Genomic DNA, 56,182 nt, shown 5'->3' with positions numbered 1-56,182 from the left:
GCTAACCAAATTATACCACAGGAGGGTATGCTTTTTGTGCTTTAAATGGACTTTTTCAGTGATCTCGAACCGTCCCCTTGACACCCCCTTGACACCAAGAAGCCTTGGTTGGCGGTTAATTTACTTTTAAATAATAAATAACTTTAATATACTAAAAAAATAAGCAGGAAATTAGAGATATGTTCTTGAAATTTACATTTATACCAACTAGGGGTTTGATATAGTATACGGCGCAAAAGTTTGCGTATACCATATAGAAGGTTTGATTACGCTGGTTTTCGAATAAGATGTAATAAAGATGCAGGGGGGATTTGTAATGACGAAGGTAATAATTGTGGGTGCTGGTGATGGTGGGACGTCTATTTTAAAAGCTTTTCAGGGCATAAAGGCTGTTGAAGTGTTGGGTATTTGTGACGTGGACAATGATGCCCCAGGTATGCGGTTAGCTCGCAAATTCGGAATACCAACGTATAATGATATTAACAATCTTTTAAAACTCCCTGCCGAGCTGATTATTGAAGCCACTGGGGTAGAAAAAGTACAGCAGATTATATATGAAAATAAGAGTGACCATTTATTTGTGGTCGAGTCCCACGGGGCCAATCTAATGATGACCATTGTGGAGTCGCGGGAAGAAATGATCCATGAATTGCATAAGGAGGCCGAAAAATTAGCCGGCATGTCGGAAGAATTATCAGCAACCATGCAAAACGTTAGCCGGATGGTTGAAGAGGTAGCCCAATCTTCGCAGCAGGTAGCGGTGAGAGCGGATAGGCTTATGGATTCGGCCAATCAGGCTGTTGTCCACTTAGGCGAGACCGAAGAAGTGCTAAACCTTATTAATTCTATCGCCAAACAAACCAAACTGCTTGGGTTGAATGCAGCTATTGAAGCGGCCCGCAGCGGAGAACATGGCAAGGGATTTGCGGTGGTGGCCGATGAGGTGAGAAAACTGGCTGAAAACAGTACTGTATCGGTGGAAAGGATATCCAGTATACTGTCCAACATTGAAGAATCGGTAAAAGTTATTACCAAGGGTGTTACTAATGCTGTGCAGGTGGTAAAGAATCAATCCGAAACATCCCAGCAGGTAGCATCAAGTGTTCAGCAAATGGAAGCCATGTCGGAAGAATTATCGGCTGTTGCCCAGAACCTGGCGGATTTATCTTAGGTCAGTAAACCTTTGAAAACTTTATCATGCTAAAAGGGAAGAACTGGACTATGCCATATGATCAACTGAGTTCATGACTTTTTTTACATAAGCCTGGGTCTCCTTGTACGGCGGTATACCGCCGTATTTTTTTACTGCGCCGCTGCCTGCATTATAAGCTGCCAAGGCCATGGGCAAATCACCATTGAATTCGTTTAGCTTTTGTTTAAGGTATTTGGTGCCGGCCATTATATTCTCCTGGGGATTAAATACATCCTTTACTCCTAAACTTTTGGCCGTAGTCGGCATTAACTGCATCAGACCCATAGCTCCGCAAGAGGATTGGGCATGGGGATTAAAAGAGGACTCCTGTTTTATAACCGCTTTGATAATGCCCTCATCAATTCCATATGCCTTGCTGGCTGCCTGAATGATTTCACTGAAAGGCTGTTGTCGGGAGGTGTATGCTTTAGGTTTTAAAACCGTTTTATCTATGGGTTGCTGACGGCGTGCGCCAACACCTTGCAGGGCTTCCAGTATCCTGATTATACTGATTTGACGAAACATATCAACAAAAGGATTATTCATCGCCATCTCCTTAATGCAGAATAGTTAATATAATATTAAACATCTGTTTGTTAAAAACTTTTATCTCTAAATTAGAAAACCTCTATTATAAATATACTATTCTTATGGATAATTGCAAATGGGCAATTTTCATTTCATAGAAATGTATTGCGGCCGAGGGCGCTATTTTTTAAGATGGCGTGACTATTTATATTTTTGGGACAGATCGGGGAATATTTTTATTTAATTTATAGATGCTAATAATGAATAAACTCGAGATAACACAAAATAATAAGGCTTTTTAATTTGGGTTGGAGCCTTTGGCTAAAGGGGCTAAATAAAAAAAAGGCGGTGCTGGGATGAAAACACTATGGAAAGGAGCCATTAGTTTTGGGTTGGTCAATATACCGGTTAATATGTATGTGGCAACTGAAAACAAAGATATTAGATTTAATTACTTGCACAAAGAATGCCTGTCACCTATTAGATACCAAAAGTACTGTCCCCACTGTGACAAGGAGATAGACGGCAGCGATATTGTTCGGGGGTACGAATACCAGAAAGGCAGTTATGTAGTCATAGATGAGGAAGATCTGGAGAGTATACCCCAGGAAAATACCAAAACTATAGATATTCTGGATTTTGTTACCTTGAGTCAGGTGGATCCAGTTTTTTTTGATAAAAGCTATTATTTGGAGCCTTCACCGGGAGGGGAGAAAGCCTATGCCTTGATAATTGAGGCCATGAAAAAAACTGACAAAATAGCCATTGCCCGAGTTATTATTCGTTCTCGTCAATCCCTGGCGGCCTTAAGAACCAAGGAGGAAATATTGATCATGGAAACGATCTTTTATCCGGATGAAATTCGTTCTTCAGAACTGTTAAACCACGGTCTCAATCCTTCCAAACTGCACGAAAAAGAGATCAAGATGGCGATTAACCTGATTGAAAACCTCTCGGTTGATTTTGATCCCGCCAAGTATGAGGACGAGTATCGCAAAGCCCTGGGTGAAATGATTGCCGCCAAGGTGGCCGGAGAGGAAGTCGTAACTTCCCAGCAGCCTCCCGAGGCGCGGGGTAATGTAGTGGATTTGATGGAAGCCCTGCAAGCCAGCGTGAAATTAGCCGAAGAACAACGTAAAGAAAAAAGACCTGCTCCCTCAAGCAAGCGTAAAAGCAAAACTGGTAGTTGATAATGATGTCACAGCTGATAAAGGATTATCAAACGGTAATGGAACCGGTTACTTTCCCTAAAGCATTTGATGATGAAAACTATATTTATCAGGTAAAATGGGATGGGGTAAGGATGATTGCGGTCGTGCACGAAAGCCGGGTACGCCTGATTAATAAACATGGCCATGAGCGCACCAATCAATATGGGGAATTACAGGAACTACCTGCCATGCTGGATGCTAAAACGGCAGTCTTGGACGGCGAATTGGTGGTCTTAAAAGAAGGCAAACCCAGCTTTCCATCTATAATGCGCCGGGACAGCAGCCGGGATGCCAAGAGCCTGTCTTATCTTAGGGAGTTACTGCCGGTTCATTATATGGTTTTTGATCTGTTGCATTTAAACGGGCAGGATCTGCGTCAGGAAAATTTGTTAGCACGGAAATCCCGGTTGGAAAAGATTTTGTTCAGTCAGGGTTTTTTACATCTGGTGGAGGACTTTGACAGTGGCCGGGCCTTATTTAAAGCCGTAGATGAGTTTAATATGGAAGGGATTGTGGCCAAGGCCAAAGAAAGTCTGTACCTGCCTGGGAAAAAGCATCGGCAATGGTTAAAAATAAAATGCCTGCGCAGTCAGAACTGTCTGGTGGGTGGTTATACTTTGCGGGGCAACGTAGTAAACGCTCTTTTGTTAGGTGTATATAAAGACGGAGGTTTAAGTTATGTCGGCAAAGCAGGCAGCGGTCTAAGCCACGGGCAACAGCAGATACTCTCCGAGCAACTGCCCGGCCTAGAAATTTCCTGTTCACCTTTTATCAATCTTGATAAAATAAAAACCGATTGTTTTTTTATCAAGCCGGAAATAGGAGTGAGGGTTGAATATCTGGAGTGGAGCGAAGATATGAAGCTTAGGTCGCCGACGATTAAAGAATTTATTCGGCTTAAACTGCAAGATTGTCAGGTCTGAAGCGGAGGTTTCTTTAAGTGAGTAAATCCAGTCAGATTTTATTGGAAGGGCGCAGATTAAAGTTATCCAACCTTGATAAAGTACTATGGCCCGGCGAGGGCTATACCAAAGGCGAACTCATCCATTATTATGCGGAAATATCCTCCTACATTCTTCCTCATCTTAATCAGCGTCCCTTGGTTTTTACCCGCTACCCGGATGGAATTAATCAAAAATTTTTCTACCAAAAAAACGTACCGGGATACCTGCCGGATTGGATTCAAACTTTTGCCTGGGAATCAGGCGATAAAATCATAAATTTTATGCTGGCCCGGGAGAAGGCAGATCTGGTTTGGCTGGGCAACCAGGCGTGCATTGAGGTTCACCCCTGGTTATCATGCCAGGCTTCTATACAAAATCCAGATTATATGGTTTTTGATCTTGATCCCTCCCCGGATAATTCCTATCCAGAAATTGTAGTGATTGCCCTGCTGATTAAGCAGGTTTTGGATGAACTGCAGCTACGGGCATATATTAAAACATCAGGTTCCGCAGGACTGCACATCTATGTGCCTCTCCTGCCCCGCTACAGCTATGAGGAAGTACGTCAAACAGCCGGTCTGATAGCGGGTATGGTCAGTACGGTCAGGCCGGATATAGCAACCATAGAAAGAACAGTTAATAAAAGAGGAAGCAAGATATATATAGACTATATGCAAAATGCGATCGGTCAAACCATCTGTTCTCCATACAGTGTGCGTCCCCGGGAAGGCGCCCCCATTTCTGCACCTATCCGTTGGGAGGAGATAGAGGAGGTTTCCCCTGACATGTTTACGATCAAAAACATTTTCCCACGCCTAAGCAAACAGGGTGATCTTTTTAAATCTGTTTTAACGGATAAGCAGGATTTAACGAAAGCGATGTCTTATTCAAATTAGTCAAGGTTAACATCGTGGTCGGCACTATATTTAAATCCCGGCAATGGTGGTTAAAACGGTGATGTTAATGCATCCCAGGCCGTCAGGAAATCCTGAACGTTTGTCCAACTATGGATTTGTATACTTTTGCGTATTTGTTCGATGTCCATTGCCCAAAAGAATTCGCCGTTGCGTTCAAATTCAGGATTAAACTCGATGTCAAAGGGATCAAACTCATCATCGTTGAGTAGATTACCTTCCCAAAGGGCAACCGAGAACTCCAGAGAAAAAAAGTCATTAAGGTCGCCGGCCGCCTGTTCCATATCATCGTAGGCATGTACATAAGCAAGCGCGTCTCCATAAAACAAACTTATATATAAGTTGCCGGTGCTAGTAAACATAAGCTCGAAGTTTTTATTCATAAGTAACCCCTCTCCCATCAAGTAATTAAAAAGATTGTATAACCTGATTTCAAAACAAACAAAAATTCAGGCAATGTGCAAGACATTATGCTTATAATTATTATAACTGCTAAATTGGCAAAATGAGCTTTTTAGGCAACTCAAAGTATTTTAATTTACCCAAGGGTTAGCAATAAGCTAATGCTATAGTAAGATATTCAGGATATTAAATTAATAGCGACTTTTTTATATATTTTAAACGACCATCAAGTGATAACAAATGATATACTATATATCGTTTATTTAAACAGGAAGGAAATCGAATCGTTAAAGCGAAGATAAATATGGTTATCTGGTAGCAAATTCTGGCTGCTGCTAATAAACCCTGATATACAGGGAAACCCGAGTAAATTATTGCTTGATATTTGCACCCAATCGTGTCAGTTTTTATCGTACTAATCGTTTTGGCTAAAGGGAGGTAGTTCTTTGACAGTATCTGTAACAGATATTCTGTTTCCATTTATAGGCGGGCTAGGGTTGTTTCTGTTTGGACTGCACTTTATGTCGGATGGACTGCAAGCAGCGGCCGGAGATCGGATGCGCAGGATTTTGGAAAAAGGAACCCGCAACCCGGTTCGGGGAGTATTGACCGGAACGCTGGTTACGGCCCTGATCCAAAGCAGCAGTGCTACTACCGTACTTACCGTAGGGCTTGTTAATGCCCAGCTTTTGACATTGCGCCAGGCCATAGGGGTAATCATGGGGGCTAATATCGGCACTACCTTGACCGCCTTCCTGATAGGATTTAACCTGCAGGATTATGCCTTGCCTATAATCGGCTTAGGTGCTCTAATATATCTGTTTGCCAAAAAGAAGAATATTCAGGTTATCGGCCAATCGTTATTGGGATTTGGGGTGTTATTCTTCGGCTTAACCCTTATGGGAAGCGGCATGAAGCCCCTTAAAGATCTGCCCTTCTTTATCGATTTGATGACCAGCATCGATGATAATTCCATTATCGGTGTAACTATTGGTATGTTTTTTACTTTCCTGGTGCAAAGCAGCAGTGCGACTATAGGAGTATTGCAGCAACTGGCCTACCAGGGAGCGATAACCTACCACCAGGCCGTCCCGATCCTGTTTGGAGACAATATCGGTACTACCATTACTGCCCTGTTGGCAGGCTTGGGGGCCAGTGTTGCGGCTAAAAGAACGGCTTTGAGCCATTTTATATTTAACCTGCTTGGAACCATTATATTTCTGCCCCTATTTTTGATGGGGTTTTTTGAGAAATTTATAGTACTCGTTACGAATTATTTTTTTATCCTGCTGCCTGGATTTACCGGCACCTGGGACACCTTGAACATAAAACTGCAGCTGGCCCAAACCCATGCGGTTTTTAACATCAGTAATACCTTGGTTCAGTTGCCCATGGTTGCTGTACTGGCTTTCATTGTTACCGTATTGATTCCTGAAAAAACCGATATTTACGATGATCCCTATCGCCCCAAATATATCGATCGCCGGCTTTTGAAAAATCCTTCCGTGGCACTTGCCCAGGCTAAAAGAGAGGCCTTGCGCATGGGGTATATGGCCTATGAAGCCTTTACCAATGCCATTGACTATTTCCATAACAACCATGAGGCTGCTTTTAAAAAAGCAGATGCCCTGGAGAAAGCAATTAACCGCATGGAAAGAGAAATAACCGACTACGTAGTACTAGCGTCCCAAAAACAGCTGTCCGAGGAGGAATCCAACCACGCTTATATCATTTTACAATCTCTAAATGACATTGAACGGATCGGCGACCATTGCAGTAATATTATCGAACAAGCCGACTACGCCAAACAGTACCAGGTAAACTTCTCCGGCGAGGCCCATGAGGAATTAGAAAAAATCATTGGAGTTACCACCAATACACTGTTATTAACCTACCGAGCCCTGGAAAAAACGGACAAATCCGTGGCCCGGCAAGTATTAACCCATGAAGAACTGATTGATGAATTACAGGCGACTTACCGCAAAGCCCATATTCGCAGGCTCAATGAAGGGAAATGCAATGGCAACAACGGAGCCGTTTTCCTTGATTTATTGGTAAACCTGGAGAGAATAGGCGACCACTGCCGTAACATAGCAGGATATGTTCTGGAAGAAGCATAGACACAAGGGGACGGCAACCTGTGTGAAAAGCCCATTTCGCTGTATCGTTATACCCATTATTGAATAATATGTATCTAAACAAGCCGATCTACCAGGTGAGCTGTAAATATATACGGTCTATAAACATTTTTCACCCAGCCTGACGGTTCTCCTGTGTCTGTTAGTACCCCCAAAAGCCCACTTGTAAAACCACAAGCGGGCTTTTTCATGTCCGCATAAAGTAATCTATTTGCAGTATATCGATACTGCATCACGCAGGAATACCGCGCAGCCATTCGCATTTTAATCATATGACGACTCAAGAGAATATAAAGAGTATCTAAAGCATCTTCCTAAGTGCCTTGTACATAGAAGATGCTTTTTTATAATATCCTTTTCGAATAATTCCATGAGCCCTAGTGTAGAAGAGGAACTTTTTTTTAATCTCCTTCTATTTCTTTTTCACCAGAACGTATGGGGTCGTGGGCAATTCAGCACTATAAATATTTGCTAATAGTGATTATAAGTTTATTAAATTATTCTAACTTCTTGTCGTGTGTTATCTTTCAATTAAGAACAACCGATGAGCGTAAGATAGTGAACTGTATTACAAAGTGTATATAAAATTAATTTTATATGCACTTCGTGGCGCCACGTTCAAAACCCTTAAAGGATGAGTATTAATGAGACTAGCGATAGGAGCGCCACACGGGCGTTCAGGCAAAACTACCATAACACTAGGTCTGATTGTTGCCTTAAAAAGGATGGGGCTTAAGGTTCAACCTTTTAAAAAGGGTCCTGATTTTATTGATCCGGCTTGGCTGAGCCTAGCAGCCGGAAGGAGTTGCCGCAGTCTCGATTTATATTTTCTGGATAAGGAACAATTAGTAGAACAGTATGTAACCGGAAGCCAGGGTGCCGATATTTCTATTATCGAGGGTGCTATGGGTCTATTTGATGGGCTTGATCTTGAGGGAAGTGACAGTACTGCGGCAGTAGCACGGGCGGTTAAAGCACCGATAATCCTGGTTATTGATACAACCAGGATGACCCGCAGTGCAGCAGCCATTGTAAAGGGATTTCAACATTTTGAACCCGAGACAGAGATAGCAGGAGTAATTTTAAATAAAGTTGCCCGGCCAAGGCATGAAGATATGCTGCGTAATTCAATTGAATACTATACAGGGATACCTGTAGTGGGAGCAGTACCCAAACAAAAGACGCCTTTGATTGCAGAACGACATCTGGGGCTGGTTACAGTTCAAGAATGGAGTAAGGCCAATGAACTGCTGGAGAATATTTCGATACAGATGGAGCAGCATGTGAATTTAAAGGCAATATTGGAAATCGCCCAAACTGCACAACTATTGCCGGAATATAATATTGAACGCAACCAGACGGTCACCTCTACCCGTATAGGTGTAATTCGAGATCAGGTCTTCAGCTTTTATTATCCGGAAAACTTGGAGGCATTAGAGCAAGCCGGAGCCGATCTGGTTTACATTAATAGTCTTGAAGACGGCCAACTGCCCGATATACAGGGTTTATATATCGGGGGCGGCTTTCCGGAGATATTCGGACATGAACTGGAACAAAACGAAACACTGCGTACCTCAATTCGTAATGAGGTTGAAAAGGGGTTGCCAGTCTATGCTGAATGTGGAGGTTTAATGTACCTTTCGAGACGACTTCATTATGGTGGTGAGAGTTTTCAAATGTGCGGTGTTTTGCCATGTGATACCACAATGGAAGCGTATCCGAAAGGACATGGATACACAAGGATGCTGACCACCAATCCCAATTACCTATTTAAAACCGGGACAGTGATTAGAGGCCATGAGTTCCATCATTCACAAATCTGTAATTTTAATCCCCAAGAGATTATGTGCATTTTTAAGATGAACCGTGGTCATGGGATTGACAGTAATGCAGATGGAATCATAGTCCGCAACGTAATTGCGTCATACAATCATTTGTATGCCCCGTCACATCCTGAGTGGGCTATAAATTTTGTGGCTAAAGCTAATAAGTCAATTAAAAAATAAACAGGAAATAGTGCATCCCTTTCGCAGGAAAGACTGCTCTATACACCTGCATCCGAAGTACGTGATGGTATTGCCAGAGTAATCTATAGAGTCAAAAACAGCAGCGTTCGGGAAAGCTTTATGGCCCTTGACTGGTTGCCAAGACTTGTTATCCATATTCCCAATAAGGCGAACAGCTGGTCAGATATTGCGGATACTATTCCAACAAGTCGCGCGGGATGCGCAAAAAAACCGAGAACGATGTAGAGAAGCCGTTGTTGGTTGAATCTGATATTTTCAAAAAGGCCTTTTGCAGAAACTGGGCTCGCCTAATTCAAAAGATTTACCAAGACATAAGCTATGGCCCGGGAGTCAGCGTTTATGTCCTGTTAAATATATCAAAGGCAAAAGTTTAATATCGGCTTGGACTTGTTCAAGGAATGAAAGGGGGAGAACAGGACTAAAACAGTGGCAGACAAAGGATTTTAAAAGGAAATATGAACCAAAAGTATTTTGATGGGAGGGTGCGTATTTGAGTAATTCTTCTACACCGGAACCGGCAAATGTGAGTGGAGGATGGTCCAATCTATGGAAGAAGGAGGATTGGTGGGCAGTTTGGCTTGGTTTAGGCATTGTGTTTGTTGCCATTTTGCTTTGGAAAGCTGGCAGCAGCCTTAAACCAATTGCCCTCGATGTACCGACATGGACAGAGTTTAGCACAGTATCTCAACATTTTGCCGCAGAATTCACCAACTATATCTGGCTGTTTATTGCCTTTGCAGTCGTTTTTTCTATTGCGATTAAAGCACTGGGTTACAAATTAAATGAGTTTATAGCAGGATTTATTGTTGTCTTTCTACTTTCCGTTGTCATTATGGTTCTGGGGGCTAACACATGGTTTAAAGCGTATAACCTGGAGGCTCCGCTGGTTGCCTTGGCTCTGGGCTTGTTGATAGGGAACTTTACCAAGATTCCTGAATGGATGAATGCTTCCCTGCGCACAGAGTTTTATGTAAAAACAGGTATAGTACTGCTGGGAGCTACTTTGCCCTTTACTCTGATTATCCAGGCAGGACCGGTTGCTTTCGGACAGGCAACTTTAATTGCGGTAACCACATTCCTGACTATATTCTATGTGGGAACCAAGTGGTTTGGACTGGATCGTCGTTTTGCTGCAACTCTGGGAGCAGGCGGTTCGATCTGTGGAGTATCTGCCTCGATTGCGGTTGGGGGAGCAGTAAAAGCAGATCAGCAGCATGTATCGGTATCCATATCCCTGGTGGTTGTATGGGCTATTATCATGATCTTTTTCCTGCCCTTTTTTATAAAACTGGTAGGAATTCCTTCCGGGCCTGCCGGAGCATGGATTGGAACCTCTGAATTTGCTGATGCTGCGGGAATGGCGGCGGCAGCAGCCATTGATGAGCAGGCGATTCGTTCTTTTACACTGATGAAAGTGGTAGGACGTGATATGTTTATTGGCATCTGGTGTTTTATCCTGGCGCTTGTTTCGGTTACTAAATGGGAGAAAAGAGAAGATGGCAGTAAACCTGATGCTAAAGAAATCTGGACACGTTTTCCCAAATTTGTTATTGGATTCTTTGTGGCTTCAGCAATTATTACTGTACTGGTGGCCTCTGCAGCTACTCCGGAAATAGCCAGCGCAATCAATGGCGATGTAATAAAGCCTGTCAAAACTTTGCGAACGTGGGCTTTTATCTTCTGTTTCCTCTGTATAGGCATGACTACGCGTTTCAAAGAATTGACTTCAGTGGGATGGAAACCGCTGGCTGCTTTCTCAACTGGAGTAGCGGTTAACGTTCCTCTGGGTTACATATTATCTGTTTTACTTCTGGGCAGTTATTGGGCCGGAGTATAAGAATTCTATTAGTGGGATAGGCCCATTCAGGGGCTTATCCTGCTATTGAATTTTCAGGAGGTATGATTATGCATTCTCGGAATTGTACATGTGTACAACGGATTCGCTTTGAATTTTTATTAATTGAGAAAAAGAAAAACGCCTTAATTCCCTTTAAAAGCAAAAAAACTAAAAAGGCAGATGATCTCAGGGACTTGGCAGACTCTATCCAGCATCGATTCCGCAGGGTTGCGGATATGATGGATATACTATACGGTTTTACTGACAATTGGTCTACCCGAGATTTACCTGATAGAATTATTATGGAAACCCGTTGTGAATCTTTTGACGAGTATAACTTTTTAAATATGACCCGTTGTCTGTCTGAACGGGGATTCAGTGATAAAGAGTATACGCTTAATATTGATTATGAGCGCCGCTGGGGAATGCTGTAGAATGATCTGGTCAGGGATTGCCTAAAAGGCCAGTAAGAACCTATAATGCGTAATGCGGGCGGCATAGAAAAATATTCTTTATCTGCCGGTTAGCTTGTGATAGTAATCTCCTGGGGATTTTGGTATTATGCCTGTCTGGCAGCTCTTTGCCATCCATGCATCGCTGCACTAGTCCATCCTTGGACGTTGCATGTTCCGCTTATCGCGAATGCGCCATACCTTCTTATCCATAATAGCGAATCCCCTCCAATTTCAATACCTTTAAGCACCATGGAATGCTGCAACCGGTATATAAGACGGGAGGGGATATCTGTTTCTGACAATTTACCTCATCTATCTCCTGGAATTATAGTAATTAGAAACTAAAGGCTGTAAACTCATTGGTCAGCTGTTCACTGATCGTCGTAACGCGACTCAAGGCTTCGGATATGGACTTCGCCTCAGTTTGATTGATTGTGGAGCTATTGAGTATCTTATTAATAATCTCATCCATTTCCTTAATTTCTCCGGCTAAGAAATAGAGCAGCGGGATGGTACGATGATTGGTCTGTTTTATATTGGCAACCAGCTGCTGGATGAATTGGATGGATTGTTTGCTTCTTTCCGCCAATTTTTTTACTTCATCGGCAACAACGGCGAAGCCTCTCCCCGCATCTCCTGCACGGGCTGCTTCAATGGCCGCGTTGAGCGCCAGTAGATTGGTCTGATCCGATATTTGTTTAATCGTATTAATCAGTTCATCAATTTTTTGGGTATTGGTATTAAGATCATTGGTAACCTCAATAGTTTCGTTGATACGCTCTACTTGCTTCTGGAATCGGCCATGAGCTTCCTGGATACTTGTGTTCGTATCTTCCAGGAAATTTACAATCCCTTCCATAGAACTCATAACTTCTTGAATATGGGCATTTAAGTCGAAGCTAATACCTTGGGTGTTGGAAAGGATCTGATTAAAGTTAAATTCTACCACCTTTTCCGTCAGATGAAGTATATCCTCAGGTTTAATGGTCCTATTAAATCCAATCACGGGAATCCTTTGTTTATCAAAAAACTGCCCGTAATGAGTCCAGAGAATTCCCTTAGCCCCTACAAAGCCCTCCATTCCAACGATGTAGTCTGCAGATTGCAATACTTCCTTAATCTGAGGAGTCTCCATCTCATTAAATGGGAGAATTCTATACTGTACATGATTCACTTCACGCTCGTGCAGGTATTTCTCAATGGCTTTGCCTTGAGAGGCGTTATTATTAAAGATCACAACATTGGATTCTGCGGGGATCCGAGCAACCCTTATGTAAAAACGTTCTTCGGGAATGAGTTCGAGAGGGAATATTCGCTGTCTGTCTATATACTTTGAGGCTTCCTCAACTCTTGTCGGAAGTACGATATAGAGGTCATCATTTAAATTAGGAGGGAGCTCCTTGATATAGTACCTGTTTTTCATTTGGACTTTGTGACCAAAATAGATGGATGTAACCCGGTGCAATTCATCAGCCACAGCTTGGGAACTCCCTATGGTAGATATATTCATTAAACGATTATTCATTCTCTTATCCCCCAGTTTATGTGAAAGTTACTACAATTATTAATATAGAATTACACAATTTGACATTTCTTTGCGATACTCCTTTATTCCAACAATACGATTTTCTTATGCTAATGATTAAAAAAATTGAGGTTAAACATTCATATAAAGAAAATCCGGCTTCGCCGTGCCTTATACCTCCAGTGAGGCGAAGTCGTTGGTTTTAGAAAGTGCACCAAGGAAATGCTAGATGGAATTGGGGCAAAGCTGGTGGCTAGCCTTGGAAAAGATGAATCAGACAGTCAGGGATAACTTAGATAGAAAACGTAACTGGGTGATAAAAAGCAAAGCTGGCCCCTAAGAACCTGGCAACGATATTTGGTGAAGTCAATTATTAGATGCGAAGAGCCCAAGCTATTATATGTACATGAAGGCAGGATAGAAGTTGTTAAAGATCGGTGAAAGATATCCATTCGCTAGTATTGCAAGTTTTAACATAACAAGAATATATTTAAATGTTAGAATATTATCTAGATTTAATTGGAGGTGTTGGATACTTGTACTCCATTCGTTATGGTTTTATTTGGCTGACTCTTTTTATAATACTTGTTTTTTCACAAAGTTCTGAAGCTGCTGTCCCAACTGCAGCATCACTTACCTCAGAGCAAGACCAAATTATTGAAAGGTATGAAGAAGCAAAAGTTTTAGAACTTGAAGAAATAGGAGAAATAAAGTTTGAAGAACAAAATGGACGGATAATAGAACAGGCTGTAAAGGTTGAAATATTAAGCGGACCGTTCAAGGGCAGGGAATTTATTGCACACAATAGTTTGTCTAACAGCCCCGGTATTGATATCGAGATTAATGAAGGTGACCGGGTAGTAGTATATATGAGTGAAAAACTAAACAGTGGCAAGGAAAATGAGATTCAAGAGGTATATGTGGCGGATATAGGCCGAACTAATTATTTGACTTATCTGCTTTTGGCTTTTATTCTTCTTCTGATTGGAATCGGTGGAAAAAAAGGAATACAAGCATTGGTAGCATTAGGACTCACTGTATTAGGTATATGGAAAGTACTGCTTCCTGCTATATTAAAAGGCCATTCACCTTTACCTTTGACAGTATTGGTTATTGCTGCCGTAACTATTCTGACCATGATTGTAATTGGGGGGATAACACGAAAGTCTCTGGCTGCTACTCTGGGGACCATAACTGGTGTGTTAATTGCTGGCATATTGGCTATTCTGGTTGGAGATCTTGCCCATTTAAATGGCTTGGCTACTGAAGAAGAAAGAATGCTTTTATATGTTGAGGGACTAAAGATAAATATGCAAGGATTGCTTTTTGCGGGAATCTTAATTGGAGCGGTTGGAGCTATTATGGATGTGGCTATGTCAGTGGCTTCAGCGGTTGAAGAAGTTAAGAAAGCAAATCCCGCTTTGAGCCGAATGCAGTTGGTAAGTGCTGGTATGAATGTGGGTAAAGATATTATGGGTACTATGGCTAACACTTTGATTCTGGCATATGCTGGAGGCTCATTGCCATTTATGTTGTTGTATCTAGCCTATGATACCCCGGTTGTACGCGTTTTTAATTCTGAACTCATTGCTACTGAAATAGTAAGATCACTGGCAGGAACAATTGGTTTAATCATTTGTGTGCCGCTGACGGCAATTATAGCTGGATTTTTAGCCGGGCGAGGACAAGATGTTCCTTGACAGGTGCTTTTTTTCTTTACACTATTAAGAAACGATTTTTGAATATACACAGTCAGGCTGTCATTCAGCTGGGCCTTTAGGGCAGCAGAACAATAACCGTGGGACTACAATACTACAGAACTAGAACAAACCTTCTTGAGAAAAACTAGTGGTTATTCTGATAATCAATCCTATAATGTAACAAAGAGCTTTTTTAAAAAAAGAGGGCATAGTAGCATTGTGGTATTTGAAGTCGCCACAGAGGCACAGGCAATTCACTTGATATGGACAACAATTAAAGCAATTGTAAGATTTACCCTCACAGAAAAACTGAAGGGATAAAAGTTATCGTGGCAATCCGTATGCTAATTGAGATTTGGAGGAAAAAATGAATTTGGCTTGCCGGTTTTGCAACCCCAAAGAAATTATAATATCGAATGATCTGGCCTATGCGATTTACGATAGATATCCTGTGAGCGAGGGGCATATTCTAATCATTCCTTACCGGCATGTAGAGGACTTCTGGACTAGTACCCCAGAAGAACGCAGGGCATTGAATGATCTAATAGAAAAGTGCAAGGAATTGCTCGACACTAAGTTTAAACCGAATGGGTATAACATTGGAATTAATTGCGGGGAAGCCGCCGGACAGACTATTTTTCATTTACATATTCACCTGATTCCACGCTATAGCGGCGATATAGATAATCCCCGCGGAGGTGTCCGGGGAGTCATACCTTCTCGTCGGATTTATTAGAGAGCCTTAAAAGTGTGGTTCTATCCTTCATTACTATTTACTGGGCAAATTGGTAATTAGTCTTCTTGGTCAGCCGGCTTATCATAAAGCTCTTTAGTTTATACATTTTATCACCTCACTTCCGATAATACATAAGCAAGCTTATTGACACGTTCGCTGCCAATAATCACTACCAGATTATTTATAATCTAAGTATCCAGAGATCCCACCAACTCTTTAAGCTGGCCGGCCAAACCGGCCAGTTGCATAGAACTCTGCAGGGTTAATTCGGTATTTTGGGTTTGATGAAGTGCTGAATTGAGCATAGCCGGAATACTATTGCTGACCTGTAATGCGTTGTCGTATATCCTTCTTTCGTCATTCGCCAATTGCCTAATCTGTTCTGATATTGCCTGACATTCATGGGCCACATCACTTATGGCCTGCTTGTTCTGGTCGGTCTTTTCGTAAATGCTTTGGAAAATATCTCCCGATAGACTGATTAAGTCCGAGCTTGACTGAGCTTCATCAAATACCGTTTGAAAACTATCTTTCAGGGCTATAAAATCTTCCAGCATTTCATTTATGATATGGGTCGTTTCATTTGAAAACCGGTAAGTCTCCTGGGAGAGTTTGCTTATCTCTTCGGCTACAATGCCAAAACTGTTGCCAGCTTGACCGGCTCGGGCAGCTTCAATCGTTGCGTTGAGGGCTAGAAGCTTGATTTGTTTGGCGATGGTTTCCACAGAAGCGTTAAAAGCAGCTATTTCCTCTACCCTTTGATTATGCCTTTGCAAAGCTGAGTGGGTATCCCGGCTGGAATGATATACGCCGGCTATCTGATGGGTTAATCTCTCCATGGTGGAGCGTCCGGACTGGGACTGTTCAAATATCTGTCGGCTGATATCAACCGAAAGCTGATTCATGCTGTTTATTATTGAGGTTGAATGGAGCAGATTATCTACTGTATGGCGTATCCTGTCCATGGACTCCATTTGCTCATGAACCTGCCGATTAATCGTCTGCAACTGCGCGGAAATACTTGTTGATTCCTCTTTAACCTCCGCCGAACTTTGCGAAAGTTTTTGACTGGTCCGATTTAATTGCTGTACAACTTCCTGCAGGCTGGCAATAAATTTCTTGATTGTGTTGATCATATTCCCAAAGCTTCCGGCCAGCACCTTGAGCTCCCGGGGCATGCGCCGGGGATAGGATTGTGATCTTAAAACCCCGGACTCTACTTCTCCGGCTGATTGGGCCAGAATATATATTGGTCGCGTTAGGTATTTAACCATCTGCAGGATAATCATGGCCGCCGCCAGCATGGTTATTATGCTTAGGGTTAAAATACTGTTTTTCAATACGTTTACCGGTCTTAAATAATCGGCTGCCGGCAAAATCAGCAAAACCGCCGTCTGGTTTTCCAGGTTGTAATCATAGGCCAAGGCATAATCCTTATTACCATATTCAGTATACATAATGCCCCGTTTTTGATTAAAAATCTGGGCCTGCTGCTGAGGATGGAGGGGAATTTCAGTCATATCTCCAAATTTCATTATTATACTTGAACGGGAAATAATGAATTGGCTTAAATGATAACCTCTGCTTAAATACTCAGCCCTTTGCTTGGCCAGGTAATAAGTCAGTTTTCCATCATATTGCCGGGAATCTACCGTTGCGCGAAGAATGGATGCTTTTTCGGTAACGTCCTGGGCTGAGTCCTGTAATTGAATAGCTGTCATGGAGACGATTTGTTTTTTTTGTAATTGCAGGGTTAAAAGCAACAAACAACTGAAGGCAATCAACAAGATAATGATAATGGTGCCGGTTATTTGAGCCTTGATCGATAGGGTTTGCAGCCTTCTTATTTTCATGCAATCTCCTCTAATACTACATATTACTAATCATAATTAGTGTAGCTTAGCGATGTTAACTGCAAGTGTTCATTGGCTCAAGACATTGTTGCTTGCATGTAAAGAATTATGATTCATGGGTAATATTGTTCCAATAATGATAGCATTACAATATTACCCAGTGATATACTGAGAAGGGGAAAAAGCAATTCCTATTATTTAAGTGAGGTGGTGTACTTGAAAGGTACAGTAGTAGATACTTGGTTTAACAGCATTGCCCAGTTTTATGGACGCGAAGTATTAAATGAAGCTTTACAAGAATACGGTTGGTCACCCCTTAGAATAATTACACCGGCTGAGAATATTCCTGATCATGAACCATTTAAAATTATCGAAATAGTAGCTAAAAAAGTAGGGAAAAGTACGCCAGAAGTATGGAAAGCAATAGGTAGAAGTAATGTTTCTTCATTCCAGCAAGCCTACCCCTCCTATTTCGAAAGGAATAACTTGAGGGATTTTCTGTTAATGATGGATGAAGTCCATGCCCAACTTACAAAAAAAATTGAGGGGGCTAACCCTCCTAGGCTTATTCCTACTCGTATTAGTGCAAAAGAAATAGAAATTCATTATATATCTAAGCGAGGTCTATTCGATTACTTTTTAGGTCTTTTAGAGGGTTGTTCTGAATTTTTTAATGAAGATTTAAATGTAGAGGTACTAGATAAAGGTACTGATGGAGATAAGCATTTTATAATTGTAAGATTAACTTTAGAAAAAGGTGAAGATTATAACCGTACTTATAAGCCTACTACCGTATTATCTTTAGGATTATTAAAAACGGTTCCCCTTAAAATTGCGACAGGTATTACTTTATTAAGTTTAATAGTCTTTTTGATAAATGAAGGAACAAATCTTAACTCCTTAATCTATACGTTATGTATATTTGTTTTTAGTTATAGTTTAAGTAGTTTCTTCTTAAAACCTTTAGAAGGACTTAAAGAACAAGCTACTAACTTAAAAGATTTTGAATTTTATAAAGCTACCCCTATTATTACTAACGATAACTTAGAAGATATTAGTTATCAACTCGAAGTTTTTAAAGAAAATATACAAAAAGATTTTCTTTATCTAAAAGGTGGTACTGATGATTTATATGCTTTTAGCCGCAAGTTTAGTCAAATAGCTGAAGAAATGAGTAATGTTTCTGATGTTATTGCCAATGTAGTCCACCAAGTATCAGAAGGTGCAGTTTATCAAGCAGTAGAAACAGAAAAATCAGTTAGCGTTTTAGTTGGTAATATTGATAAACTTAATGAACTTGCAGAGCGAGAATTAGAATCGAAAACTAGTTTAGAATTAGCAGTAGCTAATATTGAAAATTCATTTACAGAAGTAAAAACGGTAGCTGAACTTTTATTAGAAACTAAAGAGGAGTTTAGGGATGTAAATCAACAAGGGGAAGATTTATCCAAACGGGTAGAAAATATTATGGAAATAGTTACGACTGTTGAAGGTATTGCTGACCAAACTAATCTATTAGCTTTAAATGCCGCTATAGAAGCAGCAAGGGCTGGTGAGCAAGGACGGGGCTTTGCAGTAGTCGCTGATGAAATCCGTAAATTAGCTGATGACGTAAAACAAGCAGTTAGAACTATTAACGAGAATTTACAATATTTTGTAAACCAAGTTAATAGTTTAGTTTCAGATATTAGTAAACAGTTTGTTCAATTGGAAAATGGTAATAAAAGTTTGGAAACAGCAGTAGCAGATAATATGCATGCCGCCCAAGATATTAATAATGTAGCTAATACTATAGTAAATCTAGTCGAAGAATTATCAGATGAAACAAAACACGTTAGTGAAGTTTTCCAAAACCTACATACTCTAGCGGCTATTGCCGAGGAGAATTCAGCCTCTAGTCAGGAAATGAGTGCTAATGTAGCTGAGTATTCCGATAAAATAAAAGATTTGACTTCTTATGTCCATCAACTAGAACAAGTAACAGGTGGTTTTAAAGAAGAACTTAGAAAGTACTCGTTATAGCAATTAGCTATAAGCAAGAAAAACTTTACGCATGAAAACGTTTTATGTAGATTTCTGATTAAGAGTAAGCTGCTCGATTATTTTTTGAGAATCAAATCGACTAAAAAATATGAGATTTATCTTCTGCCACCTTTTTGCCACCCATTTTAATAATCAACCACTTTACAACAGAAAACGAAAAACCCTCCAATCCCTGGAGGGTTCTAAGTTTTAAATGGTGAGCCATCCGCGACTCGAACGCGGGACGCCCTGATTAAAAGTCAGGTGCTCTACCGACTGAGCTAATGGCCCGTATTCAATTGGCTGGGGTGGCTGGATTCGAACCAACGAATGACGGAGTCAAAGTCCGTTGCCTTACCGCTTGGCTACACCCCAACGTGTATAAGGATACTTTGTTTCCCGTTACCCGTCCGGTGACTCTTTAAACCCCAACGTTACTGAGTATACTAGTATTTCCATGGGGTTGTCAAGAATTAATTTTGGGGTGGATGATGGGACTCGAACCCACGGCCCCCAGAGCCACAATCTGGTGCTCTAGCCAACTGAGCTACACCCACCACAGTGTCGGATAAAGGTAATGGCGTCCCCGGAGGGATTCGAACCCCCGGCCCACGGCTTAGAAGGCCGTTGCTCTGTCCAGCTGAGCTACAGGGACAATTATATGGAGCGGGTGATGGGAATCGAACCCACGCAACCAGCTTGGAAGGCTGGGGCTCTACCATTGAGCTACACCCGCCGACAAAGAGTATTATACTTCTTTTCAGATATCATTTCAATAATAAAATCAAAAAGAGCTATGTATTCCAATATTTACTTAAATCGCCTCATAATTACATATGCCGTTATTCGTTTTCAAAAAACACATCATATATTATATGCTTTTTTTGCATAATACATACATGGAATATAAGAGTTTATCTGTTATATACAACGTTTGGAAATAAGGGGCTACTCTGGTAACCATTCAAGACATTCACTCATAAGATACATTGAAAGATGTAAAAAGGAGGTTAGAAAGTTGGCGTATATAAATTTTGGCAGTCGTCTTTTGAAAATGGGTTTAAGCGGTACTGACGTTGAAATACTGCAATACCTGCTGAACAACCTGCCCAGCCCTATAAGCATACCGATCTCCGGAGAAAATTCTTTTGGCCCTAAAACTGAAGCTGCGGTCAAAAAGTTCCAGGGTTATTTTAATCTAACCGTAGACGGTCTGGTCGGAAAAAACACTTATCTCTTTTTAGGACAGCAGACCGGGCCGTATCTTCCGTCCGGAGCAGCTATGTTTGGTTCCCGCACTTTGAGCAAGGGTTCCAGCGGCAGGGATGTATGGGTTCTGCAAAATCGGCTTTCCAGTACTAAGAAAAAATATGCCATGGCCATAGGCGCGCCTGCCGACTCCATTTTTGGTCCTAAAACCCAGGCGGCTGTAAAGATGTTTCAGAATGATCATGGTTTGACCCAGGATGGCATCGTGGGGCCTCATACTTTTATGGAATTATATAAGCATACCTATATGGGTGGCAGGTATTTGCAGAAGGATCGCTTTGAGCGCAACCAGGGCTATGATGTTTATTACCTGCAGGTAAATCTTAAGGCACTTGGATACTATACGGGAGAACTAGACGGTAAATTCGGCATGGTGACTGCTTCAGCCGTAAAGGCTCTGCAAGCTGCGCATGCGATTAAAGTAGATGGTGTGGTTGGACCGCAGACCTATTACTACCTGGCTGCTGTTTAGACTCATGGTATATATTAATTTAGCTGTAGAACTCCGCTTAAAACCAGCAAAGCCGGGCATAAATCCCGGCTTTTACATAGGTTTTTGACTTTTTTATAATTCTCTAAGCCAGGCTTTAAATCCATTGGCCTTTAATAATTGGCAGGCCGTTGGGGCTGACTCTCTTTTAACCGTAATCCTTATGGTTCCCTCATCTTCATCCCTTACCCCCAGTAATTGCAGGTTCTGGATGTTAATCTGCTCTTTACCTAACAGACTGCCTAAATTACCAATGACTCCTGGCTGATCAGGTATTATGGCGATAATATCGCAGGAATCTTCCAGACAAGGGCGAATACTGGGCAGATTTTTTTTAAGGTCGCGGGCAGTGGCCAGGCAGCGTCTAATTTTGTCTTTGTCTCCCGCTTCCAGCGCTTTTAGATAGTTCTGTAACAGCTCCTGCATGTTTTTTATTTCCTGGGTTACTGCGTTGGAATTTAGCATCAAAATATTTTCCCAAAGTTCGGGGTCAGAGGCCGCAATACGGGTGGTATCCCGTAGACCGCCTCCAGCCAGGGCCAGTGCTTCCGGATTGTTCTGTAAATTATTTACGAGCGCTGCTGATATCAAATGGGGGAGATGGCTTACTTGTGCCACCGCCTGGTCGTGTTCCTGAGCATCCATAATTGCTATTCGGGCTCCGATCGTCTTAAGTAATTCTATCAGGCCGGCAAGTATATCCTGAGGGGTATCTGGCTGGGGGGTAAGAACATAAGCTGCGTTTTGGAAAAGAAACTTATCCGCGGCACTCAAGCCGCTTTTTTCTGAACCAGCCATGGGGTGTCCTCCTACAATGTGAACTTCAGCGGGAAGTTCTTGCTGCAAAACCTGCATTACCCAGCCTTTAACACTGCCTACATCACTTACCAAGGCACCTGGCTTCAACGAGTCCTTTATTTCTGCTGCTACTTGGGGGATGGTATTTAGTGGGGTGGCAATTACCACCAGGTCGCACTCCCCCAAAAGGCGCGCATCCAGGTGTTCATCGATAGCCCCTACTTCCAGGGCCTGCAGGGCGGTTTTTTCTGTCAAATCCCGGCCGGCCACTTGAATTACTGAACTACTGTTACGAAGTGCCATGCCTAAAGATGCGCCTATGACTCCCAGTCCGATGATGCCTACTTTTTTAATCTTCATATATAAACCTCCCATGCCCGCACAAACATTTAGCTGCAATGTATTACAGTTGGAGGATCCTTGCTTGCCTGCGAAAGCTTATGCATCCGTCTGGTTAAAAGAGTTAAAGCTTCCGTTCCCAGGGATGCTTGTTAATTTGTATCTAATTAAATTCTGCCAGCGGATTGATCGTCCAGCTGATAAATGCCCTTTAAATGTCTAACTTTCTGGGCCAGTTTGCTGAAATCATCCGGGATTAAAGATTGCGGCCCATCGCTCCAGGCATTGGCTGGGTCGGGATGAACCTCTACCATGATGCCGTCTGTCCCACAGGCTACTGCCGCCATTGACATAGGCTCTACTAAATCTCTTTTGCCGGTGCCGTGACTGGGATCAACCATTACGGGCAGATGAGATAGATGTTTTAGCAAAGGTACGGCACTTAGATCCAGGGTGTTGCGGGTGTAGGTTTCAAAGGTGCGGATACCCCGTTCACACAGGATTACCTGCGGATTGCCGCTGCCCAAAATATATTCTGCCGCCATCAACCATTCTTCAATTGTCGCTGACATCCCACGCTTTAATAGTATCGGTTTGTTTACCTTGCCCAGCTCCCGCAACAGAAAAAAGTTTTGCATATTGCGGGCACCTACCTGAATAACATCTGCGTATTCAGCTACCATGGCAATAGACTTCTGATCCATAACTTCGGTTACTATAGGCAGGCCAGTCAATTCACGAGCTTCCGCCATAATCTTAAGGCCTTTTTCACCTAATCCCTGGAAAGAGTAAGGCGAAGTCCGGGGTTTAAAGGCACCTCCCCGCAGCATATCAGCACCGGCTTTCTTGACTGCCCAAGCCGTTTCCAGGAAGATTTCCCGACCTTCCACCGCACAGGGACCGGCCACAATCGTTATCTGATCATCTCCGATTACGCAGTTGCCTACCTGAACAGTTGAGTTTTCGTGTTTAAAATCGCGCGAAGCCAATTTGAAAGGCTGCAAGATCGGCACTACTTTTTCGACTCCACCTAGTGATACCAGGATCTGCGGATCAATCTTGCCCGGCTCGCCAATGACCCCCATTATAGTACGATTTACACCTTGAGAGAGGTGAACATTGAAACCTTCTGCCTCCAGACGATTTTGAACGATCTGAATCTGATCCTGAGTGGCTCCCTTCTGCATGACGACTACCATACTACCAACCTCCTAATTTTCCGGCGAAAATAAAAAAACCGTGGGCAGAGCACACGGTTGGGTTACGGTTCTCAGACCGCCTATTCCTTCCATTCTCGCCATACTACCTTTTGTTTAATTAAACTTAAATACCATCCTACAGTTTATAAGTTTAGCATAAACAAATACTGAATAACAAGGAAAAAAATCGGTGCTGGTATTTACCTTTGGCAGATTTAGATTATAATTAGATTTTAATTACGCGCATAAGACAGGAACTTTTTTAGCCCCCGGCAATCAGCAAGAGCAATCTTCCCCGCAAACGGTTCCTGGTTGGTTTTAGTGTCGGGGAGCATAAATCTGCTAAAGTATTCATAAAACCGAAGGTGAGGTTAGAAATGAATCTATCTATAAAAAAAATAAAACCGTTTCAGGCCGTTATCAGGGTTCCGGGGGACAAATCCATATCCCATCGCAGTGTCATGATCGGCTCCATTGCCAATGGAATTACTACCGTAGAAAATTTCCTTCCCGGGGAGGATTGTCTGAGTACCGTAAACTGCATGCGCCAGTTAGGGGTGGAAATTGAAGCCCTTAGTCCTACCGCTTTAAAAATTAAGGGACGGGGATTGCACGGGCTTAAGGAAGCCGGGGATTATCTGGATGTCGGCAACTCCGGTACTACCATTCGCTTATTATCTGGTTTGCTGGCGGGGCAGGATTTCTTTTCAATAATAACCGGTGATGCTTCCATCCGTAGGCGACCCATGGCTCGGGTGGCGGTTCCTTTGCGGCAGATGGGGGCACAAATTTGGGGCCGGGATCAAGACCGCCTGGCTCCGCTGGCAATCAAAGGAGAACCCTTAAAGGCTATCCACTATCAAAGTCCGGTAGCCAGTGCTCAGGTAAAATCGGCCATACTTCTGGCTGGACTGTATGCGGATGGTGAGACTTCCGTTACTGAACCAGCTTTATCCCGTGATCATACAGAAAGGATGTTGGCCGGGTTTAAAGGTAAAATCCAGGTGGATGGCTTTACAACGGTGGTTAGTCCGGGGGAATTAACCGGTCAGCAGGTTGTGATTCCGGGAGATATTTCTTCAGCGGCCTTCTTCTTGGCGGCAGCCGCAATTATACCGGGTTCGCGTATTACGATTCAGGATATGGGCTTAAATCCGACCCGTACCGGTATATTGGAGGTTTTGGCGGCTATGGGCGCCCAGATAAAGATTGAAAATGAACGTACCGTCTCCGGCGAAATTCTGGGTGACGTATCCGTTGTCGGCCAGAGCCTAAAGGCGGTGGAAATAGGCGGGGATTTAATTCCTCGATTGATTGATGAGATTCCGGTTTTGGCAGTAGTTGGGGCGATGGCCGAAGGACAAACCGTTATTCGTGATGCCGGAGAATTGAAAGTGAAAGAAAGCAATCGTCTGCGGGCTATGGCTACTGAATTAAGTCGTTTCGGGGCTGAAATAAGGGAGACGGAAGATGGATTGCTGATTAAGGGAGCCGGGAAGTATAAGGGGGCAGTATGTGAGTCTTACCATGATCACCGCATAGCTATGGCTTGTGCTTTAATGGGTTTGGCGGCGGATGGAACCACCGAAGTTAAGAACTCGGAATGTATTAATATTTCCTTCCCGGGTTTTCTGGATTGCTTAGCGCAGCTAGGAGGGATGGAAAGATGTTAAGGTATCTGACGGCGGGAGAATCTCATGGTATTGCATTAACGGCGATTATTGAAGGCATGCCGGCCGGACTGGATTTAACGGCTGAATATATTAATACCCAATTAAGTCGCCGCCAGCAGGGGTATGGCCGCGGCGGGCGCATGCAGATTGAGACTGACAAAGTCGAGCTGCTCTCTGGGGTTAGAGGGGGAAAAACCTTGGGCAGTCCTATCAGTCTGCAGATAAAAAATCGGGATTGGAGCAACTGGTCAGCTATAATGGCTGCCGGGGAAGCGGATTTGACGTCGCGCACTGTAGTAGTGCCGCGCCCAGGTCATGGTGATCTAGCCGGACATATCAAATATGGTCATCAGGATTTAAGAAACATCCTGGAGCGGGCCAGTGCCAGGGAAACCGCCGCCCGAGTAGCCGCTTGCACAGTGGGGCGAAGGCTGATTGAGCATTACGGAATGGAAATAACCAGTCACGTTATTCGGATTGGAAGCGTTGAAGCTCCCAGGAGCTCTCTGGAGAATATTAAGGCACATGCCCCGCAATCTGTTTTGCTTTGTGCCGATGCAGATGCCGAAGCGGCTATGATCAAAGAAATCGATCAGGCCAAAGAAAATGGCGATTCCCTGGGGGGCGTCTTTGAAATCATCGTCCGCCACGTCCCGGTAGGACTGGGAAGTCATGTCCACTGGGATCGTAAGCTGGACGGACGTTTGGCAGGTGCCCTGATGAGTATTCAGGCGATCAAAGGGGTGGAAATTGGATTGGGGTTTAGAGCAGCCAGCCTGCCAGGCTCACAGGTGCACGATGAAATTTTTAGCAACGGGACTGGTTTTATAAGGGGATCAAATAATGCCGGGGGCATTGAAGCCGGTATTACGAACGGGGAGGATATTGTGATTCGGGCTGCGATGAAACCCATAGCCACTTTATACAATCCCCTGCGCAGTATCAACCTGGAAAACGGGCAGGAAGATAAAGCGGCGATAGAACGCTCTGATATCTGCGCAGTACCTGCCGCAGCAGTAGTCGCCGAAGCTGTGGTTGCCTTTGAATTGGCCTCTGCCTTCCTGGAAAAATTCAGCGGCGACAGCATCCCCGAAATAGACAAACGCTGCCGGGGAGAAATTTGACACCAAGGATAACCATAACCACACCGTAAATAGACGCTGATATGCGGGGAAACATAGATTTTTTCAGATGGTTTATTTTTATTAACTGCAATTAATATTAAGAAAGCGGCTGCTTTGACCCACCTATGGGGAATTAGACGCAACATAGACCGGGAAAACAGCAGTAATCCCTAATAAATGAACTAAATAAAGAACCGTGAAAAACTGTGCCATCCGCATTATCCGCGTAAATAAAATGTGGTGTCGGTGTTTTAAGGAGGTTTGTATGAACAGGGTGATAAATGTTGATCTGGGCGAGCAATCTTATAATATTCATATCGGCAAGGAATGTTTGCCCTCCCTGGCGGGGTTATTGGCTGGGGTGCCCCGCGGCAGCCGCAGCATATTGGTATCGGATGATATAGTTTTTCGTCTTTACGGCGAGCAGTTTTATGAAATCCTGCAGTCTGCAGGTTTAAAGATTGAAGTGGCAGTGCTAGCCGGGGGTGAGTCGTGCAAGAACCTGGAAACATTAGGTTGGCTCTATGAACAAATGATCAGCAAAGGTTTGGATCGACAATCTACGGTATTTGCTCTAGGCGGAGGGGTTGTTGGGGATATCGCTGGTTTTGCCGCCGCCAGTTTTATGCGAGGGATCGGCTATATTCAGCTGCCTACTTCATTATTGGCTCAGGTGGATAGCAGTGTTGGGGGCAAGACCGGGGTTAATCTGTCTCTGGGAAAAAACCTGGTGGGAGCTTTCTATCAGCCCAGTCTGGTTTTTGCAGATGTGAATCTATTAAATACTTTGGCTGAAAAGGAGTATCAAACCGGCTTGGCCGAAGTTATTAAGTATGGTGTTATCTGGGATAGTAAGTTGTTTGATTACCTGGAGACAAATATTGAATCTATTAAAGCTCGAGACATGGACTGTTTGATCCATATAATCTCTCGCTGCTGTGAAATCAAAGCGGAAATCGTAGCCCAGGATGAAAAGGAAAAAGGACTGCGGGCACTATTAAATCTCGGCCATACCTTCGGACATGCCTTTGAGGCCTTGACCGAGTATAAAAAATTCACGCACGGTCAGGCAGTTGCAATTGGTATGGTCTATGCTACCCGCTTGGCAGCTGCAACTGACATGATAAATGAACAGGATGCCAAAAGGGTGACAGACTTAATAAAAAACTATGGTTTACCTCTTCATTACGGTGACATAAGACCGTCTGAGATTGTCGCACGTATGCATTTGGATAAGAAAAATACCGGCGGTAAGATTACTTTGGTTTTGCCGGCTGCAATTGGTCGCAGTGAGATTGTCGGTGAAATAGACCCCGCGCAGATAGAAGCTATCCTAATCTAAAAAAATACTTTTCTTTTTTATTTGGGTATGATAAACTTAACCGTAATTTCAAATTTAAAAACGATGAACGAGCAAAGTACGTTAACCCCAGTTTTACAGGGAGAGGGTGTCATCGACTGCAAGCACCCTTAAAGCATGATTAACCGAAGTTCTCTCGCGAGTTGCCAGCTGAAACCTAATTAAAGGCAAGTAGGCCCGGCCGTAATCTTCCTACGTTAACAGGAAGGAGGTATCGGAACATGGTTCCCGCACCTTTTTGCGAGCGGGTTTGCTGTCTTGGCAAGCCAACTAGGGTGGTAACGCGGTAAGCGAAAGCTTTTCGTCCCTTGAGGATGAAAAGCTTTTTTTATTTAGGATGAAGGAAGCGTTTTCCCGTACCTGCTGAGTGGACTCATTTAATATGAGTCAAACAGGGTGGTACCACGGAACCCATAGCTTTCGTCCCTGCAGGGACAAAAGCTATGGGTTATTTTATTATTTAGGAGGTTAATAAGATGGTCATAGTGATGAATATTGATGCAACGGTTGAGGAGATTGCGGCGGTAAATCGGAGACTGGAAGAAATGGATTTTAAAAATCAGGTCATTCATGGCGTGAAGAAAATCGTCATAGGAGCGGTAGGTGATGCTTTAAACAACAACGCCTTGAAAGAATTGGCCCAGATGCCAGGGGTGGAAAAGATTGTGCCAATAATGAAGCCTTTTAAATTAGTGAGCCGGGAGGCTCAGGCCGAAAGTTCCGTAGTAAAGGTAGGGGATGTGCGCATAGGCGGTCAGGAACTGGTGGTGGTTGCCGGCCCCTGTGCTGTAGAAAATCGTGAACAAATCATGGCGGCTGCATTGGCCGCGAAAAACGCTGGGGCTAATATGATTCGGGGGGGAGCCTTCAAACCGCGTACTTCACCATATAGTTTCCAGGGTTTGGAAAAAGAGGGGTTGCAAATGCTCAAAGAAGCGTCCCGCGCGGTTAATTTGCCAACGGTTACAGAGGTGATTGATGAGCACAGTCTGAACCTTTCCTTAAATTACGTTGACATGCTGCAGATAGGTGCCCGCAATATGCAAAATTTTCGGCTTTTGAAAGCGGTTGGACAAACGGATAAACCGGTTCTGCTCAAGCGCGGAATGTCCGCTACCATTGAAGAGTGGCTGATGGCAGCTGAATACATTATGTCAGAAGGAAATCAGCAGGTTATCCTTTGTGAACGCGGTATTCGCACCTTTGAAACCTATACGCGCAATACCCTTGATTTATCAGCAATACCGGTGGTCAAAAGGTTAAGCCATCTGCCTGTTATTGTTGATCCGAGTCATGGTACCGGAGATAGACAGTTGGTGGCCCCCATGTCCCTGGCTGCAATAGCGGCAGGCGCAGATGGTCTGATTTTGGAAATGCACCCGCAACCGTCTAAAGCTGTTTCAGATGGTGCCCAATCGCTCACTCCGGAGGGATTTAATAATTTGATGCGGCAACTTACGATTCTGGCACCTGCCGTACAAAGAAGCATACCCAAGATTCAAGGAGGACTTGAATATGTCTGATACGATAGGTTATCTAGGGCCGGCAGGAACCTTCTGCGAGAAAGCAGCTCGCCGATATAAAGGGGAGGGGAAGGAAAATTTAATGCCATATCGTTCCATAAGGGAAGTTTTTGGGGCGGTTGAAAAGGGTGACGTGAAGAGCGGTATCGTACCGATAGAAAACACCTACGAAGGGGCTGTGAATCAGACCTTGGATCTGATGACCGGAGAGCATAACGTTTATATAGCCGGTGAGATTATCATTACTATCCGGCAAAACCTGTTGACCCATCCTGGTGTTTCAAAGCGGGAAATAGATTGCATACTGTCTCATTCTCAGGCTTTGGCCCAGTGCCGAGAATACTTGAATACTCATTATACAGGGGTACCCCTTTTGGAGGTACCCAGTACGGCAGAAGCTGCCCGGTTGGTGGCTACCTCTGCGGAGACCTGGGCTGCTATTGCCACCCGCTCGGCTGCCGAAACATACGGTCTGCAAATCCTGGCAGCGGACATTCAGGATCAATTCAACAATGCCACCAGATTCGTGGTTTTAAGCAAGAAAGATGCCGGCTATGTTCCTGGCTGCAAGACTTCCTTGTTAATTTATGTTTTAGATAGGCCGGGAGCGCTTTTTAAGGTATTACGGGAATTTTATGAGCGGAATATTAACCTATGCAGGATCGAATCTCGGCCGGCTCGAACCCGAATGGGAGACTATCTGTTTTTTATTGACATCGAGGGACATCGTCATGAAGACAGAGTGCAACAGGCCTTAGCAGGGGTGACAGCATTAGCCGCAGTCGTTCGGGTACTGGGATCATACCCCACAGCCCCGCCATTATCCGAAAATGACTAACCGTATTAAACCCTTCATGGTCTGTAAACTGTCATAAAAAGACACCGGCTATGGTAGATGCCAAAGCCGGTGCTTAGACTAGGGGACATACATCTGCACTTCGGTTACAAATTGTTCTGGTTTGCGAGGCAAAACCATCCAGCGTCCTTTAACATAGATCTCCCGGACCGGGGATAAAAAATCAATGTCATTAGAATTGGCATAGTCGATTAGTGCTTTATAGGTATTATCAAGTGAGTCATAAGAACCGTTATGGATTATACTTAAAACCTTCCCGCCTTGAACCGTTTTATTTTTGATGTCGTTGCCTGTGATCGGCTTTTTGATTGGAACACAGCATTCGATATCAGCATCGTCTTCTCTGAAATCTTTATCATAATACATGGTAAAATGCATCCCGGAGGAATAAGGTTCGCAATGTTTATAAAGATAATCAAAACAAGGCGATACTTGGTGATAATTACCTTTGAAGCGGATTGAAGCCACAAATGTCTCCTCCACTGTTTTGGCAATTATCGTGTTGTTTTTATCGGCATTAAGGCTTCTGGCTTCCCGGCTGATCTTGATAAGGTATTCCAATTTTCTGGCTATTTTTTCATATTTAGTAGCCTTCTCTTGTATTGCCAGGTATTTTTTTTCCATACTTTCGAGCAGATCATAGTCATCCTCGCAGTTGCTAAGTATATCTTTTATTTCTTTTAGGGAAAAATCCATTTCTTTTAGTTCATTGATAATTTGAGCTTTTTCCAGGCTGCTGTCAGTATAGTAACGGTAACCTGAATCAGTATCAATGTAATCAGGTTCAAGCAATCCGCATTCATGATAATAACGAAGGGTTGTAATACTTAGCTTGGATATCCGGGAAAAATCTCCGATTAAATATCGCACCATATCACCCCTGATTGCACACAGATGTTAAAAAGATTATGACCCTTATTAAAAGAAATGTCGCAATATTCTATTGTTATCCGTTAAAGTTAAAGAAAATTCTAGCACAATAGTCAAGCTAGCTCAATAACATACTATGATTATTAATTTTCAAAAGGAGTTACCAGCCATTTTATGCAGCCATCCTGTTGTTTGCCAAATACCTCGTAACCATTAATAATATCGTTTAATGGAGCTCTATGGGTCAGCATGAATTTGGTATCCAGCTTGCCTTGTTTGATCAGGTCAATCATTTCTGGGACTCCATCGTTGACTTGAATGCCCATCTTGAGCTGCTGGTTTTTAACGATCATTTCCACCAAAGGAAGCTTAACCAACATATCAGAGAAAATTGCTACTGTGGATACAATCCCGCCCGGCCTGGTAGCACTAACTGCCATGGCCATGGTTGTCTCCAGACCGGTAGTTTCCACAGTTGCATCTACCCCTAACCCGCCGGTTATTTCCAGGAATTTTTGAGCAACATCGTCAGTGGCTGGGTTGATAACATAATCGGCAATGCCTTCCTTAACAGCTAGATCCAAACGGTATTGGGCAATATCTACGGCGATTACCTTCCCGGCGCCAAAAACCTTTTTGGCCAGGAGACAGGTCGATAATCCTACCGGTCCTACGCCGATTACCGCCAGTGACTGACCGGGCTGTAATTGAGTGTTGGCTATACCGAACCAGGCCGTAGCCAGCATATCCGGTGCCAAAATGATATCTTCTTCCGACATTCCTTCGGGAATTTTATGTAGTTGATTTTCCTGATCAGCCCAAGGAACTCTAACATATTCGGCATGCCCACCCTCCAGCTTGCCATTGCTTCCAAATACGCCCCCGTTTTCACATAAAGCAACGAGGCCCATTCGGCACATTAAGCACTCCTCGCAATGTGCGCCTGGCTTTACGACACATCTATCCCCAACCTTGAACTTCTTAACGTCAGAACCAACTTCAGTTATTTCAATACAAAACTCGTGGCCCATAATCCTTGGAGTAGGGGTATTGGGAAGATCTCCTTGGGCCATGTGGATATCACTGCTACAGACGGCAGCCAGGGTTACTTTACCGATAACATCGGTTGGGGCTAAGATTTTCGGCATGGGAACATCCATTAAACTAAAATTGTTAGGTCCCTGGTAGACTAAAGCCTTCATAGTTGCTGCACTCATTTATACTGCCTCCTTTAATTGGTGGTTAAGACCTAGGCAGATTCACAGAAGTGATAACAAAATTGAAAAACTAATGCAAAATATAGCTGATTATGATACTAATCATTTAAATATAATACTATGACGAAATATATTGATTCAAAAGGCGATTAAATTATCTGTTAATCTGTGTAATCTAAAAAAGCCTCTTACCTAGATCTTACCTAGATATTTAATATGTTTCCTATTAAGTTAAAGTCTCTAGCTGCTAGAGGGTCAAGCTATTTATTTATGAATATTTGCTATGAGAATTAAATATTTTTACTTTTGATAAGGTGAATTATCATTTATAATGATGAAATATAGCGGATAGCCTTGGGCATCTATTGCAACCGTAATATTAGTTGTTATTTATTATTTTACCATCCATTTTTTTTACCAAGCCGCGTTTAAATTAATGCTAGGGTTTGTTGTCTAGTAAATGGCTGATAATAGCTGTTTTGTGCTGGCTGGTTTGATTTAAAATCGCATTGCGACGATGGTAAAGGTAAAAAAATTTAAATTAAAAGTTGATATTTTATAAATATTACACATTGTCATTAAATTGCGCTTATCATATTCTGAATTCAGATAATCTTTAGTTGTAGGGGACATGGTTGGTGATACGGTTAAAGTTAGCCATTTCCAGGGGAAGCTTTACTGCATTTTTCCGCCATAATCCGGGAAAGATTGTCGAGCAAATATGTATAGGGGAGGCGATTGTTTTGAAAGTACTTATTACCGGTGCTGCGGGACAGATGGCACAACCAGTAATAAAATATCTTAGTACACTTCCTATTGTGGACGAAATCAGGTTAGGTGATTTATCGGAGGAAAGACTGGCTGATGTAATAAAAGAACAGGGGTCGCCTAAATGTAAACCTTTCAAACTGGATGTTCGAAATCCGCAGCTCTTAGCGGAGGCACTGACTGGTCAGGATCTGATTTTGAATCTGGTCGGGCCATATTACCATTTTGGTACGACTGTGCTAGAGGCAGCTATTAAAAGCCGTGTAGATTACGTCGACATTGTTGATGATTTTGATACAACTCAGCAACTACTGGATTTAAACGAGCAGGCTGCCCAGGCAGGTATAACTGCCCTTATTGCCACAGGGGCTTCCCCTGGTGTAACCAATGTTTTGTCGCGTCTGAGCGCGGACTATATGGGACAGGTTGAGGAGATAAACACTTCCTGGGTCGTAGGTGAAGCCAATTCAAATTATACCGGGGCGTTGGTGCATCTGTTTCATGTAATGGGCAATGAGATCCCAACCTTTGAGAACGGAAAAACTAAATATATAATGCCAGGCCAGCCGGACGGCGCACGTATAGTTAATTTTCCGCAACCTTTAGGAGCATGTGAGGTATTTCAAATCGGCCATCCAGAGCCCGTCACCTTGTCCAGATTTATACCCGGGGTAAAAACCGTCACCAACCGCGGGGCAATCTGGCCCGAAGATAAGAATAACATGTTCAGGGTATTGGTTGCTTCAGGTTTTACCAGTGAACAAAAGGTTCCTTTTAGAGATTTGATGGTTGCACCTTTAGATTTCTTTGAAGTCCTTTTCAACATTGCGAAGCAGACCTCCCCGCCTGATACCGAGCCCTCTAAAATGGCTATGTGCGTTGAAGTTATTGGGAAAAAAAACAACCAGGATATAAACCACACCTACTTCCTGGCGGATTATGGCGAAATGGAGACCTTTACAGGTATGTCGGCGGCTGTGGCAGTTGAGATGATGCTGAACGGTTCCGCCAAAACCAAAGGGGTTATCGCCCCCGAATGCCTGGATCCGCTGCAATACATGCACAAGCTCAGTCAGGCCACTGAAGGATATGACAAACTTTTCCTTATGGAAACCATTAATGGCGACCTTAATCGGGCCGGTCGATTCTATAATAAAAAAATATGGGACGATTTATGGAATAAGGAGATTTAAATGAACGTTGTCCACCTGGCGCTGGATAATTTGGAAAAATACGGTGAGTATACATTCCTTTGCTTCAACGGGCAGGGATACAGCAATATCTATGTAGATAAAAAATCCAACTATCTGGGATATGGTTTGCAGGAAAGAGGCCTGAAAAAAGATGAGCGGGTTATCGTATTCCTTGATAATATGCCGGAAGTTGTAATAAGCTACTATGCCATTCTGCGGATTGGAGCGATAGTCGTTCCGGTTAACCCGCAGATGAGCGCAGAGGATCTGGCCCATATTATAAGTGATTGTGAACCGGGCGCGGTAATTACTTCGGCCCGGTTGTCAGCAACTGTCAGCCAAGCCCTGGATCTGGCGTGTCTTAAACCTCAGGTTATAGTTGTAGGGGATGTCGCCAATGAAGAAAACATATCTATAGAGGATTGCTATGTGCCTGAGGACACGCTTTTAATGACTGATCGCCCGGATGATGCCGCTGCGGCCATTATATACACTTCAGGCACAACCGGGCCGCCCAAGGGAGTAGTTTTAAGTCATTTCAACCTGTATATGCAGGGGCATTCAGACATACGCGGGATGGGATTTTTTGACAGCAGCGGCAACCGGCTTATTGACAAGGTGAATCTTCTGGTGGTTTTGCCGCTTTCCCACGTTTATGGTTTATGTACGATAGCAGTAGCTTTTCTGGCAGGAGGAAGTATTTTTCTCTTGCCCAATTTTAATCTGAAACAAATCCTTTGCTACATTCAAACTTACGACATCACGGTATTTGGAGGTGTACCCAGTATGTACGCCGCTTTAGCCTCTTACCCTGATGTGGAAAAATATAATGTTAGTTCGGTTACGCGCTGGCTTTGTGGCGCAGCCCCGCTGCCTGGAAGTGTACGCGGTGCGTTCGAAAAAAGGTTTAACTCAAACATAATTGAAGGGTATGGACTAACCGAAACGGTATCCGGTTACAGCCTGCAACGCCATGATCGCCTTATAAAGCCTGGTTCAGTCGGACAGCCGGTTTCAGGTTCGGAAGTCCGGGTAGTGGACGATATAGGCAGGATGCTTCCACCGGGTCATGTGGGTGAGTTCATCATCAAAGGCGCTAATGTGATGCAGGGCTACTATAAAAATGAGGCCAAAACTGCCGAGGTTATCAAAGACGGTTGGTTATATACCGGTGATATCGGCTATATGGATGAGGACGGCGATATTTTTCTCATCGAAAGGAAACAGGATTTAATCAAGCGGGCCGGTATTACTATTTATCCCAGCGAAGTGGAGGAGGTTCTACTCAGTCATCCTGATATCCGGGAGGTAGGGGTGATGGGGATCCCCGAGCCAGAGTATGGAGAACAGGTCGGTGCATTTATCGTCTTAAAAAAAGGCGCTAAAGCAAATAAAAATAGTATTAAGGCTTTTTGCCGGAAAAGTTTACCGGATTATAAAGTCCCTGTCCGGATAGTATTCTGTGACAGTCTGCCCAAAAATGAACTGGGCAGGATACTAAGGCGCGAAATAGCCAAAACCATATCGCTTTGAAAGTCTGCCCTATTGGGAAAAAGCTATGGCTTAAGCTCAAAAAGAGGTTCTCTAATAGAACGCAGAAGTTTTTTGGAATGAAAAGGAGATGGATATATGCGTATTTTAGCAATCGGCGGAGCCGGTGAGATGGGTTCGGTCGCTGTTGAACACCTGGCCGGACAACCTGAATGTCAGGAAATAATAATAGCAGATTATAACTACCAGGCAGCTGTGGAATTAAAAGAGCGCCTCGCTAATCCTAAAGTAAGCGCCTTACAATTAGATGTTATGGATAAGCCTGCCTTGGTGGCAGCGGTAAAAAAGGCAACGGTAGTCATGAACTTTGCCGGGCCATTTTACAAGTTGGGTCATTACGTAGTCGAAGCCGCCATAGAATGCGGTGTTAATTATGTGGATGTCTGTGATGATTATGATGCAACCGAAAAACTGCTTGAATATGATGAGGCGGCCCAAAAGGCGGGGGTCACCATACTGATTGGTATGGGCGCTTCTCCCGGGATTTCAAATATGTTTGCCAGGATAGGAGCCGACTGGCTGGATCAGGTGGAGGAGATACATACCTGTTGGGCAACTGGTGATACCGATACCGGGGAGGATGCGAAAGAAGGTGCTGCGGTATTGTACCACCTGCTGCATGCCATCGGTGGAACCGTCCCTTCTTACCAAAATTATGAGTGGTGCCAGATCAAACCTATGGTAGAGGCCGGTGCTCTTACTGCAACGTTTCCGGAGCCTCTGGGTGAGGTAACTTTCCATGACATCGGCCATCCAGAGCCGATAACCATCCCCCGCTTTATAAAAGGGGCCAAAACAGTAACGAATAAAGGCTGTGTCCTATCATATTCTCGGTTGGTTAGAAACTTAGTTGATTTAGAACTGTGGAGAGAAGAACCTATTACAGTCGGTGGTCAGTTAATTTCACCGGCGAATTTTACGGTAGCCTACCTATTGCAAAATCCACAGGTTATGCAATCGGGTGATCCCATTGGGGTAGGAGGATTATACATATCGGTAAAAGGAAAAAAGAATGGGGAAACCAGACAATATGAATTAATGCGGATGAGTTCAGAATCGATGGGAGAGGCTACCGGTCTTCCAGCAGCCGCGGCCGCAATCTTGTTGGGTTCAGGGCAGATCAAACAAACCGGGGTAATTGCACCCGAATGTATTGATCCGGTTTTGATGATACGCCAGTTAGCCAAGAGGGCGGAGCCTGAGGGCCAATATAACAGCGGGTTGATTATTAGATTAATTGAAGCCGATGGGAAGGTTAGTATCATCAGTCCGGGCCGGCCCATGGCGGAGCTTTTAGATGTAATCAGTGCCAGAAATTGATTTTACTGCCCGGCACTCAATAAAGAAAGAAAAAAGGAAAAATAACATCACTGCCTGGTGAAGTTTTTTCGGCTATCTGACAGATTGAGTGCCGGTTCCAAAAGGGGTGTGGAAATGGGCGCAGGTTTAGACAACCAGAAAAAATACTTTGAACCATCGCTTTCCCATGCGTATTTTGCTTTAATAAATGAAATACTAACCGGGCACATGAATGATGATAAGGTTCTGCTGAAAAAATGGGAGTGGTTAAACCTGCGCCATTTTCCACAAGTCGTGATGACGGCGGGATTTATTTATAACCAGACCAGAGATTTTGATGTGACGAAGCATTTGAAGATGAAGATCATTTTATCAGATTTGCGCCAGATTGTTAAATATTGGCAGGGGGCTGTCGTTATTACTTGGTATTATGAGCGGATGGTTTTTTTACTGCCTTTAAATAATTTAGAAGATGTTGACTTTAAGCAAGAACTACTTTTAGTTGCTCAAAAAGTCATAAGTGTTTTAGAAAAAGATTTCGAACTTCAGGCATCTATAGGTATCGGTAACATCTATAATCAACCTTCATTATTATATCGTTCCTTCGAAGAAGCCTGCCAGGCGCAAAAATCGTATTTACTTACCGATAATCCTATTATATTCTACAGCGATTTAGCCACTTACCATGAAAATGAAACCGTTTATCCTTTCAGTGAGGAATCGGAACTTTTGGTGCAGATAAAAAAAGGCAACATGAATGCGGCATTAAAGGCTTTGGATAAGGTTAACCAGGTATTTCAAAGCAAAAATCCGCAAGACTTAAAGGATGTTTATCTGGCTTTTTATTTGGAATTGCTAATTACTATATCCCGAGCTTTGATCTTTCAGGGTGCTGATCCCGTGCTGGTATCAGAGAGAAAACTGCAGCTTATGACCATGCTGGGCAAATTGGACGGCCCGCAGGATTTTATTAAGTGGTCATGTAATATGCTGACTTTATTTATGGGTATGGTTAATAAAGATGAATACAGCGGACTCTCTGAATGTGTTAGAAATGCGGTAATATTTTTGCAGAGTAATTTTCGTCAGGCCGTTACTCTTAGAGAGGTGGCAGCAGCCGTTCATGTCAATCCATCCTATCTAAGTCGAACCTTCAAAAAGGAACTTGGTATTAATTTCAGCACTTATCTTACGAAATTGCGCATGGAAAATGCCAAAAGTGTTTTGGAAAACTCGCAGGAGAATATCAAATCCATCTCGTTTGAATCCGGCTTTAAAAACCCCAGTTATTTTCATACCGTTTTTAAAAAAAATACCGGGATATCCCCCACAAAATTCCGTAACATCATGGGAGAGAAATAAATAAAGACCAAATTAGCAGGTACTACGCCGTTTTTTTATCCTTAGTCAGAGGTTTGATTTTGAGTGACAGTTTTCTGGCGCAAGGTGATCACTATGGCGGGGACAAGGGATATAATTATTATCGCCACAATAATAAGGGTAAAATTCTTCTCGACAACCGGTATATTGCCAAACAGGTAACCGGCTGCCAAACAGGCCAATACCCAGGAAACACTGCCGATAATATTGTACATGGAAAAACGGCCGTATTCCATTTGGCCGATACCTGCAACAAATGGGGCAAAAGTGCGGATAATAGGTATAAAACGAGCCAGGACAATCGTTTTGCCGCCGTGTTTTTCAAAGAAAGCATGGGTTCGCAAAAGATGTTCCTGTTTGAAAAAACGATTGTTTTCCCTTTCAAAGACCCTGGGGCCCACAAAACGGCCAATCTGATAATTGAGCATATTGCCCAGAATAGCGGCTGCTATTATAACACTGCCTATGCCCAGCAGATTTATCTGGCCGCTGGCTCCCAATGCACCGAGAATGAAAATCATGGAATCACCCGGTAGGAAAGGTGTTACCACCAGACCGGTCTCGCAAAAAACGATCAGAAAGATGATCAGAAAGGCAATTGATCCATAGTTGTTAATCAGATTGCTAAGGTATACATCCAGATTCATAAAGATATCCCAAAGATTTAAACCTAAAAATATGTCCATTATATTCTTCCTTAAACAATAAATAAAAATTTGGTAGAATTTCAATTTTATAAAGACAAATAAATTTCTAACTTCCTGTCCAGAGATATTTTAATTCTAAGGTGGGCAAAGTTTCATAATAAATTCAAATTTGCGGTTACAATCAAGCCGGTTAATGGTCGGTTGGCCGCAGTCTTATAAATCATTTTTCTTTCCTAATAAAATCATCTAGTATAGTATACATGAAAGCTCAGTGCTGGCAAAGCACTGTATGAATCATTCCCCTAAGACTTCAATAAAAAAAGTACCTGCCAACTTCCCTGCTTACCTTGTCTTAAGCCTGCAATTCTTATGTTATAATGAACTAACGATTTTTCATATGCCGTATGTCTACCGTTGTAGCTCATTATTTTAAGGTGGGGGTATGTTGGGCAGATCCAGATTAAGTGAGAAAGAAGAATTAAAAAGGTTAGAGTCTCTGAAAAGATTTGAAAATCAGCTTTACCAGGAGGGTTATACATATATTGCCGGAATAGATGAGGTGGGCAGAGGCCCGCTGGCCGGGCCGGTAGTTGCGGCTGCGGTGATTCTGCCGCCGGAGTTTTGCTTGCCGGGAGTCAACGATTCCAAGGTTCTTAGTGAAAAAAAGAGGCAAAGCCTGGCCTCACAAATTAAAAGGTTCGCCTTAAGCTGGGCCATTGGCATAGTATCCCCGGTCGTCATTGACCGGGATAACATTTTAAATGCGACCTGTGAAGCGATGCGCTTAGCTGGGAAGGCCTTGTTGCCCAAACCGGATTTCCTGCTAATCGATGCGGTAAAAATTCCCGATATAGATATTAACCAACTTGCCATAATTAAAGGGGATACCTTAAGTATGTCTATCGCCTGTGCTTCTATCATCGCCAAAACTGAACGGGATCAAATCATGAAGGCCTATGATTTACTTTACCCTAATTATGGTTTTGCCCGGCACAAGGGATATGCTACCCGTGAGCACCTGTTGGCCTTGGAGGCATATGGCCCCTGTCCTATTCACCGCCATAGTTTTGAACCTATAAAATCCATGCGGGAGAGTAGTTATGAATTTAAACAGCAACAGTGTCTCTTCGAATAAAATTGTATTAAATATCCAGATTCCCCAGGGCGGAGAAATGCCCTTAAATAAAGGCGAAGTCTTGTCGGCTCAGGTGCAGGAGGTGGGCGAAGATGGCCGGGTTACTATTATGGTAAAGGGCAAGCTGATTGAAGCCACTGCCGAAGTGATGGTAAAGCCTGGTCAGCAGCTCCTCTTGCTGGTGGATGATGTTCGCAACGGCAAAACTTATCTAAGAGTGGTAACACCGGAAATGACAGGCAAAATAGAAAATACCAACATAACCGCACATTTATTGGATATGGGGATTGCTGCCAGGGAAGATATTATTCGCTTAGCCCGTCAACTGCTTAAATATAATCTCCCGGTTAACCCAGGTAATCTAAACGAACTTAATAAGAATATAACCCTACTAGGCAACCTGAATGACCGCAACGCAGAAATAGCTGCTTTTGCCTTAAGCCGAGGAATCACCGGATCAACCGCTTTACAGTCCTTGGCTCAGTTTTTAACCCCGTCAACTGATATGGCAAAACTGTTACCCATATTAAGTAGTATCTTGGAGTCTTTGGCTGTCATAAAAGCAGATCAGGCAGAAGCAGGCAGTGACGCGCTCTCCCGGACTACAAAGCAAACCGGGGAGGGTGGAGCAGCCGCTCTTAAAACCCCCTTAGACACGCTGGGCAAAATCGCTGGCCTGCCTGGTTCACCTCCGCAGTCCCTCGCAGATAATGCCAGCGGAACGATAAAGGGGCAACAGTCACAGACTGTCCAGAATCCGAGCCTATCAGCCAATGCAGCAAATAATCAAATTAAAACTGATCCCAGTACAGAGCAAACAGTTATAGGCAAGGCAGATTCAAGCCATGAACCCAAAATTCAAACCGGTACCCCAACTTTTATCCAGAAGCCGGAAAATGATACCCGGGAAAACCTGACCCAAAGTAAACCGATGGGGTCGGTTAGCCCGGAAACGAGTGTTAAAACGTCCCAGGTTGTATCGGCTTCAAAAACCGGTGAATCAACCCCCAGAGTGCCATTGAATCAGGCGCAGATGACTATGGGTGAGGGCAATCCGGTACCATCCGGAATTCCGGGTACAGATGAAGAAATCCAAGGTGCCCAAAGGATAACTGCAGCCGGGCTGCTGCCGGAAGAAGGCAGCGAAGTCATGTTTCCCCGCAACCCCCTAAGCCGCAGTATCATTAATCTGCTGGATACTCTACGCAGCGTGCTGGAAATTAATCCTGATGATCCGCCCGATAAAATAGCCCTTAAAATCCAGGCATCAGTATTAGGAGAAAAAGATATTTTAAGGGCTTTTAATCTCCTGAAGGAAATAAGCGATAATAAAGAAATCGTTGCAAAATTGCCTCAGTTAAAGGAATTTACTCAGCGACTGAACAGCTTGGAAAAAGAAATCACCGGTCAACAACTGTATAACGTAAGCAACAAACATTCCAGCGAAAATATATCCAGTTTCTATTTCTCTTTTCCGGTTCCCTTGGATCAGGGTTATGGTCTCTGCCAGCTAAAAATAAGCAAAGACGGCCGTCAGAGGTTAAGGGATGTGGATGATCTTAGCCTGGTGGTATCGCTAGATACAAATAAACTAGGGGTAGTGCTTTTTCATATCCGGTGGCAGAAAAAGGGCCAGCTGGAACTGCAAGGGGTAGTGGAAAATCAGGCCACATGCAACTACCTTAATCAAAACGCCCAGCAGTTGGTTGAAAGCCTGGAGGCCCTGGGATACCAGGTTAATCATAAAGGGGTAAGGATGAGTCGTTCCCCTGAGGAAGTCCACAGCCTTAAACCGATGTTGCAGGAGATAACTAAACCTTTGCGATTAGGTATCGATGTTACGGTATAAGGAGAGTTTTATGGAGAAAAAGCCTATTTTGGATCGGGCGGTAGCATTGCGATATCACGAGGGTGAGGATGAGGTTCCGGTCGTTGTAGCCAAAGGACGCGGGCTTCTGGCCGAACGGATCAAGGAACTGGCCCAGGAAAGCGGAGTGCCGATTCAGGAAGATCCGCAACTGGTTGACTACCTGATGGCCCTTGATCTTCATGAGGAGATCCCCCCCCAGTTGTATGCAGTAGTTGCCGAGGTACTGGCCTACATTTACAGCCTGGATAAAAGGTATCGTTAAAGGAGCCGCTAATGAAAAAACAGCTGGGACGTTTAGGCGAAGAAATAGCTGTCCGGTATTTAGAAAAGGAGGGCTATAAAATTTTAGCCCGCAACTACAGAAACCGTTACGGAGAACTGGATGTAATATGCATAAAAAAAGAGGTGTTGGTTTTTGTGGAAGTAAAAACCCGCCGTAGCAATAGGTATGGATCAGCTGAAGAAGCCGTTACCCCTAAAAAGATTGAACATATCAAAAAAGTCAGCTTGCATTATCTGGCGGACTGTCATTTTAAATATAAAGAGATTCGCTTCGATGTCGTCAGCATATTGATGTTAGAACCGGATTACCGCTTAAATCATATAAAGGCCGCTTTCTAAGAAATTAATGCAAATTGTCTTTGTATGTTTTTATTATCTGCTAATATGTAAAAAGCATGGCTAACGCTTTGATCCAAAATTATCCTTAAAACTGCAAAATAATCCCGCGCGGAAGGGAAAAAACTAACAAAAATCGAGTTGGAGGACAGGTATGTTAATCTATGGCAAGGAAGTAAGAGAAGCAACCAAAGAAAAAGTAAAAAGAATTGCCCAAAACAAACCGCTTAGTCTGGCGGTCGTACAAGTAGGGGATGAAGCTGCCTCGGGCGCATATATCAATGGCATGAAAAATTTCGGCCAAGATATCGGGATTCCGGTTACGGTTTTTAACTATCCGGCCACCATCAGTGAAGCTGAATTAATCCGGGAAATAAAAAAATTAAATCAGAGCCCGCAAATTACGGGAATCATGATTCAAAAACCCCTGCCTGCTCACATGCGCGATGACGTAGTCGTTAACAGCCTGGATTACCGCAAGGATGTGGAAGGGATTCACAATTTTAATCTGGGCAAGATTATAAATCGTGAAGCGGGGGTCAGACCATCCACTCCTAAAGCGGTGATAAGCATGCTTAAGGCCCATAACGTACCCCTGGAAGGTGCCCGGGTAACAATCCTGGGGCGCAGCAGTATCCTGGGCAGTCCCCTGGCCCTCATGCTTATGGCTGAGAATGCCACTGTCACCGTATGTCATACCCGTACCCGCAACCTAATAGACGAAATCAGAAGAGCAGATATAGTGGTTGCAGCCATGGGCCAGATGAATTTCGTCACGGCTGATATGGTCAGGGAAGATACCGTAATAATTGATGCGGGAATAAATTTTGATGAGAACGGCAAAATGTTCGGCGATGTCCACGCAGAAGCCAAACAAAAAGCCAAAATGGCCAGTGCCGTACCAGGCGGCATAGGTGTAATTACCGTAGCTGAACTGTTCGATAATTTAACATTGCTGGGTGAATAGACCAGCCTGCCGTCCCCCTGGTCACTGACAGAAAAACTGAAATATTGGAGGTAATTTATTTGAAAATCAAACAGACAGTTGCATTGGGAATAATGGGTTGTTTTTTATTCAGCAGTACTGCATTTGCTGCCCCCACACTGGCCGAACCTACTATAACTGCTAAACAGCAGGATTTAGCCATTGCCGCCAATGCTGACAGGAACGATGTTGCCGTTAAGGAGAGTGTCCTAATAACCACGGAGAAAATTCAGAAAAAGAATAGTATATTAGAAATCGATATTGCTTATCCGGTAATTTCGGGATTAACCGATGTTAATTTTCAGAAACAATTAAACGATTACATAAAAAAACAGGTTACAACAGCTAAAGACGAGATTCAAATGCAAGCAGAGGAATATGCCCGGGAAGCTAAAAAGAATGGTTGGGAAGTGCGGCCATATCAGCTTTCCATCGATTATGACCTTAAAACCAATGACGAAGACTTTCTTTCGTTGACCATAACATACTATACATATACCGGCGGAGCGAATGGTATGACCGTTGTAGGGTCGATCAATATTGATAAAAAAGCTAATAAGTCTATACAATTAAAAGATTTATTTCCGGCAGGAACAGATTTTAAAACGAAAATAAATAATGAAATAGTCAAACAGATCGAAATGCGCTCAAAGGATAAAGAAGAAATATTCTTTGAAGGAGATATGGCTTTTAAGAGTATTAGCGATTCGCAAGGTTTTTATTTAAAAGATAACGATATTGTAATTATTTTTCCCCAATATGAAATAGCACCTGGGGCAATGGGCATTCCTGAATTTGCAATTAATTTAGCCGAACTCAAGGACAGCTTGGCAGTAATAGATGAGGGCAAAATAGTTATTGAAGGCTTAGAAATTAAGACATTTTTCGATCGGGAAAATAAAGTGGTAATGATACCTCTGCGCCAAACAGGAGAAAAATTAGGGTATACGGTAACCTGGAAAGGTGATGATCGAAGTGTTCTACTGACTAAAGGCAATGCATCCGCAAAACTGAAAATCGGTGATAATATATATATCGCCAACCATAAGATACCATATATCCTAGAAGCCCCTCCGGTTATTGTAAATGATTATACTTATGTGCCGGTATCATTTTTAGAAAAAGTACTGCTGTATAAAATCTAAACATTGCTAACTGGCTAACCAGGGGGACGGTTTCCCTGGCAGTCCCCCTGGCAGTTAATTTCTCCAGTACTTTCTGTCTAGGCTCCGATATTGAAGGGTCTAGGCTAAATGCTGCAGCTTAATATTACTGTTCTCTTCAATATCAGCAATAGTCCGGGCAACCTTAAGAATCCGATCATACGCACGGGCGCATTTGCGAGTTCAGACTTATTTTATAACGAGCAAAAACGCTTTTTCTGAATATCCCTGGTTGCCATAACCTTTTCCCGCATATCATTTGAGCTTTCCCCATTACTTCGATCCCTTAGCACCTCATCGTTTAGGGAGAGTGTAGGTATCACCCCTCCCGACACTGTGGCAATATGGTTAAAGGCCGAACTACGATTTGCCTATGTGTGGTGCATTTTACCAATAGGTAGTTACTTTGCCACCACAGATAACGGGATTGTAACCCCATCATATATTGATCTATTTCCGCGAACGGACAAACCAAGCCCTTGCTCCTCTAACCGGTTTCTCTCCGTATTTCTCTAGCAAACATAACTCCACTTATAAATGATGTCAAAGGTGACACCAAAACAAGTCCAATACAGCCGACAAAGGTATGTAATATCTCCGCTGCTATTGCCTTGGAATTGAGGATATTCAATAACGGTGTTCCCTGAGCCACATACACCATCATAACCGTGATAAAACTTCCCAGATAAGCAAACAAGAGAGTAGTTGTTTGTGTGCCGACTACGGATTTTCCAATATTAAGTCCTGATTTTATAAGAGCTGTCTTGGGAATATGGGGGTTGTTGTTGACCAGCTCCTCCAGGGCTGAAGAAATGTCTATTGCCAAATCAAGGATGGCACCGGCACACGCCAGGTATATTCCTGCCTGCAAAATTGAGGTTAAATCAAGATTCAAAAATCCTGCATATAACAGTGATTCAGCTCCTTCCAATACAGCACCATGGATGTTGAATATGTTTCCAAAAACAATTGCCAGCAGGCATGTTGCTAAAGAACAAATGGTAGCGCTGATAATGGCAGCATATGCTTTTTTGGAAAAGCCGGCCACCAAGAGAAGGGTAACAATTGTCAGGATATTGCCGACAATCAGCGCCACGAATAAGGGATGATAGCCATTGAGCATAGCCGGTATGAGTATTTTCCAGATACTGAGCAGGGCAAAAGCAAAGGAAAGTAAGGTGCGTACTCCTGTGAATCCGGAAAAGAGGATTATAACCAATGCAAAAAGACCAATTAAAAGCAATTCCTGATCAATCCGATAATGATCTATCATATTGGCAAAGTTTATCTTATTATTCTCATCGAATCCAATCAGTACCCAGGCTTTGTCTCCTGCCTGGAAAATCTTATCAACCGACAATCTTCCGGTAAGCAGATTATTCGCTTGAATCTGTTCGCCCTTATGAGAACCGGTTTCAATCTCGATGATAGCACTTTGATCACCTAGCTTATAAATTCCCGAGCCATTTATCCCCATATTATTGACGGAAATGACCTTGGCCCGAACACCCTCTGTATATCGATATTCTTGCTTCTGAAACCCGGTAGGAAGCGTAGCCACAATAGCGATGATTATTAAAAGAGTTGTTATAAAAATAAATTCTTTTCTATTCACATTCAGTAAGAATTTTTTCAAAAATTGCACTCCTTTTTCTCAACCAGGGGCTGTTTTGTTAGTTGTTGGCACATTGCTTGAGAAGGCTTTCCTTACCTCCTCCGCCAGTCAATTTTGTCTAACTTACCAAGATGGCGGTTTTTGACAGTTTGTTAGTTAAGAAAGGCAAAAGGAAGCAATAGGATCGTCCCCTTGCTTCCTGAAAAAATTAGCCGCTAATTAAGGTTTGTGGCTTCGACTAATTTATCGTATATTGCTGTATTCTCGTATGCACCATTGAATAGCTCTGCCCTGGCACCTGTTGCATAGACCGGTACCGGTACGCCGGTATGCCAATAAGATGTCCAGCCTATACCTGCTTTGTTATTGAGAATATGAGTCAAGGTCACTGAAAGGGGATTATAACCACCATATAACAGGTCGGTTTCTTCATTATCCGTTGGATTAGCTGACATGGTTTCCGCAAAAGCAGTTTCTAGTCTAGCCATTTCCCAATCTGATAATTCCAATGTCATATAACTTGGTTGACCTTTGCGGCTGATATCACCGGTTGTATTGTTAACAAGACCAAAATTCTCAGTGATAATCGGCATAACTTCAGCAAAGCTTAAATTAGGATTTTTGGTTTTCATTTCATTGATTATCTCATCAAAGGCAACATAAGATATTTTTTGACTGTCTAAAATATCAAAAGCGGTATCATATCCGGTGGTTGCCTGACCGATGGTCATGCCGCCAGTTTCGTGGTCACCGGTGACAATAATTAAAGTTTCATCGGGGTGTGCTTTGGCAAAATTAATAGCTACTTCTATTGCATCATCAAAAGCTAAAACATCGCCAATATTTGCTTTGGCATCATTTGCATGACCGGCCCAATCAATTTTTCCTGATTCGACCATCATAAAAAACCCTTTTTCATTATCAAGTACGTCGATACCCTTTTTAACGAAATCAGCCAGAGTTAAATCGCCTGGTTTGTTATCAATGGCATATGGCATAGCGCCGCTATCCTGAGTAACCGGAGTCACTGCATATACTTTGCCTGATTGGCTGTTAAGAGCTAAAATGTCTTCCTTGGTTCTTGCTATGGTATAATCCTTTTCTTCCATAACCTTATAGGCATCTTTTTGATCTTTATTTTTTCCGGTTGGTTGATTGATCGTGCCGCCGCCAAAATAATCAAAGCCTGAATCTGCCATTTGCAGAGCTATTTCATAATAATCGTTTCTTGAAGGTATATGGGCATAATATGCTGCAGGCGTCGCGTGATTGATAGTTACAGTTGTGACGATACCGATCTTCATATCTTTCTCTTTTTTAAGTCTTTCGGCAATAGTTTGGGGAACTTCAGAGCTATTGACATTTTCTGCTTTGTTGCCGGATTTGTTTCCCACCGGTTTTAAGCCAATGGTACCACTCCAGGTCTTAAATCCAGATGATAAAGAAGTAGCCGTTGATGCAGAGTCGGGGGCAAAGGATGTTGCATCTTGGGTGGTTTGATATCCTGCCGCTTCAAAATCTTGGAAACTAAGTTCTTTTAAAGCGATGTTGTTGTGTTTGTTGCTTCCCTCATAAATCTGGGCTGAGTTCACCTGAACTGCTGCCATGCCGTCCCCAATGAACATAAATATGTATTTAGGGGTTTTGGTGGCTGCAACCGCTGTAGTGGACGCCTTTGCCTTTGTCCCTGTTGATTCTGCGTTAGCATTATTAACCGATGACCACACTGCCCACAAAGACAATGCCATTAGTAGTAGGGCGGCTAACGCTTTCTTGGACGACAGTACTTTTGTTTGCATAATAAAAGCACCTCCATTTATTTACTATTTAAAAAAAGTATACAGATGGAACATTAAATACGTATTAATGTTATGTAATAATTGTATTAATAATTAGAAATATACCCCCTAAAATAGACGGGTCTAAATGTTCTCCAGAAATCTAACTCATCACACGACCTACCATTGCAGGAACAGAGGGAGGAAAAGCTGTATACGGTTTCATAGCGTTGCTCGCTCTGTCTGTCGCTATTCGTCTCACCTAACATAGCTAGCTGAAAACTGTTCTTGATATTTATGGTAAATTACGCTAACCTATATAGAACCCATGTTCTATATAGGTGTGATTAAACATGATACCTGCCCGTATTGTAAAGGCTGAAGTATATAATCCCCGAACCCCTCGTAAACCCATATTCCCAATAAAGGGGAACAGCTGGTCAGGTATTACGGATACTATTCCAACAAGTCACGGGGAATGCGCAAAAAACTGATATTGATATTAAAACGCCGGTGCCGGTTGATTCCGATATTACAAAAAAGGAACTACGCAGGAACTGGGCTCGTTTGATTTGCGTGCCGCCAGGTTCAAAGAGTTTAGGAATTGGGTTATACCGGCTGAGCTTTAGGTAAATCAGGTTGATGCTATGTTGATTATTATCACGGCAGGATACCCTGCCCTCACCGGCTGTACGTTCCGCAATATCATGAAATTTCGACCCCATTTCTTGGATCAAGTATGTAACCAGTATTTTCTATCTTGTGCTATACTAATCTGAAAAAAGGAAATTCCTATCCAAATAATGAATTTTGTCGCTGCAAGTATATCTGGATTTAAATATTAGGTCAGACCCACTTGTCACAATTAGGAGTAATAAATTATGTTATCTTTCGGACTGTACGAACAAGTCATAAATAACATTATGAAGCAGCACCTGGATCAGATCAGCAACGAAATGACCATGGTTCAGACCGGCCTGATTGATTCAGCTGAGTCGTCCAAGATTTTGTCTGTTTACCTGGCATTAGTTATAAGAGATGTTTTGGACTATATAGAAGGCGAAAATGGAGCCTTGGATAATCGCATAGCTCTTTGCAACGATTTAATCGAATATATCGCCGCGACCATCGAAAAAGGTGAATCAGGCTTTAAAGCCAGCCCCCAATTGGCTGATTTGGTCAGAAATAAAATCATACATAAAGACGCGAAATTATTATTAGCCCTGGTTGATAAAAAAGGCAGCAAAATGGCTCTTAACCCGGAAAAGGCCACACTCATTCGTCCCGATACCTCAATTGCCGAAAATTCGCTGTTCACCGGGGCCGTTCATGAACCCAGCATGGTTTCAGAATTGAAAAAGGAAATCAGGACCTGTGACCGGATAGAGCTGTTAGTCTCATTTATTAAATGGAGCGGCTTGCGGCTGATCTTGAGTGAACTCCAGGAATTCACCTCCCATGGCGGAAGCTTACGGGTTATTACCACCTCCTATATGGGTGCTACCGATTTCAAAGCCATTGAAAAGCTCTCCAGCTTGCCTAATACGGAAATTCGTATTTCCTATGATACCGAAAGAACCCGCCTGCATGCCAAAACCTATGTTTTTTGGCGGGATACCGGATTCAGTTGCGCTTACATAGGGTCTTCCAATATATCTGAATCGGCTATGACCAGCGGATTGGAATGGAATATTAAACTCAGTGAATACGATTCCAAAGATATACTAAAGAAAGTTCAGGCCACCTTTGAGTCATATTGGAACAGCCATGAATTTGTCAAATTCATCCCGGAATTGGATGGAGAAAAGCTGCGCCGGGCTCTTAAATCGGAGCGATATAATGCCGGTGATGAGGACCAAAAATTTGCATTTAAATTTGATATTACTCCCTATTATTTTCAACAAGAAATATTGGACCAACTTAAAGCGGAAAGAGAGATTCATAATTCCTATAGAAATCTGGTGGCAGCGGCTACCGGTACCGGGAAAACGGTTGTGGCAGCTTTTGATTATAAAAGGTTTGTGCAGGAGAATCCCGGCAAGCTCAACCGCTTGCTGTTTGTGGCCCACCGGAAAGAAATATTGCAGCAAAGCCGCGACTGCTTCCGGGCAATACTGAAGGACTATAACTTCGGTTCCCTGATGGTGGGAGGCAGCAGCCCGGAAAGTCTGGACCACCTCTTTGTATCCATTCAATCACTCAATTCCAGAGAGCTTACCTCTATAACCAACCCGGATCATTATGATTTTATTATTATTGATGAATTCCATCATGCAGCCGCTCCCTCTTACGAGGAATTGCTTACATATTATCAACCCCGTATATTGCTGGGCTTGACAGCGACTCCGGAGAGGCCTGACGGCAAGAACGTTTTCCATTATTTCAATGGACGCATTTCCGCTGAACTGCGGCTGAATGAGGCCATAGAACGCAAACTCTTGAGCCCGTTTCACTATTTCTGTGTAACGGATACGGTAAGTCTGAAAAATGTACAATGGACAGCCGGCAAATACGATCAAAAACAACTGGACAATTTATATGTCTTCGAGTCAGCCCAGGCTCAGCGCCGGGTTGGCAACATAATTCAAGCTATCGATAATTATTGTGGAGACAGATCGGATATTATCGGCTTGGGATTTTGCGTTTCCAAGGACCATGCCCGCTATATGGCCGATAGCTTTAACCAGGCGGGTATAGCATCAGAATACTTGGTGGCAGAATCAGAAGAATCGGTGCGCAGTACGGTAAAACAAAGGCTGGTTAATAAAGAAATAAAATTCATTTTTGTTGTTGATCTTTATAACGAAGGCGTAGACATTCCTGAGATAAATACAGTCCTATTCTTACGGCCTACGGAAAGTTTAACCGTATTCATTCAGCAGCTGGGTCGGGGATTAAGGCTGTGTGAGGGGAAAGAAGCGCTGACCGTGCTTGATTTTGTAGGCCAGGCTAGCAGAAAGTTCAATTTTGAGGAACGGTTCAGGGCACTCTTAGCACGAACCCGGAGAACGGTAGAGTATGAAATAGAACACGGTTTCATTCATTTGCCCCGGGGATGCTCGATTCAAATGGAAAAACAAGCCCAGGAATATATATTGGAGAATATCAAAAACACCATTAACAACAAGCACAATATTAAACTGAAACTGAAAGATTACTTTGATATACATAAAAAGATAGATGCCCAGAAATTTTTCGAAGACTACCATGTCCAGCCCAAAGAGATATATTCCAGACATTTCACTTTAAGCTCGCTGGCAGCAGAGGCAGATCTTGTTGATAAAGATTCTGCCGATGATCAGAATAACCGGATGTTAGCCAGCGCTTTTCTGCGTTTGTCCAGCGCCAATTCCCGCCGCTGGATCACATTCCTATTGGACGTATTGCCCAGGATCAAATCCAACTATGGCTATATTGAGGATAAATTATCCAGTATTGAACGAACCATGCTTACTATGTTCCATTATACGGTTTACGGCAAAGGGCTGGATGATTTGGACAATGTCTTTTCAAGCATAGAAGAAGCCATCTATAACGCCATAAAAAACGACCTGCTGTACAACGAGTTAATGGGCTTACTGCAGTATCAGTATGAACGGATTGAATTCGTGGATAAACCGTTGGATTTAGATTTTGCATGCCCTCTGGACTTGTATTGCAAATATACCCTGGACCAGATACTGGTTGCCTTAGGTCGGCATACGGAAAGGGAACGGAAACATTTCCGGGAAGGGGTACTATATCTGCCGGATAAGGGGTTGGATGTGTTTTTCGTTACCCTGAATAAATCCGATAAAGACTACTCGCCATCGACTATGTATCGGGATTACGCCATAAATGAAGAAAAGTTCCATTGGCAATCACAGAGCATAACCAGTGTGGAATCAACCACCGGGCAGAGATACATTAATCAACAAAATAACGGCAACCAGGTACTTATATTTGTGAGGGATTATAAAAAGGACGGACAGGCAGCGGTACCCTACACGTGTATCGGTTTAGCCGATTATGTAAGCCATTACGGCTCTGCCCCTATTAGTATTGTCTGGAAAATGCACGACCCCATGCCCGGGTTTGTGTTGAAAGAGGCAGTGACGGTGTAAGTCCGACAATATTTTAGCTAAATGGGGGAAATTGGAGTTACATGCAGGAATGGAAGGATATTACATAGAATTCATACAAAAAATGCCATTTTATTTTGAAGAATAATTTCGAAACAGTTGGATAGATGGATAGCAGATCCCATAAGGTCTTGAGAATATTGGCTTTATTAAGTAGAAGGCAAAACAATATTAAGGAGGGGCAAAATAATTGGCTTTTGAGCAATTTGAGCCGGAGGAAACCGCAATTAGTCTACCTGTTGCAGAGGTGTGACAACAAGTTACAGATTTCCCGTAAAACAACCTGATGAAGATAGAAATGATTTTATTGTTGAAATTAGAGACAGCAAGCTAAAAAAAGTAAGAGATAAACTAGAAATATTATCAAATGAGAAATTTCCATTACACTAGGTATTATTCAAACTCTACCCTAACCTTTTTTCCTAAAATACCTCGATTTTTTTTAAAACAATTATGTCTGATATTATACCCAATAAAAAGCAAGTCGAAGAAGCTCAGGGTGAGATTCCCTGGGTTTAGTCGACTAATTGGAAGTTAAATCAGAATGGATTATAGTAATAATAGGAAACTAGCCTGTCTTAAGTTATGGTTATAATGCGATTGTTATGATAGATCATTTGAAGTAAAAAAAAGGAGAAAAATATGCAATACTTTGTCAAGTTACTTTTACTAGGGTTAGAGAATCCTGCTTTACTATTTGGCTTTTGCGCCCCTACAGAACAACCACCCCATGCTTGGAAGAGAAAAGAACTTGATAACAAACCTTCTATACTGCAATATACAGCTATATTAAATCAGACAGATAAAGATAGTCTTTTGAATATTTTAAATACCAAATCCTCTCTCAATATTGGCAAAGAAATGTTGACTCTTAACTTAGAATCTCGGCCATCTGTTTTTTCAGACACATCAGGATTGGAATGGGAAAGCAATAAGCCTGTGTCAAAATTTCATATTGTGGATGAGTATTGGAATTTAGATAAGGCTGTTCTAATGAATGAAATCGAACAGTCATTTCTTCCATGCAATGGGCGAGACTTGAGGCACAATATTCAACGACTCTTTGAAGTTTTAAAAAAGGAGTGTGGTATTGATTTTTCTCAAGAAGGTGAGAGACTAGGAAATTTCGAATATTATACGCCAGGCAAATACATGAACGCGTTTGATGTTAAGGGAAATAATTACACAACAATTATTCTTCGGAAAAAGTACGCTATCCCAGAAGAACTCATTGTGAATTGTGCAGCAGAAAATGAGGGGCGTTGGGTTAGTAACGAAGTAAAAGCCTTTTCTCCAGATTCTGATGAACTTGCTTTTTCTGCAGATGAACCCATGACACATTACAAAATTAAGGTCTGGGAAAAAGAAAGCGGTGTATTGGTTTACGCTTCCGAATCTGCTTTTATGATAGAAATTCATATTGATATGGCAACAACAAATCATAAAGTAATTCATGATCCATGGACTCAAACATTGCAGCAAAATGCATCCAAACATAAGGATGATATTCAAAAAATCGAAAGGATCACAGTTGCTTCCAGATATGATGTGATAAATGTGACCAGTGAGCAACCGGTCCCATGGCGTAAAGCGACACAAGATGGGAAAAAATTATGTATATCATATAAAAAGGCAAAAACAAAAGGGGCGTTCGTTCCTAAAACCGCAGATCGAAAAGGAGAGATTGATAGTTTCCAAAAGGTTCGTGAATACATTGAAGAAAAAGGAATTAAAAAGGCTGTTCTGGCAGACCCTTTCTTTTCGGTAAAATCTGCTTCCAAACTCTTAGGGCGTATATCGTCGGCCAGCGTGGAGTTCAATGTGATAACAGCCCTTGCCTCAACAGATCCAGACACAAGCGAAAAAAATACTGATGTAAAAGAACAATGCAAAATTTTTATTAACCAGAACAGAAATCTCCTGCATCCTAATTTGACAGTTCAAAATGTATTACGTGGAAATAATCCGGCGTTTCATGACCGGTATCTAATTCGCTATTTTGATGATGGGCATATTGATGGTTTTTTACTAAGTAATTCACTTAATTCTGCCGGACAATACTTTCCGTATGTTATAGCTCCGCTTGAGTCTGAGGTATGTTTAGAAGTGGCAGAGTACCTGCAGAATTTGACGAATCCAGCATACCAAAACAAGCTTTCTGAAATAGAGCAAGTTCAGATTGAGACGCTATATAGTCCAGCAAGAAACCGTGAAGAAACAGAGCCGGAAAAGAAATGTGTCCTACCTCAATTGCTGACTGGGGAAAGCAAAATTGAAGATGCTGTTCATAGCGGTGTAAAATTAAATTATTTTGAAGACGGTAGTAATGCAAAGAGTTTTACTGTGCTTCCAGGAGTATTACCAACGATTATTCCCATGCTATTTCAGCATTGGAATTCAAACTCTGAAACCGCAATAATAGCATTAGGCGAGGCACTATATCACACTTACCAAGGTACATGTGAAGCAAAAGAAATTCTACAATCTATACCTAATGCAATTCCTCGTTATGTGGAAACAATATTGTTACTTGTCGAAGATGTGGAAGAACGGCAAAAACATGGACAAAAATCAATACATAGTGAGCAATTTGCCTATTGGGCAATCATGAATGGAAATGCGGAGCCTGGACCGATTTCACACTGGGTTGACAATCCAGGCCATGTGTACTACAAGGAAGAGGGATATTGGTGGTGCCTTTATAAGTTGCTCTGGCTACTCAACCCTGAAGAATTTCTGCATACTCTGGAAACTATTAAATCGCCGCTTATGCTATCAATCTTGATTGAGTATATAGCCTTATACGACTATGACCAAGGCTTGCATGAGTTGCTTTTAAAATCAAAATGGGAATGGATGCATGACTTAGGTGCAGAATGGGTGTGGAGGAATTGCAAAAGTAAAAATTTAGATATAAATGCGGTGCTTGACTCAATTGAAACGAGCATGCAACTAAAGCAAAGTGCGTATCTCTTATCAGAAGCAGCATTTCATGCTCGTATCCTGCAGGCAAACACTCCTGAAGCTGACAAAGCAAAAGCATGGGAACTATGTATTGAGTTAATTGAGCGTATAGCGACGCTATGCAATGAAGCGGAAATATCAAATGATGAACAAATAAATGCGCTTGAAAAAGTTAAGGATTGTGAACAAACCTGCAACGCTTGGCTTATTCTTTCCATCGCTCAGTCTATTAAAGATGAAACTATTCGTAATGCTCAGCTAGACCGAATCATAAATGCTTATTTTAATAATAATCATTCATTGCCATGTAATTTGGATACGGATGAGCAATATATCGAACTGGTTGTTAAAACCGCAGAGCTAAGGTATAAAGATACATTTGAAAAATATATTGGCTCTAAATTATTACATTGGGGTGCTCTTAATGATTGGATGGAACCATATTTCCGCGATAGAGATTATTGGCGCTGGAGTGATTCAGAAAAGACTGTTGGATGGGATGTACAATTCTTAAATGTTTATCAAAAGCTGGGCTATAAATTAAGTGGAAAATTAAAAGTATACTTTGATCGTGCGATGTCTGATCCGACTCTATTGGCTTAATAAAAGTGTCAACGGGACGGTTCGAGATCACTGAAAAAGTCCATTTAAAGCACAAAAAGCATACCCTCCTGTGGTATAATTTGGTTAGCGAAAACAAATTTAACTAAAGGAGGTATGCTTTTTATGTTAGTTAAAAACGTCTTTAGACAAAACAGCTTCTATACCGCATTATACCAAATGATTCCGGATAATCACATACTAAAACAAATAGATTCCGCCATAGATCTTAGCTTTGTTAATGATTTATTAGCAGATAGATATTGTAAAAACTTTGGCAGACCAGCAAAAGA

General features: G+C 42.6%; 41 protein-coding genes, 5 tRNA genes, 1 pseudogene and 1 other annotated feature. Of the genes and pseudogenes, 30 read left to right on the top strand and 17 right to left on the bottom strand.

Annotated elements, in window-relative coordinates; all coding sequences use genetic code 11:
- Positions 1-316: 316 nt before the first annotated feature.
- Positions 317-1,171: a methyl-accepting chemotaxis protein gene (locus AAV90_RS13330; RefSeq protein ID WP_046500013.1), complete on the top strand. Its 855-nt coding sequence runs from the start codon at positions 317-319 to the stop codon at positions 1,169-1,171.
- A gap of 48 nt (positions 1,172-1,219) precedes the next feature.
- Here the strand turns inward: AAV90_RS13330 and AAV90_RS13325 are convergent, their stop codons facing one another.
- Positions 1,220-1,738 carry a lytic transglycosylase domain-containing protein gene (locus tag AAV90_RS13325; RefSeq protein ID WP_046500011.1) on the bottom strand — a complete coding sequence of 173 codons (519 nt, stop codon included), beginning with the start codon at positions 1,736-1,738 and terminating at the stop codon, positions 1,220-1,222.
- Positions 1,739-2,076: 338 nt separating this feature from the next.
- Here AAV90_RS13325 and ku point away from each other — a divergent pair, with 338 nt between their 5' ends.
- The 3 genes from ku to ligD (AAV90_RS13310) are packed head-to-tail and all read left to right on the top strand — an operon-like array spanning position 2,077 to position 4,771.
- A complete protein-coding gene (ku, locus tag AAV90_RS13320; RefSeq protein ID WP_046500010.1) occupies positions 2,077-2,910 on the top strand; it encodes a non-homologous end joining protein Ku in 834 nt (277 codons plus the stop codon).
- A gap of 2 nt (positions 2,911-2,912) precedes the next feature.
- The gene (ligD, locus tag AAV90_RS13315; RefSeq protein ID WP_052729805.1) at positions 2,913-3,854 is read left to right on the top strand and encodes a non-homologous end-joining DNA ligase; all 942 of its coding nucleotides are present in this window, start codon (positions 2,913-2,915) and stop codon (positions 3,852-3,854) included.
- Between the two features lie 17 nt (positions 3,855-3,871).
- Entirely contained in the window at positions 3,872-4,771 is a 900-nt protein-coding gene (ligD, locus tag AAV90_RS13310) for a non-homologous end-joining DNA ligase (RefSeq protein ID WP_046500008.1), read from the top strand.
- Positions 4,772-4,821: 50 nt separating this feature from the next.
- Here the strand turns inward: ligD (AAV90_RS13310) and AAV90_RS13305 are convergent, their stop codons facing one another.
- Positions 4,822-5,151, bottom strand: coding sequence for a hypothetical protein (locus AAV90_RS13305; RefSeq protein ID WP_207642074.1), 330 nt, complete (start codon positions 5,149-5,151; stop codon positions 4,822-4,824).
- Positions 5,152-5,637: 486 nt separating this feature from the next.
- On the opposite strand from AAV90_RS13305, the gene AAV90_RS13300 reads away from it, so the two are divergent.
- The 4 genes from AAV90_RS13300 to AAV90_RS13285 all read left to right on the top strand — a co-directional run bounded on the left by AAV90_RS13300 (position 5,638) and on the right by AAV90_RS13285 (position 11,627).
- Entirely contained in the window at positions 5,638-7,311 is a 1,674-nt protein-coding gene (locus AAV90_RS13300) for a Na/Pi cotransporter family protein (protein WP_046500006.1), read from the top strand.
- A 662-nt stretch (positions 7,312-7,973) separates the two neighbouring features.
- A complete protein-coding gene (locus AAV90_RS13295; protein WP_046500003.1) occupies positions 7,974-9,335 on the top strand; it encodes a cobyrinic acid a,c-diamide synthase CobB in 1,362 nt (453 codons plus the stop codon).
- Positions 9,336-9,846: 511 nt separating this feature from the next.
- Positions 9,847-11,193 (top strand): YeiH family protein, encoded by a 1,347-nt coding sequence (locus tag AAV90_RS13290; RefSeq protein ID WP_046500001.1) that lies wholly within the window; start codon positions 9,847-9,849, stop codon positions 11,191-11,193.
- 68 nt (positions 11,194-11,261) lie between these two features.
- Positions 11,262-11,627, top strand: a complete 366-nt coding sequence (locus AAV90_RS13285; RefSeq protein WP_046499999.1) for a hypothetical protein — start codon at positions 11,262-11,264, stop codon at positions 11,625-11,627.
- Between the two features lie 355 nt (positions 11,628-11,982).
- Here AAV90_RS13285 and AAV90_RS15640 read toward each other — a convergent pair whose 3' ends face one another.
- Positions 11,983-13,173 (bottom strand): methyl-accepting chemotaxis protein, encoded by a 1,191-nt coding sequence (locus AAV90_RS15640; protein ID WP_046499997.1) that lies wholly within the window; start codon positions 13,171-13,173, stop codon positions 11,983-11,985.
- A 494-nt stretch (positions 13,174-13,667) separates the two neighbouring features.
- Here AAV90_RS15640 and AAV90_RS13275 point away from each other — a divergent pair, with 494 nt between their 5' ends.
- A complete protein-coding gene (locus tag AAV90_RS13275) occupies positions 13,668-14,873 on the top strand; it encodes a YibE/F family protein (RefSeq protein ID WP_084691615.1) in 1,206 nt (401 codons plus the stop codon).
- Positions 14,874-15,240: 367 nt separating this feature from the next.
- Positions 15,241-15,609 (top strand): HIT family protein, encoded by a 369-nt coding sequence (locus tag AAV90_RS13270; protein WP_046499996.1) that lies wholly within the window; start codon positions 15,241-15,243, stop codon positions 15,607-15,609.
- A gap of 188 nt (positions 15,610-15,797) precedes the next feature.
- Here the strand turns inward: AAV90_RS13270 and AAV90_RS13265 are convergent, their stop codons facing one another.
- Complete coding sequence (locus tag AAV90_RS13265; protein WP_046499994.1) at positions 15,798-17,462, bottom strand: methyl-accepting chemotaxis protein; 1,665 nt, start codon at positions 17,460-17,462, stop codon at positions 15,798-15,800.
- 216 nt (positions 17,463-17,678) lie between these two features.
- Here AAV90_RS13265 and AAV90_RS13260 point away from each other — a divergent pair, with 216 nt between their 5' ends.
- On the top strand, positions 17,679-19,484 hold the full coding sequence (locus AAV90_RS13260; protein ID WP_046499991.1) for a heme NO-binding domain-containing protein: 1,806 nt from the start codon (positions 17,679-17,681) through the stop codon (positions 19,482-19,484).
- Between the two features lie 215 nt (positions 19,485-19,699).
- On the opposite strand, the gene AAV90_RS13255 is transcribed toward AAV90_RS13260, so the two are convergent.
- The 5 genes from AAV90_RS13255 to AAV90_RS13235 all read right to left on the bottom strand — a co-directional run bounded on the left by AAV90_RS13255 (position 19,700) and on the right by AAV90_RS13235 (position 20,220).
- Positions 19,700-19,775, bottom strand: a tRNA-Lys gene (locus AAV90_RS13255).
- A gap of 9 nt (positions 19,776-19,784) precedes the next feature.
- Positions 19,785-19,859, bottom strand: a tRNA-Gln gene (locus AAV90_RS13250).
- Positions 19,860-19,964: 105 nt separating this feature from the next.
- A tRNA-His gene (locus AAV90_RS13245) sits at positions 19,965-20,041 on the bottom strand.
- Positions 20,042-20,062: 21 nt separating this feature from the next.
- Positions 20,063-20,139: transfer RNA gene (locus tag AAV90_RS13240), tRNA-Arg, on the bottom strand.
- Positions 20,140-20,146: 7 nt separating this feature from the next.
- Positions 20,147-20,220 (bottom strand) — tRNA-Gly (locus AAV90_RS13235).
- Positions 20,221-20,502: 282 nt separating this feature from the next.
- Here AAV90_RS13235 and AAV90_RS14250 point away from each other — a divergent pair.
- A complete protein-coding gene (locus AAV90_RS14250) occupies positions 20,503-21,225 on the top strand; it encodes a peptidoglycan-binding domain-containing protein (RefSeq protein ID WP_052729803.1) in 723 nt (240 codons plus the stop codon).
- A gap of 93 nt (positions 21,226-21,318) precedes the next feature.
- Here AAV90_RS14250 and AAV90_RS13225 read toward each other — a convergent pair whose 3' ends face one another.
- The gene (locus AAV90_RS13225) at positions 21,319-22,401 is read right to left on the bottom strand and encodes a prephenate dehydrogenase (protein ID WP_052729802.1); all 1,083 of its coding nucleotides are present in this window, start codon (positions 22,399-22,401) and stop codon (positions 21,319-21,321) included.
- Positions 22,402-22,547: 146 nt separating this feature from the next.
- Positions 22,548-23,579, bottom strand: a complete 1,032-nt coding sequence (gene aroF / locus AAV90_RS13220) for a 3-deoxy-7-phosphoheptulonate synthase (RefSeq protein WP_046499989.1) — start codon at positions 23,577-23,579, stop codon at positions 22,548-22,550.
- Between the two features lie 377 nt (positions 23,580-23,956).
- Here aroF (AAV90_RS13220) and aroA point away from each other — a divergent pair, with 377 nt between their 5' ends.
- The 5 genes from aroA to pheA all read left to right on the top strand — a co-directional run bounded on the left by aroA (position 23,957) and on the right by pheA (position 30,097).
- Positions 23,957-25,252: a 3-phosphoshikimate 1-carboxyvinyltransferase gene (gene aroA / locus AAV90_RS13215; RefSeq protein WP_046499987.1), complete on the top strand. Its 1,296-nt coding sequence runs from the start codon at positions 23,957-23,959 to the stop codon at positions 25,250-25,252.
- Positions 25,246-26,376, top strand: coding sequence for a chorismate synthase (gene aroC, locus AAV90_RS13210; protein ID WP_046499985.1), 1,131 nt, complete (start codon positions 25,246-25,248; stop codon positions 26,374-26,376). The genes aroA and aroC overlap by 7 nt, the downstream gene beginning before the upstream one ends.
- 265 nt (positions 26,377-26,641) lie before the next feature.
- Entirely contained in the window at positions 26,642-27,718 is a 1,077-nt protein-coding gene (aroB, locus tag AAV90_RS13205; protein ID WP_046499983.1) for a 3-dehydroquinate synthase, read from the top strand.
- Positions 27,719-27,772: 54 nt separating this feature from the next.
- Positions 27,773-28,048, top strand: a binding site (T-box leader).
- A gap of 164 nt (positions 28,049-28,212) precedes the next feature.
- Entirely contained in the window at positions 28,213-29,259 is a 1,047-nt protein-coding gene (gene aroF, locus AAV90_RS13200; protein ID WP_046499981.1) for a 3-deoxy-7-phosphoheptulonate synthase, read from the top strand.
- A complete protein-coding gene (pheA, locus tag AAV90_RS13195; protein WP_046499978.1) occupies positions 29,252-30,097 on the top strand; it encodes a prephenate dehydratase in 846 nt (281 codons plus the stop codon). The genes aroF (AAV90_RS13200) and pheA overlap by 8 nt, the downstream gene beginning before the upstream one ends.
- A 78-nt stretch (positions 30,098-30,175) precedes the next feature.
- On the opposite strand, the gene AAV90_RS13190 is transcribed toward pheA, so the two are convergent.
- Positions 30,176-30,988, bottom strand: coding sequence for a MerR family transcriptional regulator (locus AAV90_RS13190; protein ID WP_084691612.1), 813 nt, complete (start codon positions 30,986-30,988; stop codon positions 30,176-30,178).
- A 140-nt stretch (positions 30,989-31,128) separates the two neighbouring features.
- The gene (locus AAV90_RS13185) at positions 31,129-32,202 is read right to left on the bottom strand and encodes an alcohol dehydrogenase catalytic domain-containing protein (RefSeq protein WP_046499974.1); all 1,074 of its coding nucleotides are present in this window, start codon (positions 32,200-32,202) and stop codon (positions 31,129-31,131) included.
- A 743-nt stretch (positions 32,203-32,945) separates the two neighbouring features.
- Between AAV90_RS13185 and AAV90_RS13180 the strand changes: the two genes are divergently transcribed.
- From AAV90_RS13180 to AAV90_RS13165, 4 genes are all read left to right on the top strand, one after another.
- Positions 32,946-34,163: a saccharopine dehydrogenase family protein gene (locus AAV90_RS13180; RefSeq protein ID WP_157609585.1), complete on the top strand. Its 1,218-nt coding sequence runs from the start codon at positions 32,946-32,948 to the stop codon at positions 34,161-34,163.
- Entirely contained in the window at positions 34,164-35,696 is a 1,533-nt protein-coding gene (locus AAV90_RS13175; RefSeq protein ID WP_046499970.1) for a class I adenylate-forming enzyme family protein, read from the top strand.
- A 96-nt stretch (positions 35,697-35,792) separates the two neighbouring features.
- Positions 35,793-37,034 carry a saccharopine dehydrogenase family protein gene (locus AAV90_RS13170; RefSeq protein ID WP_046499967.1) on the top strand — a complete coding sequence of 414 codons (1,242 nt, stop codon included), beginning with the start codon at positions 35,793-35,795 and terminating at the stop codon, positions 37,032-37,034.
- 114 nt (positions 37,035-37,148) lie between these two features.
- Positions 37,149-38,375: a helix-turn-helix domain-containing protein gene (locus AAV90_RS13165; protein ID WP_046499965.1), complete on the top strand. Its 1,227-nt coding sequence runs from the start codon at positions 37,149-37,151 to the stop codon at positions 38,373-38,375.
- Between the two features lie 41 nt (positions 38,376-38,416).
- Here the strand turns inward: AAV90_RS13165 and AAV90_RS13160 are convergent, their stop codons facing one another.
- Complete coding sequence (locus AAV90_RS13160) at positions 38,417-39,079, bottom strand: DedA family protein (protein ID WP_046499963.1); 663 nt, start codon at positions 39,077-39,079, stop codon at positions 38,417-38,419.
- Between the two features lie 406 nt (positions 39,080-39,485).
- On the opposite strand from AAV90_RS13160, the gene AAV90_RS13155 reads away from it, so the two are divergent.
- From AAV90_RS13155 to AAV90_RS13130, 6 genes are all read left to right on the top strand, one after another.
- Positions 39,486-40,175 (top strand): ribonuclease HII, encoded by a 690-nt coding sequence (locus AAV90_RS13155; protein WP_242847578.1) that lies wholly within the window; start codon positions 39,486-39,488, stop codon positions 40,173-40,175.
- The gene (locus tag AAV90_RS13150; RefSeq protein WP_046499962.1) at positions 40,141-42,024 is read left to right on the top strand and encodes a flagellar hook-length control protein FliK; all 1,884 of its coding nucleotides are present in this window, start codon (positions 40,141-40,143) and stop codon (positions 42,022-42,024) included. Before AAV90_RS13155 ends, AAV90_RS13150 begins: the two co-directional genes overlap by 35 nt.
- A gap of 10 nt (positions 42,025-42,034) precedes the next feature.
- Positions 42,035-42,307 (top strand): EscU/YscU/HrcU family type III secretion system export apparatus switch protein, encoded by a 273-nt coding sequence (locus AAV90_RS13145; RefSeq protein WP_084691611.1) that lies wholly within the window; start codon positions 42,035-42,037, stop codon positions 42,305-42,307.
- Between the two features lie 11 nt (positions 42,308-42,318).
- The gene (locus tag AAV90_RS13140; RefSeq protein ID WP_046499959.1) at positions 42,319-42,666 is read left to right on the top strand and encodes a YraN family protein; all 348 of its coding nucleotides are present in this window, start codon (positions 42,319-42,321) and stop codon (positions 42,664-42,666) included.
- A 151-nt stretch (positions 42,667-42,817) separates the two neighbouring features.
- Positions 42,818-43,630: a bifunctional 5,10-methylenetetrahydrofolate dehydrogenase/5,10-methenyltetrahydrofolate cyclohydrolase gene (locus tag AAV90_RS13135; RefSeq protein WP_046499957.1), complete on the top strand. Its 813-nt coding sequence runs from the start codon at positions 42,818-42,820 to the stop codon at positions 43,628-43,630.
- Positions 43,631-43,689: 59 nt separating this feature from the next.
- Positions 43,690-44,793: a PdaC/SigV domain-containing protein gene (locus AAV90_RS13130; RefSeq protein ID WP_046499955.1), complete on the top strand. Its 1,104-nt coding sequence runs from the start codon at positions 43,690-43,692 to the stop codon at positions 44,791-44,793.
- A gap of 99 nt (positions 44,794-44,892) precedes the next feature.
- On the opposite strand, the pseudogene AAV90_RS15755 reads toward AAV90_RS13130, so the two are convergent.
- The 3 genes and pseudogenes from AAV90_RS15755 to AAV90_RS13120 all read right to left on the bottom strand — a co-directional run.
- A pseudogene (locus tag AAV90_RS15755) lies at positions 44,893-44,982 on the bottom strand (magnesium chelatase subunit ChlI family protein); the annotation flags it as partial.
- 316 nt (positions 44,983-45,298) lie between these two features.
- Positions 45,299-46,447: a YibE/F family protein gene (locus AAV90_RS13125; protein WP_198142865.1), complete on the bottom strand. Its 1,149-nt coding sequence runs from the start codon at positions 46,445-46,447 to the stop codon at positions 45,299-45,301.
- Positions 46,448-46,641: 194 nt separating this feature from the next.
- Complete coding sequence (locus AAV90_RS13120; RefSeq protein WP_046499953.1) at positions 46,642-48,225, bottom strand: alkaline phosphatase; 1,584 nt, start codon at positions 48,223-48,225, stop codon at positions 46,642-46,644.
- 860 nt (positions 48,226-49,085) lie between these two features.
- Between AAV90_RS13120 and AAV90_RS13115 the strand changes: the two genes are divergently transcribed.
- The 3 genes from AAV90_RS13115 to AAV90_RS15025 form a co-directional block, all read left to right on the top strand.
- Positions 49,086-52,307 (top strand): DEAD/DEAH box helicase, encoded by a 3,222-nt coding sequence (locus tag AAV90_RS13115; protein ID WP_046499952.1) that lies wholly within the window; start codon positions 49,086-49,088, stop codon positions 52,305-52,307.
- 660 nt (positions 52,308-52,967) lie between these two features.
- Entirely contained in the window at positions 52,968-55,892 is a 2,925-nt protein-coding gene (locus tag AAV90_RS13110; RefSeq protein WP_046499950.1) for a VPA1262 family protein, read from the top strand.
- Positions 55,893-56,015: 123 nt separating this feature from the next.
- Positions 56,016-56,182 (top strand): transposase (locus AAV90_RS15025; protein ID WP_479725401.1); only part of this gene is annotated, 167 nt, incomplete at its 3' end.

This window comes from Syntrophomonas zehnderi OL-4, from assembly GCF_000983115.1.
Taxonomy (GTDB): Bacteria; Bacillota; Syntrophomonadia; order Syntrophomonadales; family Syntrophomonadaceae; genus Syntrophomonas_B; species Syntrophomonas_B zehnderi.
Note: the sequence above shows the minus strand (reverse complement) of the source record. Positions and strands in the feature narration are given on the sequence as shown.

What these genes read in the sequence shown, in the direction of transcription:
- AAV90_RS13275 (WP_084691615.1), top strand. Translation starts at nt 13,668, where the DNA reads ATGTTAGAATATTATCTAGATTTAATTGGAGGTGTTGGATACTTGTAC.
- AAV90_RS13295 (WP_046500003.1), top strand. Translation starts at nt 7,974, where the DNA reads ATGAGACTAGCGATAGGAGCGCCACACGGGCGTTCAGGCAAAACTACC.
- AAV90_RS13150 (WP_046499962.1), top strand. Translation starts at nt 40,141, where the DNA reads ATGAATTTAAACAGCAACAGTGTCTCTTCGAATAAAATTGTATTAAAT.
- ligD (WP_052729805.1), top strand. Translation starts at nt 2,913, where the DNA reads ATGATGTCACAGCTGATAAAGGATTATCAAACGGTAATGGAACCGGTT.
- AAV90_RS13165 (WP_046499965.1), top strand. Translation starts at nt 37,149, where the DNA reads ATGGGCGCAGGTTTAGACAACCAGAAAAAATACTTTGAACCATCGCTT.
- AAV90_RS13305 (WP_207642074.1), bottom strand. Translation starts at nt 5,151, where the DNA reads ATGTTTACTAGCACCGGCAACTTATATATAAGTTTGTTTTATGGAGAC.
- AAV90_RS13225 (WP_052729802.1), bottom strand. Translation starts at nt 22,401, where the DNA reads ATGAAGATTAAAAAAGTAGGCATCATCGGACTGGGAGTCATAGGCGCA.
- AAV90_RS13135 (WP_046499957.1), top strand. Translation starts at nt 42,818, where the DNA reads ATGTTAATCTATGGCAAGGAAGTAAGAGAAGCAACCAAAGAAAAAGTA.
- AAV90_RS13115 (WP_046499952.1), top strand. Translation starts at nt 49,086, where the DNA reads ATGTTATCTTTCGGACTGTACGAACAAGTCATAAATAACATTATGAAG.
- AAV90_RS13265 (WP_046499994.1), bottom strand. Translation starts at nt 17,462, where the DNA reads ATGAAAATAAGAAGGCTGCAAACCCTATCGATCAAGGCTCAAATAACC.
- AAV90_RS13270 (WP_046499996.1), top strand. Translation starts at nt 15,241, where the DNA reads ATGAATTTGGCTTGCCGGTTTTGCAACCCCAAAGAAATTATAATATCG.
- ku (WP_046500010.1), top strand. Translation starts at nt 2,077, where the DNA reads ATGAAAACACTATGGAAAGGAGCCATTAGTTTTGGGTTGGTCAATATA.
- AAV90_RS13145 (WP_084691611.1), top strand. Translation starts at nt 42,035, where the DNA reads ATGGAGAAAAAGCCTATTTTGGATCGGGCGGTAGCATTGCGATATCAC.
- aroF (WP_046499981.1), top strand. Translation starts at nt 28,213, where the DNA reads ATGGTCATAGTGATGAATATTGATGCAACGGTTGAGGAGATTGCGGCG.
- AAV90_RS13185 (WP_046499974.1), bottom strand. Translation starts at nt 32,202, where the DNA reads ATGAGTGCAGCAACTATGAAGGCTTTAGTCTACCAGGGACCTAACAAT.
- pheA (WP_046499978.1), top strand. Translation starts at nt 29,252, where the DNA reads ATGTCTGATACGATAGGTTATCTAGGGCCGGCAGGAACCTTCTGCGAG.
- AAV90_RS13170 (WP_046499967.1), top strand. Translation starts at nt 35,793, where the DNA reads ATGCGTATTTTAGCAATCGGCGGAGCCGGTGAGATGGGTTCGGTCGCT.
- AAV90_RS13160 (WP_046499963.1), bottom strand. Translation starts at nt 39,079, where the DNA reads ATGGACATATTTTTAGGTTTAAATCTTTGGGATATCTTTATGAATCTG.
- AAV90_RS13175 (WP_046499970.1), top strand. Translation starts at nt 34,164, where the DNA reads ATGAACGTTGTCCACCTGGCGCTGGATAATTTGGAAAAATACGGTGAG.
- aroF (WP_046499989.1), bottom strand. Translation starts at nt 23,579, where the DNA reads ATGGTAGTCGTCATGCAGAAGGGAGCCACTCAGGATCAGATTCAGATC.
- AAV90_RS13285 (WP_046499999.1), top strand. Translation starts at nt 11,262, where the DNA reads ATGCATTCTCGGAATTGTACATGTGTACAACGGATTCGCTTTGAATTT.
- AAV90_RS13325 (WP_046500011.1), bottom strand. Translation starts at nt 1,738, where the DNA reads ATGAATAATCCTTTTGTTGATATGTTTCGTCAAATCAGTATAATCAGG.
- aroB (WP_046499983.1), top strand. Translation starts at nt 26,642, where the DNA reads ATGAACAGGGTGATAAATGTTGATCTGGGCGAGCAATCTTATAATATT.
- aroA (WP_046499987.1), top strand. Translation starts at nt 23,957, where the DNA reads ATGAATCTATCTATAAAAAAAATAAAACCGTTTCAGGCCGTTATCAGG.
- AAV90_RS13190 (WP_084691612.1), bottom strand. Translation starts at nt 30,988, where the DNA reads ATGGTGCGATATTTAATCGGAGATTTTTCCCGGATATCCAAGCTAAGT.
- AAV90_RS13110 (WP_046499950.1), top strand. Translation starts at nt 52,968, where the DNA reads ATGCAATACTTTGTCAAGTTACTTTTACTAGGGTTAGAGAATCCTGCT.
- AAV90_RS13140 (WP_046499959.1), top strand. Translation starts at nt 42,319, where the DNA reads ATGAAAAAACAGCTGGGACGTTTAGGCGAAGAAATAGCTGTCCGGTAT.
- AAV90_RS13330 (WP_046500013.1), top strand. Translation starts at nt 317, where the DNA reads ATGACGAAGGTAATAATTGTGGGTGCTGGTGATGGTGGGACGTCTATT.
- AAV90_RS15640 (WP_046499997.1), bottom strand. Translation starts at nt 13,173, where the DNA reads ATGAATAATCGTTTAATGAATATATCTACCATAGGGAGTTCCCAAGCT.
- AAV90_RS13120 (WP_046499953.1), bottom strand. Translation starts at nt 48,225, where the DNA reads ATGCAAACAAAAGTACTGTCGTCCAAGAAAGCGTTAGCCGCCCTACTA.
- aroC (WP_046499985.1), top strand. Translation starts at nt 25,246, where the DNA reads ATGTTAAGGTATCTGACGGCGGGAGAATCTCATGGTATTGCATTAACG.